Raw genomic sequence first — 48980 nt, forward strand, 5'->3', positions numbered from 1 at the left:
CAACATCAGCCAGGTGCGCGGCTCGAACTTCGCCGACCACCTGTACGGCAGCGACACGACGGCCTACGTCGAAGGCTTCGACGGGCGCGGCGGCAACGACACCATCGACGGGCGCGGCGGCATCGACCAGTACCGCATGGACGGCGCCACCACCGGCGGCAGCGTCGACCTGATGGCCGGCACGGCCAACGACGGCCAGGGCGGCACCGACACGCTGCTGAACATCGAGTGGGCGCGCGGCTCGGCCTTCAACGACACGCTCACGGGCAACGACGGCGCCAACAACCTGCAGGGCATGGACGGCAACGACTCGCTGGTCGGCAACGGCGGCAACGACAGCCTGTCCGGCGGCAACGGCCAGGACACGCTGTGGGGCGGGGCCGGCGACGACGTCCTTGACGGCGGGGCCAACGCGAACGGCGACTTCGACTGGGCCATCTTTGCCAACGCCACCGCGGCGCTGAACATCAACCTCGCCACCGGCCTGGCCACCGGCGAAGGGAACGACACCCTCGTCGGCATCGAAGCCGCGGTGGGCGGCTCGGGCGACGACACGCTGATCGGCAGCGCGGCCGACAACTTCCTGCGCGGCGGCGCCGGCAACGACTCGCTGGATGGCGGCGCGGGCTTCGACTGGATCGACTACCGCGGCACCACTGGCGCGGTGACCGTCAGCCTGGCGAACGGCACGGCCAGCGGCGCGGCCGGCAACGACGTGTTCTCCAACTTCGAGGCCATTCGCGGCGGCGGTGGCAACGACACGTTGATCGGCGACGCCGGCAACAACTGGATTCGCGGCATGCTGGGCGACGACTCCATCGACGGGGGCGGCGGCTTCGACATGGCCGACTATCGCGAGGCCACGGGCGACATGGTCGTCAGCCTGGCGACCCACACTTCGAGCGGCTCCGACGGCGCCGATACGCTGGTCAACATCGAGGGCCTGCGCGGCGGTGCCGGCAACGACGTGCTGACGGGCGATGCGGGCGGCAACCGCCTGGACGGCTACCTCGGCAACGACACGCTGTACGGCGGCGACGGCGCCGATACGCTGCAGGGCAACGACGGCAACGACTACATCGACGGCCAGGGCGGCGACGACAACAACCTCAGCGGCGGCAACGGCGACGACACCATCCTCGGCGGCACCGGCAACGACTACATCTTCGCCGGCGCCGGCGAGGCGGGGAACGACTACATCGACGGCGGCGCGGGCTACGACGTCGTCAACTACACGCTGCAGTCGAACGGCAGCAGCGGCGCCATGTTCTTCTCCACCGGTGCGGGCGTCGGGACGCACCAGCAGATGGACGTCTACGGCTTCACCGACACGCTGGTCGACATCGAGGAAATCCACATCTTCGGTACCGCCTTCAACGACAGCATCTGGGGCGACAGCGGCCGCAACTACATCTCCGGCGGCGGCGGCAACGACCAGCTGAACGGCGGCGGCGGCGGCGACTCCTTCGCCTACACGGTGGGGCAGGACAACGGCATCGACACGATCAGCGGCTTTTCCGCGGGCGACTCCATCCTGCTGAACCTGCCGAACGGCAGCGGCTTCAATCTCGTGAGCGTGGCCGACGGCGACGACGCCAGCGGCCTGCTGGCCGGCCAGGCGTTGGTGGGGACGACCGCCGGCGGCGTCACGCGGGTCTACTTCGGCACCGACAGCGTCGGCGGCGCCGACCTGGCCGTGGACCTGCAGGGCACTTTCCACGCCGGCGACTTCGTGATCGACAACGAGTCCTGGGGCGGCATGCTGCGCTACGTCGTCAGCCAGAACCTGTTCGGCGACGATTCGCCCAACTTCCTCTCTGGTGGCGACGCGAATGACCTGCTGGTGGGCAACGGCGGCAACGACACGCTGCAGGGCAACGGCGGCAACGACATCCTGGACGGCGGCAGCGGCAACGACCAGTTGATCGGCGGCCCCGGCAACGATTCCATCCTGGGCGGCGCCGGTGACGACTACATCGTCGCGGGCGGCGACTACGACGGCGGCAGCGACACCATCGACGGCGGCGCCGGCAACGACGTGGTGTCGTACAACTTCTCGTCGTCGGCGGGACCGGTCTACTTCCAGGCGACCGGCGCCAGCGGCATCCAGGTCGACCCTTTCGGCGGCGTCGACACCCTGGCGAACATCGAGGAGCAGCATGTCTTCGGTGGCTCCGCCGGCGACACCCTCATCGGCGACAACCTGCGCAACTACCTCCAGGGCAACGGCGGCAACGACACGCTGACCGGCGGCGGCGGCAACGACAGCTTCGCCTGGGACCCGGCGCAGGCGAACGGCATCGACCGCATCACCGATTTCAACAGCGAAGACGCGCTGAACTTCAGCAACATCCAGCTGTCCACCACCGTGCTGTCCGGCGACGACCCCAGCGTCGTGGGCCTGGGCCAGTTCATGGTGGGCCACACGCAGGACGGCGTCACCCGCGTCTACATCGGCACCGACAGCGTGGCCGGCGCCGACATCGCGATCGACCTGGTGGGCAGCTTCGACGCGGCCAGCTTCCACGTGTACGCCGATCCCAACTGGGGCAGCTCCGTCACCTACTACGCCGGCGTGCCCACGGGGCCGACCGAGGGTCCCGACAACCTGCAGGGTGGCAGCGGCAACGACTCCATCGACGCCCTGGGCGGCAACGACACCGTCAGCGGCGGCTTCGGCAACGACACCCTGGTGGGCGGCGGCGGCGACGACTTGCTGCAAGGCAACGAGGGCGACGACGTCCTCGACGGCAGCGACGGCAACGACACCCTCGACGGCGGCAGCGGCAACGACCTGGTCCAGTACTTCTTCAGCGACCGCACCGATGACGTCACGTTCACGTCGACGCTGGCGAGCGGCTCGCAGCAGGACGGCCGCGGCGGCACCGACCTGCTGCTGAACATCGAGGAACTGCAGGTCTTCGGCGGCTCCGGCAACGACACCTTCATCGGCGGCAGCGAACGCGACTTCCTGGAAGGCTGGGGCGGCAACGACACGCTGACCGGCGGTGGCGGCAACGACACCTTCGCGTTCGACATGCAGTCCGTCGGCGCGCTGGGCACCGACCGCATCACCGACCTGCAAGCGGGCGAGAACCTGCACTTCCGCTGGCTGCCGATGACCAGCGTGACGGCCGGCGACGGCACCGGCCTCACGGCCGGCCAGGTGGCCATCGGCGCCTACAACGCCGCCACCAACACGACGCAGGTGTTCGTCGGCGCGGATGGCAAGGCGGGCGCCGACCTGGTCATCAACCTGACCGGCAACTACGCCGCCGGCGATTTCCGCGTCTTCAACGATGCCCACGGCAACCTGAACTACGTGCCGGGCATGAACCTGCAGGGCACCGAGGGCAGCGACAACCTCAACGGCAACCAGGGCAACGACACCATCAGCGGCAACGGCGGCAACGACCAGCTGTTCGGCGGCGACGGCAACGACCAGGTCTCGGGCGGCGCCGGCGACGACTTCATGATGGGCAACCAGGGCGACGACACCCTGGATGGCGGCACCGGCATCGACACGGCGGGCTACGGCGACGCCAGCGCCGCCGTGACGGTCAACCTGAACACGGGCACGGCCACCGGTGGTGGTGGCAACGACCTGCTGGTGGGCATCGAGAACGTTTCGGGCAGCAGCTTCAACGACACCCTGATCGGCGACGGCCAGGGCAACAGCCTGTACGGCGATGCCGGCAACGACACGCTGCAGGGCAACGGCGGCGACGACTTCCTCAACGGCGGCCTGGGCGACGACGTCCTGGACGGCGGCGCGGGCAGCAACGACTTCGCCGACTACGGCTGGCCCAGCGACATCACCGGCGGCGTCAACGTCAACCTGGCCACCGGCCGGGCCTCGGGCGCCTTCGGCAACGACACGCTGACCGGCATCGAGAACATTCTGGGCTCCGCCGGCAACGACACGCTGGTGGGCGACGGCGGTGCGAACTACCTCGATGGGGGTGCCGGCGACGACAACATCAGCGGTGGCGGCGGCAACGACAACCTGCATGGTGGCGCCGGCAACGACACGCTGGACGGCGGCGCCGGCAGCGACAACGCGACCTACTTCGACGCGACCCAGGGCGTGGTCGTCAACCTGGCCACCGGCACCGCCACCGGCCAGGGCAACGACACCCTGCTGAACATCGAGAACGTGTTCGGTTCCGAGTTCGCGGACCGGATCACTGGCGATGGCGGCAACAACGGGCTGAACGGCGGCGCCGGCAACGACACCCTGGCCGGCGGCGGCGGCAACGACTTTCTGCACGGCGGGCTGGGCGACGACAGCATCGACGGCGGCGCCGGCACCGACACGCTGGACTACGGCAACGAGCCGGTGACGAGCGGCGTCAACGTGAACCTGGCGACCGGCCTGGTGACCGGGTCGCACGGCAACGACACGGTGACCGGCGTCGAGAACGTGAACGGCACGGACTTCGACGACGTGATCACCGGCGACGCCGGAGCGAACCTGCTGGATGGCCGCGGCGGCAACGACCTGCTGCAGGGCGGCGCCGGCCGCGACACCTTCCTGTTCGGCCTGGGCAACGACACGATGGACGGCGGCGCGATCACCGACCGCGTCAACTACACGGACCTGAACTCGGTCACCTACCAGGGTTCCACCGGCGCCGTGAACGTGAACCTGGCGACCGGCATCGCGAACGACGGCGCGGGCGGCACCGACCACCTGTCCAACATCAACTTCGTCACCGGCTCCAACTTCGACGACGTGCTCACCGGCAGCAGCACGCTGAACCTGTTCGAGCAGTTCGAGGGCGGCGCCGGCAACGACACCATCGACGGCGGCGCGATCGACCCGCTCACGTACAGCAACTCCAACCGCGTCACCTACGCCAATGCGGCGAACGCGGTGACGGTGGACCTGGCGGCGGGCACCGCCACCGGCCAGGGCAACGACACGCTGATCAACATCAACCACGCCACCGGCAGCGGGTTCGACGACCACCTGTACGGCTCCGACTCGGCGATCACGGAGCAGTTCGAAGGCCGGGGCGGCAACGACACCATCGACGGCCGCGGCGGCATCGACATCGTGCGCTACGACGGCAGCCCGGCGGGCATCAACGGCAACCTGGCCACCGGCATCGTCACGGACGGCTGGGGCGGCACCGACACGCTGTACAACATCGAGGGCCTGCGCGGGACCACCTTCGACGACACGCTGGTGGGCGGCAACGCGGCCAACGACGCGATCGAGATCTTCGTGGGCGGCGCCGGCAACGACTACATCGACGGCGGCCGCGGCTTCGACCGCGTGCAGTTCGACACCAGCACCAGCGGCGTGTCGGTCGACCTGGCCGCTGGCATCGCCTACGACGGCCTGGGCGGCGTCGACACGCTGGTCAGCATCGAGGCGGCGCGCGGCACCATCTGGAACGACACCCTGGTCGGCAGCGACGCGCCCTTCGAAGCCTTCGAAGGCCGCGGCGGCGACGACTACATCGACGGCCGCGGCGGCATCGACCGCGTGGACTACAACTTCGAGACCGCGGGCGTGACGGTGAACCTGGCCGCGGGCACTGCGACCGATGGAACCGGCGGGACGGACACGCTGCTGAACATCGAGGACGTGCGCGGCTCCGCGTACGGCGATCACATCACGGGCAGTGACGCGGACAACCGCCTCGAAGGCGGCGCGGGCGACGACACGATCGACGGTGGCGCCGGCCTCGACACGGCGGTGTACGCCGGCCATCGCGCCGACTACACCATTGCCCGCGCTGGCAGCAGCTACACGGTCACCGGTGCCGATGGCATCGATGTCCTGACGAACATCGAGCGCCTGGGCTTCGCGGATGGCGTGGTGACGCTGGCCAGCCCGGCGGCCGACTTCGACGGCGACGGCAAGTCCGACCTGTTGTGGCGCAACGCCGGCAGCGGCAGCGATGCGGTCTGGAGCGCGGCCAACGGCGGGCAGGTGCAGCCGGTCGCCAGCATGGCGGACGCGCAGTGGGAAGTGGCCGGCATCGGCGACTTCGACGGCGACGGCCGCGCCGACGTGCTCTGGCGCCACGCGGGCACGGGCGAGAACCTCGCGTGGAGCGGCGGCGACAGCAGCAAGCAACTGGCCATCGACGACGTCGCGGGCAGCAGCTGGAAGGTCGCCGGTATCGGCGACTTCAACGGCGACGGCGCCGACGACATCCTCTGGCGCAACGCGGCCGCCGGCCAGGACGTGCTGTGGCGCAGCGGCGATTCCGCGCAGGGCCAGGTCCTGGGCCTGCAGGACCAGAGCTGGCGCGTGGCGGGCGTCGGTGACTTCAACGGCGATGGCGCCGACGACATCCTCTGGCGCAACGCGGCCACGGGCAGCAACGTCGTCTGGAACAGCGGGGACTCCGCCCAGCAAGTGACGCTGGCCAGCAGCGCCGAATCGGCCGGGCAGTTGGCCGGCATCGGCGACTTCGACGGCGACGGCAAGTCCGACCTGCTGTGGCGCAATGCCGCGACCGGCCAGAACGTCGTCTGGAGCGCCGGCAACGCCGATGCGCAGCACGCCCTCGGCACGCTGGACCGGCAGTGGAGCGTCGGCGCGGTCGGCGACTACGACGGCGACGCCAAGGCGGACATCGTGTGGCGCAATGCGGCCACCGGCGCCAACGTGATGTGGAGCGGCGGCGAAAGTGCAAACGCGGTGGCCCTCGGCGGCCAGGCCGGCGAGCAATGGCAACTGCCGGCGCAGGCCGGCACGACGCCGCGTCCGCCGGCGGACCTCGACCTGAACGGCGACGGCGCTTCCGACCTGGTCTGGCACAACGCTGCCAGCGGTGCCAGCACTGCCTGGCCAGGCGCGAGCACCGCCGGCGCGCAGGAGCTCGGCGCCCTGGAAGGCCCGTGGAAGATCGTCGCGCTGGCCGACTTCAACGCCGACGGCAAATCGGACATCCTCTGGCGCAATGCATCCACCGGCGCCGGCGTCATCTGGAGCGCCGGCAGCAGCACGGCCACGCTGCATGTCGACACCGTGGCGGACTCCGCCTGGACCATCGCCGGCATCGGCGACTTCAACGGCGACCACAGCGCGGACATCCTCTGGCGCAACGATTCGACCGGCCAGAACGTGCTCTGGCGCAGCGGCGACTCGGCCCAGGGCCAGGCGCTGCAGGGCGTCGATGACCCGCACTGGACGATCGCCGGGGTCGCAGACTTCAACGGCGACGGCGTCGACGACATCCTCTGGCGCAATGGCCAGAGCGGCGACAACGTGGTCTGGCGCGGCGGCGACAGTGCGCAGGGCCAGACGCTGGCGAGCATCGCTGAATCGGCCGGGAAGCTGGCCGGCATCGGCGACTTCGACGGCGACGGCAAGGCCGACCTGCTGTGGCGCAACGTCCTGACCGGCGAGAACACCATCTGGAGCGGCGGCAGCGCCGACAACCAGCTGCACGTCTCGTCCGCGGGCGGCGAGTGGACGGTCGGTGCCGTGGGCGACTACGACGGCGACGGCCGGGCCGACATCGTGTGGCACAAGGCGGCCAACGGCGAAAACTACCTGTGGAGCGGCGCCGACAGCGCGCACGCGGCCGCGCTCGTAAGCCTGGGCAGCGAGTGGCAGCTGTCGGGGCAGACCGGCGTGATGCCGCGCGGCCCGGCGGACTTCGACCTGAACGGCGATGGCACGTCGGACGTGCTGTGGCGCCATGCCGCGAACGGCGCGAACGCGGCCTGGGGCGGGGCGAACTCGGACGCCACGCAGGCCATCGCCGGCATGCCGGACGAGGACTGGAAAGCCGTGGCCGTGGCCGACTTCGACGCGGATGGCAAGGCGGACATCCTGTGGCGCAACGCCTCCACCGGCGACAACGCCGTCTGGAAGGGCGGAGACATCGGCGCGACGCTGCACGTGGACACCGTGCCCGGCCCGGACTGGAAGATGGCCGGCGTGGGCGACTTCAACGGCGACCACGCCGCGGACATCCTCTGGCGCAACGCCGCCACTGGCCAGGACGTCATCTGGCGCGGCGGCGACTCCAGCCAGGGCCAGGTGCTGGACACCGTCGGCGACGCGAACTGGCAGGTGGCCGGCATCGGCGACTTCAACGGCGACCACGCCGACGACATCTTCTGGCGCAACTCGGCGACCGGCGAGAACGTGGTGTGGCGCAACGGCCAGTCCAGCCAGGGGCAGTACGTGGCGTCCGTCAGCGACACGCACTGGCATGTTTCCGGCATCGGCGACTTCAACGGCGATGGCGTGGACGACGTGCTGTGGCGCAACGACAGCAGCGGTGAAAACGCCATCTGGCGCAGCGGCGACGCAGCGCAGGGCCAGAACGTGGCCAGCCAGGACCTGAACTGGAACGTGGCCGGCACCGGCGACTACAACGGCGATGGCAGCTCGGACATCCTGTGGCGCAATGCGTCCACTGGCGAAAATGCCGTGTGGCTGAGCGCGGATTCCGCGCATGTCCAGGCCGTTACGCAGGTTGCCGACCCGGCCTGGCAGATCGCGGGCCAGGACCACGTCTGGCTGCAGGTCGACGGAACGTACGGCGTGTGATCGAAGGGGCCGCCCCCGCGGGCGGCCCTTTTCCTGAAAGCCGCGAACGCGGCAAGGAAGGCTTGGAGTTGGGGCAGACAAGGGAAATCAGTTCATTCCTGGAGCGGAGCCGGTCGGTGTTCGTCGCGGCCGCCGGCTTCAGCTTCTTCGTGAACCTGCTGATGCTGGTTCCGTCCCTCTACATGATGCAGGTGTACGACCGCGTGCTCACGTCGCGCAACGTCGATACGCTGGTGATGCTCAGCCTGCTGGTGGTCTGCCTGTACGGGGTACTGGCACTGATCGAGTGGGTACGGGCGCAGTTGCTGGCGAATGCGGGCGCAGCGCTGGACCAGGACCTCGCCCCCCGGCTGTTCGAGGCCTACGTGCGACAGCGTGCCCGCGACAAGGGCGCCGCTGCGGATTCCGCCTTTGCCGACGCGGCCGCCTTGCGCCAGTTCCTGACCGGCACCGCGCCCTTCGCCTTGTTCGACGCGCCCTGGACGCCGGTGTTCCTGGTGGTCATGTGGGTGATGCACCCGGCGCTCGCGGGCGTGGCCGTGGTCGGGGCGCTGCTGCTGCTGGCACTGGCCTGGGCCAGCCACCGCATGGGCAGGAAGTCGCAGGAGCAAGGCAATGCGCTGCAGGCGGCGAACCAGCTGGCCGCCTTCGGCAGCGGGCGCAACCACGAGGCGGTCCTCGCGATGGGCATGCTGGGGCCGCTGCGGGAGCGCTGGCTGGCGCGGCAACGCGAGCTGGTGGACCTGCAGGCCGATGGCGCGCGGCGCGTCGGTGTGATCGCATCGGCCAGCCGGTTGATCCGCTTGCTGCAGCAGACTGCCACCTTGGCGGTCGGCGCCTACCTGGTCGTCAAGGGGCAGGCCTCGCCCGGCATCATGATCGCCTCGTCGGTCCTGACCACCCGCGCGCTCGCCCCGCTGGACCAGGGCATCGCCTCGTGGCGGCAGTTCGTGGCGGCGCGCTCGGCCTGGTTCCGCCTCGACAGGCTGCTGCACCAGAACCCGCCGCAGCGCGAGCGGCTGCGCCTGCCGGCGTTGGAAGGCGAGGTGGCCATCGAGCAGCTCACGCTCGTTCCGCCGGGCGCTGCCGGGCCGGTTCTGGCGAACGTCGATTTCCGGATCAAGGCGGGAATGGCCGTGGCGGTGGTCGGCCCGTCCGGGTCGGGCAAGAGCTGCCTGGCGCGCGCGCTGACCGGCGTCTGGGTGCCGGCCAGCGGCACGGTCCGCCTCGATGGGGCCGCCATCTCCGACTGGGACGCGGCGCAGCTGGGCCCGGCGGTCGGCTACCTGCCACAAAGCATCGAACTGCTGGAAGGCACCGTCGCCGAAAACATCGCGCGCTTCGGCGAACAGGACGCGGACGAAGTGGTGGCCGCGGCCAGGGCGGCCGGCATCCATGATCTCATCCTGCGGCTGCCACAGGGTTACGAGAGCCCGGTGGGGCAGGACGGGCTGCGCCTGTCCGGCGGCCAGCGCCAGCGCCTCGCGCTGGCTCGCGCGTTGTATGGCCGGCCGAAGTTCATCGTGCTGGACGAGCCCAACTCGAACCTGGACGAGGAGGGCGAGCTCGCGCTGAAGGGAGCGCTGGCCGAGATGAAGGGCTGGGGAGCGACCGTCGTGGTCATCACCCACAGCCGCTCGCTGCTGGCCGGCACGGACGGCATCGTGGTGCTGAAGGAGGGCCGGCTCGCTGTGTACGGGCCAACCGCCACGGTGCTGAAGCAGGCCTTGGGCCCGCGTCCGGTTGCCAGGGAGGCTGTCGCATGAACGAGCCCTTGCGTTACGACAGCCGCCGCCTGATCCGCTTCGGCGCCGGCGTGATCCTGGCGTCTTTCGGCGTGTTCGGCGTCTGGGCCGCCGTGGCCCCGCTGGACGAAGGCGTGCAGGCGCCGGGCGTGGTGCAGACCGAATCCAAGCGCAAGCCGATCCAGCACCCGGTGACCGCGGTCATCTCGAAAGTCTTCGTGCGGGAAGGCCAGGCCGTGCGGGCGGGCGAGACCCTGGTGCAGCTGGACGACTCGCAGGTCGGGGCCAGCTACCTGGCCTCGCTGTCGCAGTACCTCGCGCTCAAGGCGACCGAGAGCCGGCTGGCTGCCGAGAGCGTGCGCGCCGGCGACATCAACTTCCCGCCAGAGCTGCTGTCCGGGGAGCACAGCGAGCCGGCGCGCGAATACATTGCCCGCGAGCGCAAGCTGTTCGCCACCCGCCGCGCCGCGCTGGCCGCCGACATCCAGGTGCTGGAACAGTCGGTGCAGTCGGCCCGCGAGCAGGAGAAGGCCTATTCGGCGCAGCTGCAAGGCCGGCGCACGCAGCAGGAACTGATCGACCAGCAGCTGAAGTCCACGCGCGAACTGGCGGCGGCCGGATTCGTGTCGAAGAACAAGCTGCTGGAGGAAGAACGGACCGCCGTGGAGGTGGGCGCGCAGGTGAACGAGCTGGTGGCCAACATCGACCGCAGCCGGGCCAACATCACCGAGCTCACCCTGCGCATCGCGCAGCGCCAGCGCGAATTCGCGCGCGACGTCGATGCCTCGGCCGCAGACGTCCGCAAGGAGCTGGGCGGCGTAAGCGAGCGCCTGACTGGCGCCCGCGCGGAGCTGCGCCGCACCCGCATCGTCTCGCCGACCGATGGCACCGTGGTCGGACTGGCCATCCAGGCCCCCGGAGCCGTGGTACCCGAAGGCTCCAGGATCATGGACATCGTGCCGGTCCATGAAGGGCTCCTCATCGAGGCCATGGTGCCGCCCGACGTGGTGGACCACGTGCATGGCGGCCTGGCGGCTGACGTGCGCTTCACCGGCTTTCCCGACCTGCCTTTCCTGGCGGTCGATGGCCGCGTGCTGTCGGTGTCGGCGGACCGGATCGAGCAGCAAGGTGACCGACCGGCGCACTTCCTGGCCCGGGTAGAGATCACGCCGGCCGGGTGGAAGGAGCTGGGCAAGCGCCGCTTGCAGCCCGGCATGACCGCGGAAGTGATGATCAAGACCGGCGAGCGGACCCTGCTGGCCTACCTGATGAAGCCGTTGGTGCGCCGCACCGCGGGTGCGATGACCGAGTTCTAGGCGCGGCTGCCTCAGGCGCCCCCGGCAGCCTCCGCCGCCTCGATCTCGCCGCTCAACTCCAGCCAGCGCTCCTCCAGCGTCTCGAGCTCGTCGCCGATGGCTTTCAGCCGCCGGCCCGCGTCGGCGATCTCCGCCGGCGGCAAGGGCGTGGCCAGGCGCGCTTCCAGCGCCACCTTTTCCGGCTCCAGCGTGGCCATGCGCAGCTCGGCCTGCTGCAGCTCCTTCTTCAGCGGCTTCAGGCGCGCCTGCAAGGCCTGGCGCTGCTGCGCCAGCAGCTTGCGCTGTTCCTGCGGGTTGACGCGCGGCTCGTTCGTGGCCGGCCCACTTTGTGCGGCCACCTGCTCGCGCAGTCGGCGCGACTCTTCCAGCAGGTAGCGCTGGTAGTCGTCGAGGTCGCCGTCGAAGGGCGCCACGCCGCCGCGGCCGACGAGCCAGAACTCGTCGCACACGGCGCGCAGCAGCGCGCGGTCGTGGCTGACCAGCATCACAGTGCCTTCGAACTCGTTGAGCGCCATCGAGAGCGCCTCGCGCGTGGCCAGGTCCAGGTGGTTGGTCGGTTCGTCCAGCAGCAGCAGGTTGGGGCGCTGCCAGACGATCATCGCCAGCACCAGCCGCGCCTTCTCGCCGCCGCTCATGGAGCCCACGGCCTGCGACACCATGTCGCCGGTGAAGAGGAACTGGCCCAGGTAGTTGCGCAGGTCCTGCTCGCGGTCCGACTGGCCGGTGGCGGCCGCCAGCTCGCGCGCCAGGCGCACCATGTGCTCCAGCGGCGTGTCCTGCGGGCGCAGCACGTCCAGTTCCTGCTGCGCGAAGTAGCCGATCGCCAGGCCCTTGCCTTCGGTCACGCGGCCCGCCAGCGGCGGCATGGTGCGCGCGATGGTCTTCACCAAGGTCGACTTGCCCTGGCCGTTGGCGCCCAGGATGCCGATGCGCTGGCCGGCCAGCACGGAGCGGCTCACGTCGCGCAGGATCACCTTGTCGCCGTAGCCGAAAGCCGCATCCTGGATCGCCAGCATCGGGTTCGGCAGGTTCTGCGGCTCCTTGAACTCGAAGGTGAATTCCGCGTCGGCGAGCACCGGCGCGATCTTCTCCATGCGTTCCAGCGCCTTCACGCGGCTCTGCGCCTGCTTGGCCTTGGTCGCCTTGGCCTTGAAGCGGTCGATGAACTTCTGCAGGTGCGCGATCTTGTCCTGCTGCTTCGCGTAGGCGGACTGCTGCAGCTCCAGCTGCTGCGCGCGCAGCAGCTCGAAGGCGCTGTAGTTGCCGCCGTAGCGCGTGAGCTGCTGGTTTGCAATGTGGATCGTCACGTTGGTCACCGCATCGAGGAACTCGCGGTCGTGGCTGATCACCACCAGCGTGCCGGTGTAGCGTTGCAGCCAGCCTTCCAGCCAGACCAGGGCGTCCAGGTCCAGGTGGTTGGTGGGTTCGTCCAGCAGCAGCAGGTCCGAAGGCGCCATCAGCGCGCGGGCCAGCTGCAGGCGCATGCGCCAGCCGCCGGAGAAGCTGTTGACGGGCCGCTCCAGTTCGTCCGGCTTGAAACCCAGGCCCAGGATCAGCGACTGCGCGCGCGGTGCGGCGTCGTGCGACCCGGCGTCGGCCAGGTCGGAGTGCGCGTGGGCGATGGCGATGCCGTCGCCACTGGCCTCTGCGGCGGCAAGCTGCTCGTGCAGTTCCACCAGGCGCGTGTCGCCGGCCAGCACGAAGCCGGTGGCCGACTCCTCGGTCTCCGGCATGTTCTGCGCGACCTGCGCGATGCGCCATTGCGAGGGCATGGCGAAGTCGCCGCTGTCCTCGTGCAGTTGCCCGGTCAGCAGGGCGAACAGGGTCGACTTGCCGGCGCCGTTGCGGCCGACCAGGCCCACCTTCTCGCCGGGGTTGATCGTGACCGAGACGCCGTCCAGCAGCACCTTGGCGCCACGGCGCAAGGTGACGTTGCGCAGCGTGATCACTTGTTCAGCTTGGCCAAGGCTTGCGCAAAATCGTCCAGCAGGTCCTGCGTGGCTTCGATGCCCAGCGACACGCGGACCAGCGACTCCGCGATGTCCATGCTTTGCCGCATCTCCTGGCCCATCTCCCAGAAGATGGTCAGCGCCGCGGGCAGGGCCAGCGTGCGGTTGTCGCCCAGGTGGCTGGACTTGATGACCAGCTGCAGTTCATTCAACAGCGCCACGGGGCTCACGCCATCCACGGTCTCGAAGCTGAGCAGGCCGCCGAAGCCGCTGAACAGCTCGCTGGCCCGCGCATGCTGCGCGTGGCTGGCGAGGCCCGGGTAGTGCACCTTGCGGACCAGCGGCTGCTGCTCCAGGAAGCGCGCCAGGGCGAGCGCGTTGGCGTTGGTGCGCTCCATGCGCAGGCCCAGCGTCTCGGCGCCGGCGGCGATGCGGTGGCCGTGTTCGGACGACAGCGTGCCGCCCAGGTCGCGCAGGCCCTTCTTGCGGATCTGCAGCAGGCCCCAGGCCGTGGGCGGTCCCTTGCGGTAGTTAGGGTACAGGTTGACGTACTGGTCCCAGTCGAACAGGCCGGTGTCGGACACCGAGCCGCCCAGCGCGTTGCCGTGGCCGCAGATGCCCTTGGACAGCGAGTGGATCACGAGGGACGCACCGACGCTCTTGGGACGGAACAATTGCGGCGTGGTCAGCGTGTTGTCGACGATGTAGACGATGCCGCGCGCCTGGCAGACCTTGCCGATGCCGGCCAAGTCAGCCACTTGCGTGCGCGGATTGGCGATGGTCTCGACGAACACCATGCGGGTCTCGGGGCGCAGCGCCGCTTCGACGTTCTTCGCCTCGGTCGCGTCGACCAGGGTCACCTCGCAGCCCATCTGGCTCAGCGTGTTGAACCAGCTGGCCGTGTTGCCGAACAGGAAACGGCTGGCCACGACGTGGTCGCCCTTCTTCAACAGCGCCACCATGGTGGAAATGATGGCGGCCATGCCGCTGGCGAAGCTGACCGTGCCGACGGCTTCTTCCATCAGCGTGACCTTGGCCTCCAGCGCGGCGGTGGTGGGGTTGCCCTGGCGGCCGTAGACGTAGCCGCTCTTGTCGCCCTGGAAGACGGAGACCAGGTCTTCGGCGCGTTCGTAGCCATAGCCGGTGGCGATGTGCAGGGGCTTGTGGGTGGCACCGTGCTCGATGCCGGCCGCGCGGTCGGCGTGGAGGATGCGGGTGGAAAGGTCGCGGGTCATTACGGGGATTTTCGCAGGTCTGGAGCCGCCGGATCGGCAAGGAGGGATTGGGCGAGGCGGCGGGCGTTCAAGGGCAGGGCGGAGAGGCTGCGCGCGCACAGCAGCAGCTGGCGTTCGGCCCAGGGTTCGGCGATCGCAATGAAGCGCGGCGCGCCCCGGCCCGTTTGCCTTTGCGCCACCGCGGCGGGCACGACGCCGACGCCCACGCCTTGCTCCACCATGCGGCAGACGGCCTCGAAGCTGCCGACGCGCACCCGCAGCGCCAGCCGCCGGCCCGCCTTGGCCGCCACGTGGTCCTGCAGCGGGTTGCCTGCGGCCAGGCCGACGAAGGCATCGCCGGCAGCCTCGGCCAAGGCGATGCGCTTGCGGCGCGCCAGCGCATGGCCGGCGGGCACGGCCAGCACCAGCGGATCGGGCCGGAAGGGGAAACTTTCGAGGCCTGCGACGTCGGCCACGTCGGTGACCACGCCCAGGTCGCAGCGGCCGGCGCGCAGGGCGGCGACGATGTCTTCGCTGCTGCGCTCCTCCACGTCCAGGGTCACCCGCGGGTAGGCCGCCAGGAAGCGCGCCAGCGGCCCCGGCAGGTGTTCCGCCATGGCGGTGGTGTTGCACAGCAGGCGCACGTGGCCGCTGAGGCCTGCGCCGTACTCGCCCAGTTCACCGCGCAGGCGCTCCATCTGCTCCAGCACCAGGCGCGCGTGGTGCACCAGCGTGTGGCCGGCGTCGGTGGGCCGGACGCCTTGCGGCGAGCGATCCAGCAGCGGCGCGCCCAGCGCATCCTCCATCGCCAGCACGCGCTGGCTGGCGGAGGCCAGGGTCATGTGCGTGCGCGCGGCGCCGCCGGTGATGCTGCCGGCCTCCACGATGTTGGCGAACAGGCGCAGGTCGGTGAGGTCGAAGCGCATGGACGCAAGTTAGCACGGCGGGGCTCAGGCAGTGCCTGAGGCCGGGTGTGCGACTTCCGCATTGGCGGCGCCGCCTGCCGGCGCGAGACTCGCCGCATGCAGATGGAAATCGAAGTCGCGGCGGCCGCAGTGTTCGTGCTGGCCGGTGTCGTCAAGGGTGTCATCGGCCTCGGCTTGCCGACGCTCTCGATGGCGCTGCTGGCCCTGTGGATGCCGCCGGCCGCCGCGGCGGCCTTGCTGGTCGTGCCTTCGCTCGTGACCAACGTGCTGCAGATGCGGCCCTGGAGCAGCCTGGGCCGCACGCTGCGCAGGCTGGGCGGCTTGCAGGTGGGCATCGTCGTAGGCACGTTGGCCGGGGCCTGGGCTTTCGACGGGCTGGCCAGCGAGATCGCGGCCGAGGCCCTGGGCGTCGCGCTGGTGGCCTATGCGGCCTGGGGCCTGCTGGGACGTCCCGTCGAAGTCCCCCTGCGCCACGAAGCCTGGCTGGGCCCGCTGTGCGGCGTCGTGACCGGCGCCATCACCGCCTGGACCGGCGTCTTCGTGCTGCCCGCCGTCATCTACCTGCAAGGCCTGCGCCTGGAGCGCGACGACCTGGTGCAGGCCATGGGCATCTGCTTCACGACTTCGACCTTGGCGCTGGGCGCGGTGCTGCTGCTGCAGGGCCGCTATCCGGCGGCCGCGGCCGGCACTTCGGTCGTGATGCTGCTGCCCGCACTGGCCGGCATGGCTCTTGGCCAATGGGTGCGCCAGCGCCTGCCGCTGGCGGTCTTCCGCCGCTGCTTCTTCTTCGGCCTCGCGGTGCTGGGCGGCTACGACGCGCTGAGGGCCCCGATCGCTTCCCTCGTGAGCAGCAGCACCTGATCGTCGCCGGCGCTGGTCTCCAGCCACACCGCTTCCAGGCGCGGGAACGCCTGCTCGAAGTTTTCGCGCTCGTTGCCGATCTCCAGTACCAGCACGGCATGCGGGCTCATGCGGGAAGGCGCGTCGCGCAGCAGGGCGCGGATGAAGTCCATGCCGTCGCTGCCGCCATGCAGCGCCAGCTCCGGTTCCGCGCGGTACTCCGCCGGCAGCGCCGCCATGCTCGTTGCGTTGACGTACGGCGGGTTGCAGAGAATCAGGTCGTAGGGGCCGGGCAGGGCGGTGAGGCCGTCCGATTGCAGCAGCTGGATGCGCTGCTGCAGTCCGTGCTTCTCCACGTTGATGCCGGCCACCGCCAGCGCGTCGTCCGAGATGTCGGCGGCGTCGACCTGCACGTCCGGGTAGGCCATGGCGGCCAGCACGGCGAGGCTGCCGTTGCCGGTGCACAGGTCCAGCACCTTCTCCGTGCGTTCGCTCAGCCAGGCGTCGATGGTGCCGTGGGCCAGCAGCTCCGCGATGAAGCTGCGCGGCACGATGGCCCGTTCATCCACGTAGAAGGGCACGCCCTGCAGCCAGGCCTCGCGCGTGAGGTAGGCCGCGGGCTTGCGGGTGGCGATGCGCTGCTGCAGCAGCTCGCGCGCCGCAGCCTCTTCGTGCGGCAGCAGCACGCGCTCGGCATGGGCATCCAGTTCGTCCAGCGGCAGGCCCAGGTGCCACAGCACCAGCCACACCGCTTCGTCGGAGGCGTTGGTGGTGCCGTGGCCGAAGCTCACGCCGGCCGTTTCCAGCTCGCCGGCCAGCTGTTCGACGAGCGCGATCAGCTTCATAGGGCTTCCAGGTTTTCGAGCACGCGGCGGTAGATGTCCTTCAGCGGATCCAGGTCCGCCACCCGCACGTGCTCGTCGATCTTGTGGATGCTGGCGTTGATCGGCCCGAACTCGATCACCTGCGGGCAGATGCGCGAGATGAAGCGGCCGTCGCTGGTGCCGCCGGTGGTGGAGAGCTCGGTCTCCACGCCCGTCGTCGCGCGGATCGCCTTCTGGACGGCGCCGACCAGTTCACCCGGCGTCGTCAGGAAAGGCTGGCCGCCGACGACCCAGGCCAGCTGGTAGTCGAGGCCATGCCGGTCCAGGACGGCGTGGACGCGCTTCTGCAGGTCGTCCGCGGTGCTGACGCTGGCGAAGCGGAAGTTGAAGTCGATCACCACCGAGCCCGGGATGATGTTGCCCGCGCCGGTGCCGCCGTGGATGTTGCTCACCTGGAAGCTGGTGGGCGGGAAGAACTCGTTGCCGCGGTCCCATTCGGTCTTCGCCAATTCGTCCAGCGCCGGCAAGGCCTGGTGGATCGGGTTGCGGGCCAGCTGCGGGTAGGCGATGTGGCCCTGGATGCCCTTGACGGTGAGCTTGCCGGTGAGGCTGCCACGGCGGCCGTTCTTGATCATGTCGCCCAGCTTCTCCACCGAGGTCGGCTCGCCGACGATGCAGAAGTCCAGCTTCTCGCCGCGCTGCTGGAGTTTTTCGCAGACCACCACGGTGCCGTCGATGCTGGGACCCTCCTCGTCGCTCGTGATCAGGAAGGCGATGCCGAGCCGTGGGTCCTGGTGGGTGGCGAGGAACTCCTCGACCGCCACGGCAAAGGCGGCGATGGAAGTCTTCATGTCCGCCGCGCCGCGCCCGTAGAGATTGCCGTTGCGGTGGCTGGGCACGAAGGGGTCGCTCGTCCACTGCTCCAGCGGGCCGGTGGGCACGACGTCCGTGTGGCCGGCAAACACCAGCGTGCGGCCGCTGCGGCCGGGCCGCTTGGCCCAGAGGTTGGTCACGCGGAAGGTGTCGGGGCCGCTCGTGATGGTTTCGCAGGCGAAACCCAGCGGCTGCAGCCGGGCGGCGAGGATGGGCTGGCATTGCCCGTCGTCGGGCGTGACCGAGCGCTGGGCGATCAGCTGCTCGGTCAGGTAGAGCGTGTTGGACATTGCCCGTAGTTTACGGGCGCATCCTCAATGCTTGACGTCGAGAGTGATCTCGGTGAACGACGGCTCGTCGTCGAGGTCGATGTCGGTGTCGCCGTCGTTGCCCATGGCCGTTGCGGCCGTCGCCTGGTTCTGCAGGCGCCATTGCAGGTTGGTGGGCGAGTCGGCGTAGGCCAGGCCTTCCTTCTTGTCCACCGTGCCGTCGAGGATGAGGCGCGCGATGTCCTGCTCGAAGGTCTGCGAGCCTTCGGCCATGGACTTTTCCATCGCCTCCTTCACGCCGGAGAAGTCGCCCTTCTCGATCAGCTCGGACACCAGCTTGGTGTTGAGCATCACCTCCACCGCCGGCGCGCGGCCGCCGTTGACGGTGCGCAGCAGGCGCTGCGACACGATGGCCTTCAGCGCCGCCGCCAGGTCGCCCAGCATCGTGGGCCGCACTTCGACGGGGTAGAAGGACAGCACCCGGTTCAGCGCCTGGTAGCTGTTGTTGGCGTGCATGGTCGCCAGGCACAGGTGGCCCGACTGCGCGTACGCGATGGCCGCGGACATGGTCTCGCGGTCGCGGATTTCGCCGATCAGGATGACGTCCGGCGCCTGCCGCAGCGCGTTCTTCAGCGCGGTCTGCAGCGACTGCGTGTCGCTGCCCACCTCGCGCTGGTTCACCACGCACTTCTTGTTCCTGAAGATGAACTCCACCGGGTCCTCGATGGTGAGGATGTGGCCGGTCGTGTTCTCGTTGCGGTGGTCCATCATCGCCGCCAGCGTGGTGGACTTGCCGGCGCCGGTGGAGCCCACCATCAGCAGCAGGCCGCGCTTTTCCATGATCAGCTCGCCGAGGATCATGGGCACGGAGAGCGAGCCCAGCGGCGGGATCTCGGTGGCGATGTAGCGGATGACGGCGGCGATGCTGCCGCGCTGGCGCATGGCGGAGAAGCGGAAATTGCCGGCGCCTTCCACGGCGTGGGCCATGTTCAGTTCACCGGTCTGGTCCAGTTCGTCCATGCGGTGCGCGGGCAGCACCTCGGCCAGCAGCGCGCGCGGCGCGTCGGCCGGCAACAACTGGTTGTTGATCGGCACGGCCTGGCCGTTGATCTTGATCATCGCCGGCGCGTTGGCCGACAGGTACACGTCGGATGCCTTCTTCTCGGACATCAGACGCAGGATCCGCTCCATCGTCCCCATGGACACTCCTTCCCCTTGCGGGCCTCAGTCTCGCAGAAGATCGTTGAGGCTGACCTTGGCGCGCGTCGCAGCCGTGACCTTCTTCACGATCACGGCGCAATACAGGCTGTGGCTGCCGTCCTTGGAGGGCAGGTTGCCGCTGACCACCACCGAGCCGGCCGGGACGCGGCCGTAGTGGATCTCGCCCGTTTCGCGGTCGTAGATCTTGGTGCTCTGGCCGATGTACACGCCCATGGAGATCACCGAGTTCTCCTCGACGATCACGCCTTCCACCACCTCGGAGCGGGCGCCGATGAAGCAGTTGTCCTCGATGATGGTCGGGTTGGCCTGCAGCGGCTCCAGCACGCCGCCGAGGCCCACGCCGCCGGAGAGGTGCACGTTCTTGCCGACCTGCGCGCAGGAACCGACGGTGGCCCAGGTGTCGACCATGGTGCCTTCGTCGACGTAGGCGCCGATGTTCACGTAGGAGGGCATCAGGATCGCGCCCTTGGCGATGAAGCTGCCGCGGCGGGCCACGGCCGGGGGCACCACGCGCACGCCGGTGGCGGCCATTTCCTCGGGAGTCAGGTGCGCGAACTTGGTCTGCACCTTGTCGAAGAAGGCCAGGTCGCCGGCCTTCATGACGACGTTGTCGTACAGGCGGAAGGACAGCAGCACCGCCTTCTTCACCCACTGGTGCACCGTCCACTTGCCCACGCCTTCGCGGGTGGCCACGCGCAGCTTGCCCGTGTTCAGCTCGGCGATCACGTGCTCCACCGCGTCGCGCACTTCCTTCGAAGCGGAGGTGGCGGAGATGGTGGCGCGGTTGTCCCACGCGGTGTCGATGATTTGCTGGAGCTGTTGGGTCATGGGGAGTTCTTCTTGACGAATTGGACGATGCGCTGCGCGGCTTCCAGGCATTCGGCGGTATCCGCCACCAGGGCCATGCGCACGCGCCCGGCGCCGGGGTTGAAGCCGCCCGCCTCGCGGGCCAGGTAGCTGCCCGGCAGCACGGTCACATTGTATTGAGCCAGGAGCTCGCGGGCGAAATCGGTGTCGCTTCCACGCACCCCGGCCCACAGATAGAAGCTGGCGTCGGGCAGCTTGACGTTCAGCACTTCCGCCAGCAGGGGCTCGACCTGCGCGAACTTGCGCCGGTACTGCTCGCGGTTGTCCACGACGTGAGCCTCGTCGTTCCAGGCGGCGATGCTGGCCTGCTGCACGATCGGGCTCATCGCGCTGCCGTGGTAGGTGCGATAGAGCAGGAACTGTTTCAGGATGTTCGCGTCACCGGCCACGAAGCCGCTGCGCATGCCCGGCACGTTGCTGCGCTTGGACAGGCTGGTGAAGGCCACCAGCTTGCGGAAATCGGTGCGACCCAGCTTGGCCGCCGCTTCCAGGCCGCCCAGCGGCGGCTCGTCGCGGAAGTAGATCTCGCTGTAGCACTCGTCGGAGGCGATGATGAAGCCGTACTTGTCCTGCAGGGCAAACAGCTTTTCCCACTCGGACAGCGGCATGACGGCGCCCGTGGGGTTGCCGGGAGAGCACACGAAGATCAGCTGCGTCTTCGCCCAGGTGGCCTCCGGCACGCTGTCCCAGTCCACCGCGAAATTGCGCTTCGGGTCGCTGGGCGCGTAGTACGGCTCGGCGCCGGCCAGCAGGGCCGCGCCTTCGTAGATCTGGTAGAACGGATTCGGGCAGACCACCACCGCCGGCCGGGTCGGGTCGATCACCGTCTGGGCAAAGGAGAACAGCGCCTCGCGCGAGCCGTTGACGGGCAGCACCTGCGTGGCCGCGTCCACCGGGAAGCCGTAGCGGCGTTGCAGCCAGCCGGCGCAGGCAGCGCGCAGTTCCGGCGTGCCGGCCGTGGGCGGGTAGCCGGTCAGGTCGTGGCCGGGCTGGTCCAGGGCCGCCACCAGGGCGTCCTTGATGAACTGGGGCGTGGGGTGCTTGGGCTCGCCGATGCCCAGGCTGATGGGCCGGTAGGCGGGGTTGGGCTGGACGCCTTCGAACAGTTCCCGCAGCCGCGCGAAGGGGTAGGGCTGCAGGCGGGACAACAAGGGGTTCATCCCCGGATTATCCCCGGGCCGGCAGCCACCCCGAATTGACGCGGGACTGGCCCGGCTTTCCAATAGCTCCATGGCTGCCGTCGACCTGCGTGCGAGCGACCTGCGCTTCCTGGCGCCGCTGGCGCTGCTCGCCCTTACGCTGAACGCAGCGCTGCACGACCCGCGTCATGCGGCTGTCGGCACCTTCGTGGTCTACATGCTGGTCGCCTCGCTGGAGGCGGCCTGGCCGGCGCTGGCCCGCTCGCCGGCGGCGGCGCGCCAGCCCTGGCTGCCTTGGCTGCTGCGGCTGCACGTGCCCCTGCAGTTGCTGCTGCTGGCGGCCGGCGCCTGGGCCGCAGCCCGCGTCGGCTGGCTGGCGGTGGCGGGCCTGGGGTATGCGGTGGGCTTCATCACCGGCGCGCAAGGCATCACTTTCGCCCACGAGCTGGGGCACGGCCGGCGGCGGGCCGACCGGGCACTGGCGTGGGTGCTGATGACGTCGGTCGGCTATCCGCAGTTCATGGTGGAGCACTACCGCGGACACCACGTGCGGGCGGCGACCTGGAGCGATCCCGCCTCGGCGCGTCCCGGCGAGAGCCTGTGGCGCTTCTTGCCGCGGACGGTGCTGGGGAGCACCCGGAGCGCGTGGCAGCTGGAGGCGCAGCGCCTCGCGCAGTTCGGTCGCGGGTGGATGCGCAGTCCCTTGCTGTGGGCGAGCGCCGTCTACGTGGGCGGCTTGCTGCTGCTGGCGGTGGCCGGCCAGTGGCACGCGCTGGTGTTCTGGCTCGTGCAATCGGCTTTCGCGGTCTGGCTGCTGGAGACCGTCAACTACATCGAGCACTACGGCTTGCAGCGCGCCATCGGGCCCGACGGCCGGCCCGAGCCCTTCGGCGTGGCGCACGCGTGGAACACCGATCATGTCCTCAGCAACAGCCTGCTGGCCAACCTGCAGCGCCATTCGGACCACCACATGCACGCCCTGGAAGCCGTTCCCGGAGCTCGAGCCCTTGCCGGGCGCGCAGTTGCCCACGGGCTATTCGGGTTGCCTGCTGCTGGCGACCATGCCTCCGCTCTGGTTCGCGGTCATGCACCCGCGCATGCGCGCAACGACCGAGCCGGTGGCGGCCCTGTAGGCTGGGTTGCGCGCCAGCGCACCCCAGCTAGATCCCGAGGTAGCGGGTCCAGAGCGCCCGGTCGGCGGAAAGTGCCTGCGACGTCCCTGTCCACACGACACGTCCTTTCTCCAGGATCACGTGCCGGTCCGCCAACCCCACCAGCCGCTGCACGTACTTGTCGATCACCAGCATCGAATGCCCGCCATCGCGCAGCACGCCCAGCACGCGCCAGATCTCCTCGCGCACCAGCGGCGCGAGCCCTTCGCTGGCCTCGTCCAGGATCAACAGCCGCGGATTGGTGGCCAGCGCGCGCGCCATGGCCAGCATCTGCTGCTCGCCCCCGGACAGCTGGTCGCCGCGGTGGCCGCGCCGCTCGGCCAGCCGCGGAAACAAGTCCCAGAGCTTGTCCGGCGTCCACGGGCCGGGGCGGGTGAAGGCCTCCAGGTGTTCCCGCACCGAAAGATTCGGAAAGACCTGGCGCCCCTCCGGAACCAGCGCGATGCCGCGACGGGCCACCTCGTGCGCGGGCCGGCCCGCGATCGGCTCGCCCAGGAAAGCCACGCCGCCGGACCAGGGTGGCAGCAACTGCATCACCGCGTTCACCAGCGTCGTCTTGCCCATGCCGTTGCGTCCCAGCAGGCCCACGATCTCGCCCGCGCGGAGCTCGAGATCGACGTCGAACAGCACCTGGCTGCGGCCATAGCCGGCGTTCAGGCCGCGCACGGCGAGCAGTTCGTTCATGCGGCCTCGCCCAGGTAGGCGGCCAGCACCCGCGGGTCGCTGCGCACCTGCGCCGGCGGCCCGCTCGCGATCACGGCGCCGCCCACCAGCACCGACACACGATCGGCCAGCCGGAACACCGCTTCCACGTCGTGCTCGATCAGCAATACGGCGCATTCGCCGCGCAGGGCCGCGATGCGCTCGCCCATGGCCAGCGACTCCTGCGCGCCGAGGCCGGCCATCGGTTCGTCCAGCAGCAGCAGGCGGGGCCGCGTCGCCAGCGCCAGCGCCACTTCCAGCGCGCGCTGCTCCCCGTGCGAGAGTTCATCGACTTGCACGGCGCCGCGCCCTTCCAGCCCGGCCCGGGCGAGGAGTCCGGGCGGAACGGCGGCGCCGCAGGCCACGCCCGCGAACGCCAGGTGTTCGGCCACCGTGAGGCTGTGGAACAGGCGCGTCACCTGGAAAGAGCGGACCAGCCCGCGGCGCGCACGCGCGTGCATGGTCGCGTGCGTGATGTCCGCGCCGGCGAAACGGATGGTCCCCGCTTCGCTGCGCAGTTCGCCGGCCAGCTGTGCCACCAGTGTCGTCTTGCCGGCGCCGTTGGGGCCGATCAGCGCGTGGATCTCGCCCGCCCGCACCTCCAGGTCCACGCCGTCGGTGACGACCAGCGCGCCGAACTGCTTGCGCAGGCCCCGCACTTGCAGTAGCGCCTCGCTCATTCGCGCCTCCGCACGAGGCCGGCCAGGCCGCGCGGCGCGAACAGCACCACGGCCAGCAGCACCCAGCCCGTCCAGAAGGACCAGTACCCGGTGTACGCGGCCAGCACCTCCTCCAGCAGCAGCAAGGCGAGCGCGCCGGCGACGCCGCCCCACAGGCTGCCCGCGCCGCCCAGGATCACCATCACCAGCAAGGTGCCGGACTGGGTCCAGTGCAGGTTGTTGGGGCTGACGTAGCCCTGCAGGTTGGCGCCGAGCGCGCCGGCCACGCCCGCGACCAGGCCCGCCATCACGAAGATGCAGAGCTTCCAGCGGAAGGTGGGCAGGCCCAGCGCCTCGGCGCGCAGTTCGTCGTCGCGCAAGGCCCGCACGGCGAGGCCCGCGCGCGAGCGTGCAAACAAGGCCAGCCCTGCGAGGCAGGCCGCCAGCACGGCAAGCGCCGTGTAGTACAGGACCATGCCATCGGGCAGGTCCGCACCGAACGGCAGCAGCACGCGCGAGCGCAGGCGCAGGCCTTCGTCGCCGCCCCAGCCCTTCATCGAGTTGGCGAGGTAGAACAGCATCTGCGCGAAGGCCAGCGTGATCATGATGAAGTAGACGCCGCGGGTCCGCAGCGACACCGCGCCGATGGCCAGCGCGGCGAGGCCCGTGACGGCCAGCGTCACCAGCAGGTGCAGCGCGAGCGACTGCTGTCCTTCCGACAGCAGCACGGCGCTGGCATAGCTGCCCAGGCCGAAGAAGGCGGCATGCCCCAGCGACACCATGCCGGCATAACCGAGCAGCAGGTTGAGGCTGGTCGCGGCGATCGCGTAGACCAGGATGCGGCTGGCCAGGCTCAGGTAGAAGTCCGCCCCGGCAGCGCGCAACACCCAGGGCAGGGCGAGGGCGGCGGCCCATGCAGCGCCGGCCAGCAGCGCGCGGCCCCTCATCGGCCCCGCACCGGCCACAGGCCCTGGGGACGCCAAAGCAGGATGCCGGCCATCAGCAGGTACATGGCGACCGAAGCCAGCGCGGGCCCGGCGGCGCTGGACCACTGCGGCGGCAGCCAGATGTGCAGGCCCCGCTGCAGCAAGGTGCGTCCCAGCGTGTCGACCACGCCTACCAGCAAGGCGCCGAGCAGCGCGCCGCGGATCGAGCCGACGCCGCCGATGACGACGACCATGAAAGCCGGGATCAGGATGTTCTCGCCCATGCCCACCTGCACCGCCAGCAGTGGCCCGAGCAGGCAGCCGGCTACCGCGCACAGTGCCGCACCGAAGGCGAAGACCGCCGTGAACAGGCGCGGCACGTTCACGCCCATGGCGCTGCTCATGCGGCGGTTGGAGGCGCCCGCGCGCACCAGCGCGCCGACCCGCGTCTTCTCGACCAGCAGGTACAGCAGCAAGGCGAGCAGCAGGCCCACCGCGATGATCAGCAGCCGCCAGGCCGGGTATTGCAGTCCCAGGGGCAGGGCGACCGGCCCGGCCAGGGCTTCGGGCGCCGACAGGGGAAGGTCGGAGCCGAACACCATCTTCATCGCGTCGTTCAGCACGAGGATCAAGGCGAAGGTGGCCAGCACCTGCGACAGGTGGTCGCGCGCGTAGAGGCTGCGCAGGAGACCGAGTTCCAGCACCACGGCCACCAGCGCGGTCACGATCACCGCGCCCGGCAAAGCCAGCCAGAAGGAACCCGTGATCGGCACGAGCCACGCAGCGACGAAGGCGCCCACCATGTACAGCGAACCATGGGCCAGGTTGATCAGGTCCATCACGCCGAACACGATGGTCAGCCCGGCGGCGAGCAGGAACAGCATCAGGCCGTATTGAAGGCCGTTGAGCCCCTGCTCGAGGAACAAGGTCATTTCGCCATCTTGCACTGCTGCACGTAGGCGTCGCCGTGGTTGCGCAATATGGGTTCGCTGAAGGACTTGTTGACCAGCCCGCCCTTGCCGTCGCTGCCGATGGTGCGCACGTAGTAATCCTGGATCGGGTACTGGTTGGTGTTGAACTTGAAAGCGCCGCGCACCGACTCGAAGCGGGCGGCGCGCAGTGCGTTGCGCACGGCCTGGCGGTCCTCGAGGCGGCCCTTGACGTCGCGCACGGCCGCGTCGATCAGCAGCGCCGTGTCGTAGCCCTGCGACGCATACAGGGTCGGCAGCCGCTTGTATTCCTTCTGGAACTCGGCGACGAACTTGCGGTTGGCCGCGTTGTCCATGTCGGGTGACCAGTGCGCGGTGTTGAAGAGGCCCGCCATCGGCGCGCCGATCGCGCTGATGATGTCCTGGTCGGCGCTGAAGCCGGGCAGCAGCAGCATGGTGTCCTTGGACAGGCCCGAGCCGACGAACTGCTTGATGAAGTTGATGCCCATGCCCCCGGGCAGGAAGACGTACACCGCCTGCGGCCTGGCGGCGCGGATCTGCGCCAGTTCGGCCGCGTAATCCAGCTGGCCGAGCTGCGAATAGACCTCGCCGGCGATGTCGCCCTTGAAGGTGCGCTTGAAGCCGGCCAGCGAGTCCTTGCCCGCCTGGTAGTTGGGCGCAAGCAGGAACACGTTCTTCAGCGAGCGCTGGTTGGCGAACGCGCCCGCGGCCTCGTGGTAGGCGTCGTTGGGCCAGCTCGCCGCGAAGAAGAGGGGGTTGCAGTCCTTGCCCGCCATCGAGGAGGGCGCGGCGTTCGGGCTGATGTAGAGGACGTTGTTGTCGACCGCTTCCGGCAGCGCCGCCAGCATGATGTTGGAGAACACCACGCCGGTCATGAAGTCGACCTTGTCGCGCTTCACGTAGCGCTCGAACAGCTGCCGGCCCGTGTCGGGCTTGAACTGGTCGTCGGCCACCAGCACTTCGGCCGGCAGGCCGCCCAGCTTGCCGCCATGCAGCTTGACGGCGAGATTGAAGCCGTCGCGGATGTCCACGCCCAGGGCCGCGTTCGGCCCCGAGAGCGTGCTGACGAAGCCCACCTTCACCCGGTCGGCCGCCTGGGCCAGGCCTGCGGCGGCCAGCCCGAAGAGGCCGGCCGCCACGACTTTCCAGCGAACATCACCCATGGTCTGCTCCTCGTGTGGTCAAACCCAGATCTGCAGCACGTAGTCGAAAGGCGCCTGGCTGTTGAACAGGTCCACGCGCTGCAGCTTGATGCGAAGCTGTCCCTGGGCGTCGCGCACCAGGTGGTGGCGGTAGCGGCCGCCGAAGTGGCGGATCTCGTCGCGCCGCAGCTCCATCATGTGGAAGCGCGAGCGCACGACGAGCTCGCGGCCGTCATCCGATTCGAGCGTGACGTGGCTCACGAGGTGGCTGGTCTCCCAGTCCGGCGCCTGCGACCACGCGTTGGGGTGGCTGACACGGCCCTTGCGGATCTCCATCATCGGCTTGTCCTCGGCGAAGATCGACGGCGAGCCTTCCCAATCGGTCTGCTGCGGGGTCACCGGCATCCAGTACACGCCGTCGTCGGCGAACAGGTCGATGTACGCCTGCCAGTACTTGCCATCCAGCAGTTCGGCCTGGCCGTACAGCAATTGCTCCACCTGGCGCTGCAGGTCGGCGCCGGCGGCCAGCGGTGCGGCCGGCAGCGCTTCTGCCGTGCGCTGCGGAGCGCCTACGCCCAGCTGCGGTGCGCGCGGCGAATGGTCCGGCGCAACGGACTGCGCGCCGGTGGCCGCCTGCGCCCCGGCTTCGATGACGACGTCCTGCGCCAGCAGGTGCTCGAAGTCCGGGCCGGCGCTGGGGATCGCTGCTTGCTTGCTGTCCATCGCGTTCTCCTCAGGCGCCCATGTACCGGGACCAGGCCCGGAACTGGTTGCGCATCACGGCTTCGGAGGTTCCGTGGTTGGAGTAGATGACGCCGTTGTCCTCGCGGTCGTCGCCGTACCAGCGGTGGAAGCTGACCCAATCCATGCCCTTGGACTCCAGGCCGCGCTGGCCCTTCGTCCAGTTCTCCAGGTCGTCGGCGTTGATCATCGTGGCCGGCGAGTTCACCAGGTTGTAGTACCAGAGGCTGCGCCGGTAGATGGCCTCGGGCGCGCCCTTCAGCCGGAAATGCCAGATCTCCGACAGCGTCTTGTCCGCCGAGATCGGCCGCATGCAGCGCAATTGCTGCAGCGGGCTCTGCACCGAGAGGTAGGGGTACACCAGCACGTGGTGGATGCTGCGCGAGAGGTATTCCTCCATCTTCTCCTTGCCGTAGGCCCGTTCCAGCAGCGCCTCGTACTCGCGCGTGTCGGGGTCGGCGGGCCGCAGGCCCATGTAGGCCTTGAGGATGCCGTGGCCGCGCGGGAAGTTGATGGTCTGCACCTTGTCCCACTGGTCGAAGTTGGAAGCGAAGGCGGACAGGTAGTGGTAGTACAGCGGCACCGCTTCGCCCTGCGCCTTCAGCCGCTTCTCGACGCGGCCGGCGGCGATGCCGGTGGACTGGTGGGTGACGGAAGGATGCAGCGCATCGAGCTGGTTCTCCATGAAGAACTTCCAGTTCGAATGCTGGATGACGCGGTGGCAGATGGGCACGACTTCCACCTCGCCCTCCGGCGAGCGGTCGCACATGTCGTCGAAGGCCACCTTCGCTTCGCCGAGGAATTCTGAAAGCGTCGGCCCTTCGTCCACCAGGCAAGCGAAGACGAAGCCGCGGTAGCTGTCCACGCGCGCGGCGCGGCGCATCGAGCAATCGGGGTTGTCGCGCGTCATTCGCGTGTTCTCGTACCCCGCCGCCAGCGGGATGGCGCGCACGCTGCCATCCAGGTGGAAGCTCCACGCGTGGTAGGAGCAGACGAGGGCGCTGCCGGTGTTGCCCTGCCGGTTGCCGATGACCTGCACGCCGCGGTGCGGGCAGCGGTTGTAGAGGACCGAGATGCCCCCATCGGGCTGCCGCACCATCAGCATGGGCTGGCGGCCGATGGTGACGGCGTAGTAGTCGCCGGGCGCCTTCACCTGCGACTCGTGGCCGCAGTACACCCAGATGCGCTCGAAGATGTTCTCCATCTCGGCGTCGAAGATCGCCGGGTCCGTGTACACGCTGCGGTGCACGCGGTCCGGTTCGACGAGGCGGCTGACGTCCATCGGCATCCCTCCTGGTTCGGCTGGGCCGAATCTAGGGCAATTCGAGGCGCGTGGATAGCTGGGACAAGCGCGCTGGACGGGCTGCCGGTATCGCGGCGCGATACCAGCGGTAACCGGCCCGGCTACATGCGCAAGGAGTCCTGGTGTTCCGGGGGCGCACTCGCCACAGTGCGCCGCACAGGCATCTGCCTGGACCACCTGGATATCCATGAAGCTCGATTCCCGCACCGTCGTCCACGCCACCCAATGGGCCGCCGTGCTGCTCGCCGGCGCGGCGCTTGCCGGCTGCTACGTCGTCCCGACGCAGCCGATGCCGCCGACCTCGCCGGTCGCCGGCCCCACCGCCGTGACGCCGGCCACGCCGCCGGCGCCCGTCGTCTTCACCGCGCGGCTGTACCCCGCCAACGACCTGGCGGCGCAGTACGGCATCGTGGCTGCCTCGGTGACCAACGACCTCAATGGGCGCGGCTACTTCACCACCGCCATCGGTGGCGAGGCCTTCTCCGGCGAGGCCACGCGCGTGGCGGGATCGGCCCGCGACGGCCAGGCAAGCGGTGCGGGCAACCGCGGCAGCTTCATGAGCTGCCGCTACACGATGAACACGTCGACGCTGGGCAGCGGGAGCTGCCGGCTGAACAACGGCGCCGTGTTCAGCATGCACGTCGGCGGCTGAACCTCAGGCGATCGCCGTCTCGTCCGGCGGCGGCGGGTCCGCCTGGTACTTGAGGTGCCCGACGTACTGCAGCGCCTGCAGGCTGCGCACCGAAGGCACGTCGCCTTCGCGCATGTGCAGCAGGTCCGCCGGACTCAGGAAGCGCGGGTCGGCCTCGGTGAGGGGCAGGCCCGCGCGCCGGTACGCCTCCAGCACGAACTGCGAACAGAAGAAGCGGTCGCTGCTGCCCAGCCCGAGCTGCACGGCGCCCACGCCCCGGACGCACAGGTCGCGCATCGGCGCGGGCGCGAGCGGCAGCTCGCACAGGCGCCGCTCGATCGAGAAGGGCGCCTGCAGCATCACGCCGACCACGTTGTAGCGGGTGCCGACCGTCTCGCCGACGAAGGCGCGCATCTTGTCGATGTGCTCGGGGCGCAGGCCCGGGTGGCGAAAGGCCGCCACCGTGGATTCCTCCGCGAGCAGCGCTTCGACCGAGCGGCGGCGGATGCCTTCGCCCACGGCCTCGGCCACCTGCGCGTCGCCCACGTACAGCGAGGCATGGCTCACCGGCGACACGGTCAGCAGGCGGATGCCCGCGGACGTGAGCCCGTTGGCCGCCGACAGCACGATGTCGCCCGGGCGCAGCGCGCCCACGCCTATGGAGGGCACGCCGTCGACGGGCGTGAAACCGGGGTTCTGCACCTGCAGGCGCGGCAAGTGCTGGGGACTCGGTTCGGCGAAGCGGGTGGCGCATCCCGCCAGCAAGGCGAGCGGCGCGGCGGCCAGGAGGCGGCGGCGGGACGGCATGGCGGCCGATTCTAGAAAGACGTGGCGCGCGCGACCATGGCACCGTTGTTCCGGCGCGTCGGCCGGACCCGGCAACACTTGGTCCGGGGTCGCGCTGCCCGTGGACGGCGGTGTTACCGCGTCCAACGGCCAGCCGAACATGGGGTGAAACCCCGTTACAAGCGCCCCACGCGCGCCAAGGGGAGGGGGGCACCCGCACGGTATCATCCCCGGTCAATTCGAGTCAGTCTCAGAGGCAGGGGACCGTGCGCCTTAATTCGATCAAGCTTTCCGGGTTCAAATCCTTTGCCGAGCCCACCAATTTCATGCTGCCCGGGCAGCTGGTGGGCGTGGTCGGACCGAACGGCTGCGGCAAGTCCAACATCATGGACGCCGTGCGCTGGGTGCTGGGCGAGTCCAAGGCCAGCGAGCTGCGTGGCGAGTCCATGCAGGACGTCATCTTCAACGGCACCACCAGCCGCAAGCCGGCCAGCCGCTCCAGCGTGGAACTGGTGTTCGACAACGCCGACCACCGCGCCGGCGGCCAGTGGAGCCAGTTCGCGGAGATCGCCGTCAAGCGCGTGCTGACGCGCGACGGCACCAGCAGCTACTACATCAACAACCAGCCGGTGCGCCGGCGCGACGTGCAGGACGTGTTCCTCGGCACCGGCCTGGGCCCGCGCGCCTACGCCATCATCGGCCAGGGCACGATCAGCCGGATCATCGAATCCAAGCCGGAGGAGCTGCGCCTGTTCCTGGAAGAGGCGGCGGGCGTCTCCAAGTACAAGGAGCGCCGCCGCGAGACCGAGAACCGGCTGACGGACACGCGCGAGAACCTCACGCGGGTCGAAGACATCCTGCGCGAGCTGAACGCCAACCTGGAAAAGCTGGAGAAGCAGGCCGAGGTGGCCGCGCGCTACAACCAGCTGCAGGCTGACGTCACGCTCAAGCAGCACCAGCTGTGGTACCTGAAGCGCGCCGAGGCCGAGGCCGACCAGGCCCGCATCAAGGCCGATGCCGACAAGGCGGTCAACGACCTCGAGTCGCGCGTCGCCGACCTGCGCCGCATCGAGAACGAGCTGGAAACCATCCGCCAGGCGCACTACGCCGCCGGCGACCAGGTGAACCAGGCCCAGGGCCAGCTGTACGAAGCCAGCGCCGAAGTGGGCCGGCTGGAGGCGGAGATCCGCTTCGTGGTCGAAGGCCGCCAGCGCGCCGAACAGCGCCTCGTGCAGCTGAAGGAGCAGGCCGCGCAGTGGTCCACCCGCAAGGAAGAAGCGGAAGCCGAAACCGAAAACCTGGCCGCGATGGGCATGGAGGCGGAAGAAAAAGCCGCCTTGCTGGCCGCCCAGGTCGAAGAACAGGACCTGCAACTGCCCGACCTGGAAGATGCCGTGCGGCAGGCGCAGACGCGCTCCAGCGAGCAGCGCGGCGCCGTCACCCAGGTGCAGCAGCAGATCCAGGTGCTGGCCGCCGACCAGCGCAACATCGAGGAACAGTCGCGCCAGCTCAATCAGCGGCGCGAGCGCCTCGTGGCCGACAAGAACGCGCTGGCCGCGCCCGACGAACAGCGCCTGGTCAACCTGCAGCAGCAGCTGGCCGCGGCGCAGGAGCAGGCCGAAACCTCCGACGCCCGCCTGCACGAACTGCAGGACCAGGTGCCGCAGCTGGACGAAGACCGGCGCACCAGGCAGCAGGACGTCAACGCCCAGGGCGCACGCCAGGCCGACCTGTCGGCGCGCATGGAAGCGCTGAAGGCCCTGCAGGAAAAGGTCCGCACCGACGGCAAGCTGCAACCCTGGCTGGCCAAGCACGGCCTGGGCGGGCTGCAAGGCCTGTGGACCAAGATCCACATCGAGCAGGGCTGGGAAAACGCACTGGAAGCGGCGCTGCGCGAACGCATGAACGCGCTGGACGTCTCGCGCCTGGACATGGTGCGGGCCTTCGCGAGCGATGCGCCGCCGGCCAAGCTGGCCTTCTACCACGCGCCCCAGGCCGCCGCGCCGGAAGGCGCCACCGCGCTGCCGCGCCTGGCCGACCTGCTGCGCCTGAACGATGCCGGCCTGAAGGCGCTGCTGGCCGACTGGCTGCATGGCTGCTACACGGCCACTTCGCTGGAAGATGCACTGGCCGCCCGCGACAAGCTGCAGGCCGGCGAGGCGATCTACGTGGCGTCCGGCCATGCGGTCACGCCGCACAGCGTCAGCTTCTACGCGCAGGACTCCGAGCAGGCCGGCCTGCTGGCCCGCCAGCAGGAGATCGAGAACCTCGAGAAGCAACTGCGCGCGCAGGCCCTCATCACCGAGGAAGCGCGCACCGCCCTGATCCGCGCCGAAGCCGCGTACAGCGACGCCTCGCAGCGCCTGACGGTGGCGCGCCGCGAAGCCGCCGAATCGCAGGGCCGCGCCCACGAACTGCAGGTGGAAAACCTGCGCCTCACGCAGCTGGCCGAACAGACCCGCGCCCGCAGCGAGCAGATCGCCGGCGACATGGCCGAACTGGACGCGCTGCTGGAGGAACTGCAGGAGCGCCGCGTGGCGGCCGAGGGCCGCTTCGAGGAGCTGGACATGCAGCTGGCCGACAGCCAGGAGCGCCACGCCCAGCTGGACGAACGCGTGATCGAGTCCGAGCGCAAGCTGGCCGAGGCGCGCGAGCAGCACCGCAGCCTGGAACGCCAGGCGCAGGAAGCGACCTTCGCGCAGCGCGCGCTGGAAGCGCGCAAGGGCGAGCTGCAGCGCTCCATCGAGACGGCCACGCAGCAGGCGGGCTCCATCGCCGGCGAAGAAGAACGGGCCCAGGCCGAACTCTCGCGCCTGACCGACGCCGCTGCCCAGGCCGGCCTGCAAAGCGCGCTGGAACTGAAGTCCGAGCGCGAGCAGGTGCTGGGCGCCAAGCGCAGCGAATACGACGACCTCACCGCCAAGCTGCGCGCCTCCGACGAGCGCCGGCTGCAGCTGGAGCGCGAGCTGGACCCGCTGCGCCAGCGCATCACCGAGATGCAGCTGAAGGAACAGGCTGCGCGCCTGGGCCTGGAGCAGTACGAGCAGTTGCTGACAGACGCGCAGGCCAACCTGGAAGCCGTGGGCAAGTCGATCGAGGACAACAAGGTGCGCCTGCAGGGCCTGCAGTCGGAGATCGACCGCATCCATCGCGAGGTGCAGGCGCTGGGCGCCGTGAACCTGGCTGCGCTGGAAGAACTGAGCACGGCGCGCGAACGCAAGCAGTTCCTGGACGCGCAGTCCAAGGACCTGAACGAAGCGATGACGACGCTGGAAGACGCCATCAAGAAGATCGACGGCGAGACGCGCGAGCTCCTGGCCAGCACCTTCAACACCGTCAACGAGCACTTCGGCCGCATGTTCCCCGAGCTGTTCGGCGGCGGCAACGCCAAGCTGATGATGACGGGCGAGGAGATCCTCGACTCCGGCGTCCAGGTGATGGCGCAGCCCCCGGGCAAGAAGAACCAGACCATCCACCTGCTGTCGGGCGGCGAGAAGGCGCTGACCGCCATTGCATTGGTCTTCGCCATCTTCCAGCTGAACCCGGCGCCTTTCTGCCTGCTGGACGAGGTGGACGCGCCGCTGGACGACGCCAACACGGAGCGCTACGCCAAGCTGGTGAGTGCCATGAGCAAGGAAACGCAGTTCCTCTTCATCAGCCACAACAAGATCGCGATGGAGATGGCCGAACAGCTGATCGGCGTGACCATGCAGGAGCAGGGCGTCTCGCGCATCGTGGCGGTGGACATGGAATCCGCCGTGTCGATGGCCGAAGCATGAGCGGTTTCACCGTCGGCCTGGCCATCATCGGCGGGCTCGTGCTCGCCGGCCTGGTGGCCTGGAACGCCTGGACCACGCGGCGCAACACGCCGCGCCAGCCGGACGTCCCCACCACCGTGCTCGCCACCGTGCCGCTGGAGCCGCAGGAGCGCAGCGAACCGGTGCTGCACCCGGAGCCGGACGAAGACCTGGCGCCGCTGCCGCAGCCGGAGCGCAAACCGCGGCTGGACGCCCTCATCGACGTGCTGGCGGCCATCGCGATCGACACCTTGGTGACCGGCGAAGCCGCCATGGCGGCCCTGCCGACCACGCGCCGCGCCGGCAGCAAGCCTTTCGCCATCGAAGGCCGCAACGACGCGAGCGGCGAGTGGGAGACACCGCGGGCGAACCAGCGCTATGCCGCCTTCCAGGCCGGCGTGCAGCTGGCCAACCGCAACGGCGCGCTGAACGACATCGAGTTCTCCGAATTCGTGATGAAGACCCAGGCCTTCGCCGATGCCATCAACGGCGCGCCGGAGTTTCCCGAGATGCGCGACGAAGTGGGCCGCGCGCGCGAGCTGGACCAGTTCGCGAGCACCCATGACGCCCAGCTGAGCTTCACCCTGCGCGCGCGCCAGGCGGCCTGGAGCCCGGGCTACGTGCAACAGCACGCGTCGCGCCAGGGCTTCGTCGCCGGCGCCATCCCGGGCCGCATGGTGCTGCCGGCCACGCAGCCGGGCCAGCCGGCGGTGCTGGGGCTGTCCTTCTCGACCCAGGCGGCCCTGTCGGAGGATCCCGCACACTCGGCCATCCGCGACCTGACGCTGTCGCTGGACGTGCCGCAGGTGTCGCGCATCGAACAGCCCTTCGTGCGCATGCGCGATACGGCCATTGCCCTGGCCGCCGCCATGGACGGCATGATCACCGACGACGACGGCCGCGTGATTCCGGTGGAAGCGCTGGACCGCATCGGCGCGGACCTCGAGCATCTGTACGACACGCTGGAAGCGCGCGACCTGTCGGCCGGCTCGCCGCAGGCGCGACGGCTTTTCAGCTGACGTTTCGGAGCGGTGCGCAGCAAGCTGCGCACCCTACGATGGCCGCCACGAGCGAGGCACAATCTCTTCCATGTCGATCCCGCCCCGCGACCAGGAACGCGCCGACGCGCTGCGCGAACTGCTGCACCACCACGCCCACCAGTACTACGTCCTCGACACGCCCGAGATTCCGGACGCCGAATACGACAAGCTGTTCCGCGAACTGCAGGAGCTGGAGGAAAAGTATCCGGCCCTTCGCACCCCCGATTCGCCGACGCAGCGCGTCGGCGGCGCCATCGCCGAAGGCTTTGCCAAGGTCCGCCACAAGGTGCCGATGCTCTCCATCCGCACCGAGACCGACATCGAAGCCACCGGCGCGCAGAACTTCGACGGGCGCGTGCGCCGCGAGCTGGAATCGAAAGAGGGCGACCCGCCGGTCGAATACGTCGCCGAACTGAAGTTCGACGGCCTGGCCATCAACCTGCGCTACGAGCGCGGCGTGCTGGTGCAGGCCGCCACGCGCGGCGACGGCGAGATCGGCGAGGACGTGACGCAGAACATCCGGACCATCGGGCAGATTCCGCTCAAGCTCAAAGGCAAGGATTTCCCGCCGGTGCTCGAAGTGCGCGGCGAGGTCTACATGCGCCGCGACGACTTCGAGGCGCTGAACGAATCGCAGCGCGAGAAGATCGCCAAGGGTGCGAAGAACGAGAAGACCTTCGTCAACCCGCGCAATGCCGCGGCCGGCGCCGTGCGGCAGCTGGATCCGGCCATTGCGCGGCAGCGGCCCCTGAGCTTCTATGCCTATGGCTGGGGCGAGATCGAGGACGGACCGGCCTTCGAGACGCACTACCAGGTGCTGCAGGCGATGAAGGCCTGGGGCCTGCCGGTGTCCGATCGCACCGTCATCGCGCACGGCGCCGAGGACCTGGTCAAGTACCACCAGGCCGTGGGCCAGGCGCGCGACAGCCTGCCTTTCGACATCGACGGCGTCGTCTACAAGGTGAACCCGCTTGCGCTGCAGAGGCAGCTGGGTTTCGTCACGCGCGAACCGCGCTGGGCGGTGGCGCACAAGTTCCCGGCGCAGGAGCAGCTGACGACGGTGGAGTCCATCGACATCCAGGTCGGCCGCACGGGCAAGCTGACGCCCGTCGCCAAGCTCGCGCCGGTTTTCGTCGGCGGCGTGACCGTCACCAATGCCACGCTGCACAACGAGGACGAGGTGCGGCGCAAGGACGTGCGCATCGGCGACACGGTGATCGTGCGCCGCGCCGGCGACGTGATCCCTGAAGTGGTGGCCGTGGTGCCGGAGAAGCGCGTGGCCGGCGCGCAGGAGTTCGTCATGCCGCACACCTGCCCGGTGTGCGGTTCGGCGGCGGTGCGCGAGGAGGGCGAGGCCGACTATCGCTGTACCGGCGGGCTGTTCTGCGGCGCGCAGCGCAAGCAGGCCATCCTGCACTTCGCGCAGCGCCGCGCGATGGACATCGAGGGCCTAGGCGAGAAGCTGGTGGACCAGGTGGTGGAGGCGAGCGTCGTGAAGGTGCTGCCGGACCTCTATCGGCTCGGCCTCGCGAACCTCGTCGCGCTGGAGCGCATGGGCGAGAAGTCGGCCCAGAACCTGCTGGCCGGCCTGGAGAAATCCAAGGCCGCGACCCTGCCGCGCTTCCTGTTCGGGCTGGGCATCCGCCACGTCGGCGAATCGACGGCGCGCGACCTGGCGCGGCATTTCGGCAAGCTGGATTCCATCATGGACGCCAGCGTGGAGCAGCTGCTGCAGGTGCCGGACGTCGGTCCCATCGTCGCCGAAAGCCTGCATGCCTTCTTCCAGCAGCCGCACAACCGCGAGGTGATCGAGCAGCTGCGCGCCTGCGGCGTGCATTGGGAGGAGAGCGAGCCGGTGGCGCAGGCGCCCAAGCCGCTGTCCGGCAAGACGGTGGTCCTGACCGGCACCTTGCCCACGCTGAGCCGCGACGAGGCCAAGGACCTGCTGGAAGCCGCCGGCGCCAAGGTGGCGGGCTCCGTCAGCAAGAAGACCGACTACGTGGTCGCGGGTGCGGAAGCCGGCAGCAAGCTGGACAAGGCCCGCGAGCTGGGCGTGGCGGTGCTGGACGAAGACGGGCTGCGCCAACTGCTCGCGTCCTGAGGCGCGGCGGTATGCTCGCCGCATGACCGTTCGCGAAATCCTGAAGATGGGCGATCCGCGCCTGCTGCGCGTGGCGCAGCCCGTGCGCGCCTTCGACACGCCTCAGCTGGCGCAGCTCATTGCCGACATGCAGGACACCATGGCCGCCGCCAATGGCGCCGGCCTGGCCGCGCCGCAGATCGGCGTCGACCTGCAGCTGGTGATCTTCGGCACGGACGCGCCGAACCCGCGCTATCCTGATGCGCCAGTGGTGCCGCGCACCGTGCTGCTCAACCCGGTGATCACGCCGCTGGCCGGCGAGGAGGAGGAAGACTGGGAAGGCTGCCTCTCCGTGCCCGGCCTGCGCGCGATGGTGCCGCGCTGGCGGCGGATCCGCTACACCGGCGTCGACCCGCAGGGCCAGCCGATCGCCCGCGAGGCCGAGGGCTTCCACGCCCGCGTGGTGCAGCACGAATGCGACCACCTGGTGGGCAAGCTGTACCCGATGCGGGTGCGCGACTTCACGAAGTTCGGCTTCACCGAAGTGCTGTTCCCCGGGCTGGACGCGCCGGCCGACGACTAGAACTGTCCCTTCTGGGTGCCCTCGGCCCAGGCCGCCGGCTGCGGGGCCCAGGTGCCCGCACCCAGCACCACGGCGGCCAGTTCCTGCAGGCCGGCGCCCAGCACCGCGCGCGCGGCCTGTTCGCCGCCGTCCTCGCGTTGCGCCAGCCGGCAGAAGCCGGCCAGCATCTCGTAGTCCTTGTCCAGCAAGGACACCAGCAGCCTGGCCAGTTCGTAGCTGAGAGGCTGGCCATCGTCGGGCCGCAGGAAGGACTTGCCGGCCCAGAACTCCTGGATCGTCGCCTCCGTCCAGAAGTGTCCGAACAGGTATTGCAGTTCGATGGGGCGATAGCGCGGGCGCGCCGGCACAGCGATGTTCCGTGTTCACTGCCAGGCCTTCGTTCAGCCTGGCGGGAAGGGGGCACCTTTCTGGCGGGCAGCGTAGCGGAGCCGTCTCCTCCGAGGCGTCACGCCTACGCTGCCGGCGGGCGGCAGATTCGCACTGCAGCAGCTTCCCCACGAGATCGGCGAAGCTCGCCCCGGCCATTGGGTGGCCAGGCAGACCATCTTCAGTTCCTCGCATAGGGCGGCGAATGCCTTGGCGGTCGCGTGCACTCGTGCGCCAGCGACCTCTGGCGTGAGTTTCATGCCGGCGGCGTCCGAGCTGGCCACCTTATGAGGAGTGGAGTTCAAGGGGCGACCGATGTTGACGCGTGATGCGCCGGACCACGTCCTCATAGTGAACGCCTTCTTCGTGGACGTTTGACGCCCCTGGATTGAAAGGCCCCACGGCCCGCTGGGACAGAGTTGCCATTGCCTTGCCAGGCATCTAGACTGCAGCCTATCGAATATTTATTCGAAATATCGAATGTCATTTTGGAGATGCAGGAATGGACCTGGGGTTGAAGGACAGGGTCGTGCTGATTACCGGGGGCGGCCGGGGTATCGGTCGGTCAACCGCGCTCGCGTTTGCGGCAGAAGGCGCCCATGTCGCTGTGCTGGACACCGATAGCGACGCCGCGGAAGCGGTCATGCAAGAAGTCCGCGCGACCGGCCTGCGCGGGGTCGCACAGCGTTGTGACATCACGAGCGCGGAGGACGTCGGCTGCGCGATTGGATCGGTCATGGAACAGTTCGGTCGGGTCGACGTTCTGGTCAACAACGCGGGGATCTCGCGCGACGCGACTCTGCTGAAGATGAAGGAAAGCGACTGGGATCTCGTCATGGACGTGAACCTGAAGGGCACCTTCCACGTCACGCGCGCGGTGCTCCAGCAGATGAAGGACCGCCGCTGGGGCCGCGTCATCAACATCGGCTCACGTTCGATGTTCGGCAATTTCGGGCAGACCAGCTACACGGCCTCGAAGATGGCCATCGTGGGCTTCACGCGTTCGCTGTCCTTGGAGCAGGCTCGCAACGGCATCACGGTCAACACCGTCGCCCCGGGCTTCATCGAGACGGAAGGCATCAAGAGCCACGTCAACTACCCCTCGCTGCGCGAGGTCGCCATTGGCAAGAACCCCGTCGGTTTCCTGGGCGCACCCGAGGACATCGCCAACACGGTCGCGTACCTCGCTTCCGAGCAGGCCCGCTACATCACTGGAACGACGGTGTTCGTCACGGGCGGGCGGTTCTCGTCATGACCGAACTGTCCCGCTCCGCTGCCGCCGTCCGCGATGTCCAAGCGCTCAAGCTGTACTGGGAAGACCTGCCGGTCGGCTATATGTTCGAGACGCCAGCCCGCACGATCACGGAGGCAGACGTCGTCGCCTTTGCCGCGCTGACGGGCGACTTCAACCGCCTGCATGTCGACGTCGAGTTCGCAAAGTCCAGCTTCTTTGGGCAGCGTCTTGCCCACGGGTTGCTGGTTGCATCGGTCAGCGTCGGACTTGCCACTCGCACCTTGGTTCACCAGCTGATCGAAAACACCGCCATCTCCGTTCTGGAGAACAAGCTGCAATTCCTGAAGCCGACCTTCATCGGCGACACCATCCGGACAAGGATCGATGTGACAGAAGCGCGTCCCACCCGCAACCCCGAGCGCGGCGTCCTGGTGTTCAGGCGCCGGACCATCAACCAGCGCGACGAAGCGGTGATCGAGGCGACGGTGCCTTATCTCATCCAGCGCCGACCGACCGAAGGCGGAGTCGCATGAACCGGGCTCAAGGCCAATTTTCCGACCTGTCGCACCTGGTCCTGCCACGTTCCATCGCGCTGATCGGTGCATCGGATCGCGCGGACAGCGTAGGCGGCCGCACGCTGGACAACCTGCTGGCCCACTCCAGCTACCAGGGAAAGCTGCACCTGGTGAACCCGACGCGTTCGCAGGTCCGCGGCATGGCCTGCCATCCTTCTGTGAAGGATGTAGGCACGCCGGTGGACGTCGCCATCGTGGCGGTCAAGGCAGACAGCGTCCTGCCGGCCCTGGAGGAATCTGCCGCCCTCGGCACGAAGTTCGCGATGGTCCTGACCTCCGGGTTCGGCGAGGTCGGAGAAGAGGGCCGTCGCGCGGAGGCGCGCATGGCGGAGCTCGCGCGCAGCAGCGGCATGCGCATCTATGGCCCGAACTGCCCGGGGCTGAACAACATCAATGCGCGACTGGGGATGACCTTCTCCCCGGCATATCGCTTCGACCAGATGCCGGGGCCCATCGGGCTGGCGACGCAAGGCGGCGGCATGGGCCGCACGATCATCCAGGCGATGGCCCGCGGAATCGGCACCGGCCTGTGGTTCTCCGCCGGCAATGAGGTGGATCTGGAGGTGAGCGACTTCGTCCACTACATGGCAACGGCCGATGACATCAAGGTCATCGCAACCACGCTGGAAGGTGTGCGCAACGGTCCGCGCTTCCTGGAGGCGTGCCAGCACGCGGCCCGGCATGGCAAGCCGATCGTGGCGATGAAGATCGGCAAATCCGAATACGGCATGAAGGCGGCCCAGTCGCACACGGCGGCAATCACCGGATCGGCGGAAGTGAACAGCGCCGTGTTCCGCGAGCTGGGTGTGACCGAGGTCGAAGACGTCGATGAGCTCGTCGATGTCGCGGCACTGCTGGCACGAGGCCTGCCGACGGGCCGTGAGAAGGTCGCGGTGTTCTGCTATTCCGGCGGAACCGCCGCCCTGGCCGCCGACAAGGTGGGCCAGGCGGGCCTGGAGCTTGCCAGCTTCACGGACGCCACCACTGCAACCTTGCAATCGCAACTGCCCCCCTATGCAGCCATCTCCAACCCGGTGGACACGACCGCGGTGGTCCTCACTGACCCGGAGATCGGCTATGCGTCGCTCAAGGCAGTGGCGCAGGATCCGAACGTCGGCGCCGTCATCTATCCCATCCCCTTCGACTACGGCGAAGTGACGACCACGGCGGCCAGGAGTGCGGTCCGCGTCCAGCAGGAGGTGGACAAGCCGATCGTGATGGTCTGGATGAGCGACAAGTTGGGCGACGGCTACCCCGTGCTGGTGGAAGGCGGCATCGTCCCGGCGCGATCGGTGGAGAACGCCGTCAAGGCAGTCCAGCGCTACCTCGAACGCGGCGCGTGGCAGTCGTCGCATGATGCGGCTTGGCGGCCTGGGGCATTAGCCGGTAAGCCGGAAGTTGCCCACATGGGTGATTCGCAGCCGACTCCGGTGCGAGAGCACGAGGCCAAGGCCAGGCTCAAGTCCGCCGGCATCCGTGTGCCCCGCTCGCGCTTCGTCGCGCAGCAGCAGGATGTGGCGAAGGCGTTCTCCGAACTGGAAGCGCCGGTGGTCGCCATCAAGATCGTCAGTCCGACGATCACCCACAAGTCAGACGTCGGCGGCGTGCTGCTGGGCATCCGCACGGCAGACGCTGCGGTGGCAGCCTTCGAAGAAATGATGCGCACGGTCGCCCAGGCGGCGCCCGGGCACGCCCTGGAAGGCGTGTTGCTGGAGGAGATGCTGGAGGGCCCGTTCGCCGAAGTGGTCATCGGCGTTCACCGGGATCCTGTGTTCGGCCATGTCTGCACCTTCGGGCTCGGCGGGATCGCCATCGAGCTGTTCAAGGACGTCAGCCGCCGGCTGCTGCCGCTCACGCCGCAAAGGGCGCGTGCCATGGTCGAAGAGACCCGCTGCGTGCGGCTGCTCAAGGGCTTCCGGGGCAAGCCGGCCACGGACATCGATGCCCTGGTCGATGCCCTGGTGTCCGTGAGCACCTTGGTGACGACGACACCAGGCATCGAGGAACTCGAGATCAATCCCCTGGCGGTCTTGCCGCAAGGCGGCGGCGTCGTCGCGCTGGATGCCGTCCTGAACCTTGGAAACGACAAGCAATGACAATGCACACCACCGATATCGGCTACGCCACCAAGACGGCGGTCGTCCTTCGCGGCAAGGACTTTTCGACGGAAATCCTGGGCAAGATGGATTTTCTGGACGTCGTCATGCTCACAGCCATCGGGCGCGTGCCGACGCCGCAGGAAAAGGTGATGCTCAACCTGATCCTCGTGACGGCAGCCGGACACGGAATCACCCCGAGCGTGCTGTCGGCGCGCCTCACCTGGCTAGGCGCCCCGGAGGCCTTGCAGGGCGCAGTTGCTGCGGGCCTGCTGGGTGGTGGCAGCGTCTACCTGGGCCCGATCCAGAACATTGCGCAGTCGCTGCTGGAAACTTGCAAGGATGTGGACAAGGACGCTGCCGCCGCCACCATCCGGGATCTGGCATCGGGTTACCTCTCGGCGATGAAGGCGGCGAAGAAGCCGGTGCTGGGAGTGGGCAGTGGAACCCATGCGGAAGGCGATCCGCGCACTCCGGTGATCCGTGAACTCGCGCGCGAGAACGGCTTCTACGGGCTGCACTGGCGATTGATGGATGGTCTCGCCGAGGTGCTCAGCGAAACCAAGGGTCGCCCCTTCGAAGTCAATGGCGCCGGCGCCCTTGCGGCGGTGATCGCCGACATGGGCCTGGATCCCCTGCTGGGGCGCGGCCTGATGCTCACCGGCCGCTGCGCGAGTTTGGTGGCACATGTCCTCGAGGAGCGGGACCGGCCGATCGGCCAGGAAGTGTGGGACCTGGTCTTGCGCGAAGAAGGCCACAAGGCTGCCGCTTGAAGGCGGCAGCCTTCAAGCGGCAGCGGTATCGAACAGCGGGTCGCAGACCTCGTGCAGCACCGCCAGGAATTCATCACGTCGCTGGCGCAGCGTCGGCTGTGCGCCTGCGATGCTGAACCCCAGGAGCTGCCCGTTGACCCGGCCCGCGATGGCGATCGTCGCAAGTCCGTCCGCGCCTTCGTTCTCCAGATGCACGTAACCCAGTTTCCTGAGCCTTCCGACCTGCCGCACCAGTTCCCCGGGATCGGTGATCGTCGCGGACGCCACCTTCTCGTAAGGGCCGCTGCCGATCTCGCGCGGAACGTCCTCCGGCGGCATGCGCGTCAGGATGGCCTTGCCGAGGGCGGATACATGAAGGCTCAGGCGATCGCCTCGCGCAGACGTGTACCGCAGCGGTTGATGGCCAGGGCTGAATGCCACCACAGTGACCACCTGCCCGTGGAGCGATCCGCACAGCGCGCTTTCGCCAGTGCGATTGCGGACCCGCTCACAGGCATCGTTCAGGCTGGCGGCAGCGATGTCGTTCTTGTCGATCTCGCGGGCAATCGCGATCAGCCGTCCCGTGGGGTACAGGCGCCTGGTCTGATGCGAGCGGCCGAGGTAACCGATGTCGATCAACGTGTTCACCAGGTTGGAGCAACTGCTTTCCGGCAGGTCCAGGTTCTTGGCCAGTTCGGCGTTGGACAGCTCCCGCTTCTCGCGGGCAAAGATTTCGAACAGAGCGAATGCTCGTGCAGCTGCTGGAACGAGTCGTGTGCTCATGAACTTGTTGCTAATCGAGTTCCGAACTATAGCGCCGCAAGTCGGCAGAACTTTTCCCAGACATTTTCCCAGGAGGTGACATGAAAGCTCTCAACAAATGGTTTCGCGGGCTGGCCGCAAGCGCGATCGCCGCGGCCTGCGCAATTGCCGTGCCTGTGTCCGCGCAGAACTACCCCGGCAAGGCAGTCACGCTGATCGTGCCCTTCCCCGCCGGGGGCGTCACAGACGCCAGCGCGCGTCTCGTCGCCCGCAAGCTGGCCGAAGAACTGAAGCAGCCAGTGGTGGTGGAGAACCGGCCGGGGGCTGGCGCTTCCATCGGCGCGAACGCCGTTGCCAAGGCGGCCCCAGACGGCTATACGCTGCTGGTCGGGACGATGGCCAACATCGTCGTCAATCCCTATGTCTACAAGGACCGGTTGCCCTACGACCCGCGCAAGGACCTGGCGCCGGTGCATGGGATGATGGGGCTTCCGCTGGTGATCGTCGCGCGCGCCGACCGGCCGTACAAGACCATTCAGGGCGTCGTCGAAGCGGCGCGCAAGAAACCGCAGACGGTCACGTTCGCGTCCGCCGGGAACGGTAGCGTGGCGCACCTTGCGGGGGAATTGTTCCAGGCCGAAACGAAGAGCAGCCTCGTCCATGTTCCCTACAAAGGCAGCGCCCCGGCAATCACCGACCTGCTGGGGGGCATGGTCGATCTTGCTTTCGACTACGCGTCCACGACCGAACAGAACATCAAGGCAGGCAAGCTGACCGGCCTGGCCGTGACCGGCAACAAGCGACTGCCCTCGCTGCCGAACGTGCCCACTCTCGGTGAAGCCGGGTTCCCGAACGCGGAAGTGACGTCCTGGATCGGCATTTTTGCGCCGGCCGCAACTCCCGCTCCGGTTCTCCACACCCTGGATACCGCGATGGCGACGGTGCTGAAGGACAAGGAAGTCCTGGATGGCTTCGCAGCCGCCGGCGGTACCGCCTTGCCCCTGGGCGCCACCGAATTCAAGGGCTTCATCGAATCCGAGCACCGGCGCTGGAAGCCTGTGATCGAGAAGGCAAACATCCAGGCCAACTGAACCACGGGACCTTCATCCATGGAATACAGGCACATCGCGAACAGCGATCTGAAGGTCTCCGCGCTGAGTCTCGGCACGGCGACCTTCGGTGGCGGCAACGACTTCTACCGGGCTTGGGGTGAAACCGACCTCGCCCAGGCGCGCCGGCTGGTGGACATTGCGCTGGATGCTGGCGTCAACATGTTCGACACGGCTGACGCGTATTCGAAGGGTCTGTCCGAGGAAATCCTCGGACAGGCCATCCAGGGCCGCCGGGACCGAGTCGTGATTTCTTCCAAGGGCGGCCTGCGCATGGGGACTGCCCCCGATGACGTCGGTGCCACCCGCAAGCACCTCGTCGAGGCCTGCGACGCCAGCCTCCGGCGCCTTGGCGTCGAGACGATCGACCTGTATCACCTCCACGGTTTCGACATGCTCACGCCGCTGGAGGAGACGCTGTCGGCCCTGGACGAACTGGTGCGCGCGGGGAAGGTGCGCCACGTGGGCTGCTCCAACTACTCCGGCTGGCACCTGATGAAGGCCCTCGCCCTGGCAGGCGAACACAAGTGGCCGCGCTACGTCTGCCATCAGGTTTACTACTCGCTGCTGGCGCGGGACTTCGAATGGGAACTGATGCCGCTGGCGCTGGACCAGCAGGTCAGCACTGTCGTCTGGAGTCCCCTTTCGGCGGGGTTGCTGAGCGGCAAGGTCGGGCGCGGGCAAGCGGCGCCCGAGGGAAGCCGTGTCGCCAGCCTCGGTGCGCGCGCCATGTTCATCCCGCAGGAGCAGTTCTTCGACCTGGTCGACCTGCTGCGCTCCCTGGCGGAGGCCTACGCGCGGCCGGTGTCGCACATTGCCCTCAACTGGCTGCTGCGGCGGCCCACGGTGGCCAGCCTCGTCATCGGTGCCCGCAACGAGGCGCAACTGCTTGAGAACCTGACCGCGTCCGACTTCAAACTGAACGCACAGGACGTTGCCCGCCTGGACGAGGCAAGTGCGCGCGAGCCGGCGTATCCCTACTGGCATCAACGCAGCGTCTACAAGGAACGCAACCCCGCTCCCGTGTGAAGCACCTCTCGCCTGCCATCCCGGTTTCTCACAATCACTTCCAGAACATGTCCAGTCCCACCCTGCTCCAGAATTTCATCGACGGCCGTTTCATCGCCGGCGCGGACCACATCGACGTGCGCAATCCCGCCACGGGCGAAGTCATCTCCCGCGCGCCGAAGACCGGTGCGTCCGAGGTGCAAGCAGCGATCGAAGCTGCCCGAAGAGCCCAGCCGGCCTGGGGCAGGCGCGCCGCCATCGAACGCGCTGGCTACCTGCGCCGAATCGCAACCGGCATTCGCAAGGACGTGACCGCGATCTCTCGCTGCATCTCGCGGGAACAAGGCAAGACCCTGGGTCTCGCCGAGGTAGAAGTCAATTTCACGGCCGACTATCTCGACTACATGGCCGAGTGGGCGCGCCGCATCGAGGGCGAGGTAATCACCAGCGACCGCCCGGGTGAGACGATCCTCCTGCTGCGCAAGCCGCTTGGCGTGGTCGCAGGCATCCTGCCGTGGAACTTCCCCTTCTTCCTCATCGCCCGAAAGATGGCACCTGCGCTGATCACGGGAAACACCATCGTGATCAAGCCCAGCGAAGAGACGCCGAACAACTGCGAGGCGTTCGCCCGCATCGTCGCTGCCGCGGATCTGCCGGCGGGCGTGTTCAACGTGGTCAACGGTGACGGGGCCGTCGGTGCCGAACTCAGTGCCCACCCGAAGGTCGACTTGGTTAGCTTCACCGGCAGTGTGCGCACCGGCAGCGCCATCATGCGCGCCGCGTCGGCCAACCTGACGAAAGTGAACCTGGAGCTGGGCGGCAAGGCACCTGCGATCGTGCTGGCGGATGCCGACCTCGATCTTGCCGCCCGCGCAGTCCGCGACTCGCGGATCATCAACACCGGTCAGGTCTGCAACTGCGCCGAGCGCGTGTACGTGGAGCGCAGCGTCGCCGACGCCTTCATCTCCAAGGTGAGCATGGCCATGCAGGCGACCCGGTTCGGCGATCCCATCGCGCAACCGGATGTCGACATGGGCCCTCTCGTCAACGAGGCTGGTCTGGACAAGGTGAGCGGCATGGTCGATCGAGCGCGGGCGCAAGGTGCGACGGTCGTGACAGGAGGCAGCCGCGCCGATGTGCGCCAAGGCTTCCACTACCTGCCTACCGTCCTCGCCAACTGCTCCTCCGACATGGAGGTCATGCGCGATGAGATCTTCGGGCCGGTCCTGCCGATCCAGGTTGTCGACAGTCTCGACGAAGCGATTGCCCTGGCCAATGCGAGCGACTACGGCCTGACCTCGTCGGTCTATACGCGTGATCTCAGCCGGGCGATGCACGCCATGCGAGAGCTGAAATTCGGCGAGACGTATGTCAATCGCGAGAACTTCGAGGCCATGCAGGGTTTCCATGCAGGCGTTCGCAAGTCGGGCATCGGCGGGGCCGACGGCAAGCACGGCCTGTACGAATACACCCACACGCACGTGGTCTACCTGCAGGCCTGATCGCGCGACCGCCGCAGCACAAGGAGAGCGACGCATGTACTTCGACTTCAGCAAGCTCAATGGCAAGGACAGCTACAAGCTCCTGGCTTCGACGATCGTCCCGCGGCCGATCGCCTGGGTGGTGACCGTGAGCGCCAGCGGCGGGCTGAACGCCGCGCCGTTCTCCTTCTTCAATGCGTTCTCGGGTGATCCGCCCATCGTCTGCCTGGGAATCGGCATCGGCCTCCACGGCATGAAGGACACGCTCAGGAATCTGCAGGAAACCGGCGAACTGGTGATCAACATGGTGTCCGAGGCGAACGTGGCGGCCATGAACCTCACGGCCGCGCCGTTCCCGGAACATGTCGACGAGATGCAGGCCGCCGGCCTCACCACCTGTGCCTCCAGCTTCGTCAAGCCGCCGCGGATCGCCGAAAGCCCCGCGTCCTTCGAGTGCCGCGTGCGCGACATCCAGGTATTAGGCGGCCCGAACCACCTGGTGATCGCTGAAGTGCTCGCCGCGAACATCGCGGACCGGGTGATCAGCGATCCCGGGAAGTGCCGCATCGATGCGTCCAAGCTGGAACTGGTCGGTCGCATGGAAAGTCCCGGCTGGTATGTACGCACGAGCGACCGGTTTATGCTGAAGCAGCCGAAGCTCGGGGATATGGCGATGGCGACCGTAGATTAACTTGAGGACTTTGCTCGACGCACTAAGCGATGCGCCGAACTGCCGACGCGCCGCACACGGTTGAGGTCGGGCGCGGCCGGTATGCCGCGTGTCCCTCCGCGGCTCTTGTGGCGTGCTCCCGGGCGAGCGGCTCACGCCGCCAGGCGACGCGCCACTTCCTGGTCGATCATCGTGTGCAGGACGTGGGTTTCTTTCGACACGTCCGATAAGTCGCCTCATCCTACGCAGCGTCACACGCTCGACTGCTCGACTTGATCTTGCAGAGCCGGTGGCAGGCAGAAATCGCCCCCAGTTCGCTAATTGCCCGCCGCACATGGCGGGAAAGCTCGCTCGGTGACTGGTGGAGCTTTGGGGTTAGACGGTTCGTGCCAGCAAGATGCTGCGGTCCACCGTGCCGATGTCGGTGCGGCCGCAGAAAGCCATCGACAGGTCCAGCTCGTTGCGGATGATCGCCAGCGCCTTGTCGACGCCGGCCTCGCCCATCGCGCCCAGGCCATACAGCATGGCGCGGCCGATGTAGACGCCGCGCGCGCCCAGGGCCACGGCCTTCAGCACGTGCTGGCCCGAGCGGATGCCACCGTCCATGTGCACCTCGATCCGGTCGCCCACCGCGTCGGCGATGGCGGGCAGGGCGGAGATGGAGGAGGGCGCGCCATCGAGCTGGCGGCCGCCGTGGTTGGAGAC

At 68.6% G+C, this 48980-nt stretch carries 38 protein-coding genes and 1 pseudogene; 19 read left to right on the forward strand and 20 right to left on the reverse strand.

What is annotated here, in order from left to right:
- The first annotated feature begins 13 nt into the window (after positions 1–13).
- From HHL11_RS33735 to HHL11_RS33745, 3 genes are read left to right on the forward strand one after another with little or no spacing between them, the layout of a single operon-like run.
- Positions 14–8527 (forward strand): FG-GAP-like repeat-containing protein, encoded by an 8514-nt coding sequence (locus HHL11_RS33735; protein ID WP_205964827.1) that lies wholly within the window; start codon positions 14–16, stop codon positions 8525–8527.
- The gene (locus HHL11_RS33740) at positions 8524–10293 is read left to right on the forward strand and encodes a type I secretion system permease/ATPase (RefSeq protein ID WP_342593322.1); all 1770 of its coding nucleotides are present in this window, start codon (positions 8524–8526) and stop codon (positions 10291–10293) included. Before HHL11_RS33735 ends, HHL11_RS33740 begins: the two co-directional genes overlap by 4 nt.
- The gene (locus HHL11_RS33745; protein WP_169423027.1) at positions 10290–11588 is read left to right on the forward strand and encodes an HlyD family type I secretion periplasmic adaptor subunit; all 1299 of its coding nucleotides are present in this window, start codon (positions 10290–10292) and stop codon (positions 11586–11588) included. Before HHL11_RS33740 ends, HHL11_RS33745 begins: the two co-directional genes overlap by 4 nt.
- 11 nt (positions 11589–11599) lie before the next feature.
- Here HHL11_RS33745 and HHL11_RS33750 read toward each other — a convergent pair whose 3' ends face one another.
- From HHL11_RS33750 to HHL11_RS33760, 3 genes are read right to left on the reverse strand one after another with little or no spacing between them, the layout of a single operon-like run.
- Positions 11600–13537 carry an ATP-binding cassette domain-containing protein gene (locus tag HHL11_RS33750; RefSeq protein WP_169423028.1) on the reverse strand — a complete coding sequence of 646 codons (1938 nt, stop codon included), beginning with the start codon at positions 13535–13537 and terminating at the stop codon, positions 11600–11602.
- The gene (locus tag HHL11_RS33755) at positions 13534–14772 is read right to left on the reverse strand and encodes a cystathionine gamma-synthase family protein (RefSeq protein ID WP_169423029.1); all 1239 of its coding nucleotides are present in this window, start codon (positions 14770–14772) and stop codon (positions 13534–13536) included. The genes HHL11_RS33750 and HHL11_RS33755 overlap by 4 nt, the downstream gene beginning before the upstream one ends.
- The gene (locus tag HHL11_RS33760) at positions 14772–15677 is read right to left on the reverse strand and encodes a LysR family transcriptional regulator (RefSeq protein ID WP_169423030.1); all 906 of its coding nucleotides are present in this window, start codon (positions 15675–15677) and stop codon (positions 14772–14774) included. Before HHL11_RS33760 ends, HHL11_RS33755 begins: the two co-directional genes overlap by 1 nt.
- Positions 15678–15773: 96 nt before the next feature.
- Between HHL11_RS33760 and HHL11_RS33765 the strand changes: the two genes are divergently transcribed.
- Positions 15774–16538, forward strand: coding sequence for a sulfite exporter TauE/SafE family protein (locus HHL11_RS33765; RefSeq protein WP_169423031.1), 765 nt, complete (start codon positions 15774–15776; stop codon positions 16536–16538).
- Here the strand turns inward: HHL11_RS33765 and prmB are convergent.
- The 6 genes from prmB to HHL11_RS34570 all read right to left on the reverse strand — a co-directional run bounded on the left by prmB (position 16487) and on the right by HHL11_RS34570 (position 22121).
- Positions 16487–17362, reverse strand: a complete 876-nt coding sequence (gene prmB / locus HHL11_RS33770) for a 50S ribosomal protein L3 N(5)-glutamine methyltransferase (protein WP_169423032.1) — start codon at positions 17360–17362, stop codon at positions 16487–16489. The genes HHL11_RS33765 and prmB overlap by 52 nt on opposite strands.
- Entirely contained in the window at positions 17359–18504 is a 1146-nt protein-coding gene (gene dapE / locus HHL11_RS33775; RefSeq protein ID WP_169423033.1) for a succinyl-diaminopimelate desuccinylase, read from the reverse strand. Before dapE ends, prmB begins: the two co-directional genes overlap by 4 nt.
- Positions 18505–18528: 24 nt before the next feature.
- On the reverse strand, positions 18529–19683 hold the full coding sequence (locus HHL11_RS33780) for a PilT/PilU family type 4a pilus ATPase (protein WP_169423034.1): 1155 nt from the start codon (positions 19681–19683) through the stop codon (positions 18529–18531).
- Positions 19684–19707: 24 nt separating this feature from the next.
- Positions 19708–20532: a 2,3,4,5-tetrahydropyridine-2,6-dicarboxylate N-succinyltransferase gene (gene dapD, locus HHL11_RS33785; protein WP_169423035.1), complete on the reverse strand. Its 825-nt coding sequence runs from the start codon at positions 20530–20532 to the stop codon at positions 19708–19710.
- Positions 20529–21731: a succinyldiaminopimelate transaminase gene (gene dapC / locus HHL11_RS33790; protein WP_169423036.1), complete on the reverse strand. Its 1203-nt coding sequence runs from the start codon at positions 21729–21731 to the stop codon at positions 20529–20531. The genes dapD and dapC overlap by 4 nt, the downstream gene beginning before the upstream one ends.
- Before the next feature lie 192 nt (positions 21732–21923).
- Positions 21924–22121 carry a hypothetical protein gene (locus HHL11_RS34570; protein ID WP_240980549.1) on the reverse strand — a complete coding sequence of 66 codons (198 nt, stop codon included), beginning with the start codon at positions 22119–22121 and terminating at the stop codon, positions 21924–21926.
- On the opposite strand from HHL11_RS34570, the pseudogene HHL11_RS34965 reads away from it, so the two are divergent.
- Positions 22111–22629: pseudogene (locus tag HHL11_RS34965) on the forward strand (fatty acid desaturase); the annotation flags it as partial. The gene HHL11_RS34570 and the pseudogene HHL11_RS34965 sit on opposite strands and share 11 nt — an antisense overlap.
- Positions 22628–22843: a hypothetical protein gene (locus HHL11_RS33800; protein ID WP_169423037.1), complete on the forward strand. Its 216-nt coding sequence runs from the start codon at positions 22628–22630 to the stop codon at positions 22841–22843. The pseudogene HHL11_RS34965 and the gene HHL11_RS33800, both read left to right, overlap by 2 nt.
- 27 nt (positions 22844–22870) lie before the next feature.
- On the opposite strand, the gene HHL11_RS33805 is transcribed toward HHL11_RS33800, so the two are convergent.
- From HHL11_RS33805 to HHL11_RS33835, 7 genes are read right to left on the reverse strand one after another with little or no spacing between them, the layout of a single operon-like run.
- A complete protein-coding gene (locus tag HHL11_RS33805; protein ID WP_169423061.1) occupies positions 22871–23557 on the reverse strand; it encodes an ABC transporter ATP-binding protein in 687 nt (228 codons plus the stop codon).
- A gap of 5 nt (positions 23558–23562) precedes the next feature.
- Positions 23563–24264, reverse strand: coding sequence for an ABC transporter ATP-binding protein (locus tag HHL11_RS33810; protein WP_169423038.1), 702 nt, complete (start codon positions 24262–24264; stop codon positions 23563–23565).
- Entirely contained in the window at positions 24261–25190 is a 930-nt protein-coding gene (locus HHL11_RS33815) for a branched-chain amino acid ABC transporter permease (RefSeq protein WP_169423039.1), read from the reverse strand. Before HHL11_RS33815 ends, HHL11_RS33810 begins: the two co-directional genes overlap by 4 nt.
- Complete coding sequence (locus HHL11_RS33820) at positions 25187–26101, reverse strand: branched-chain amino acid ABC transporter permease (RefSeq protein WP_169423040.1); 915 nt, start codon at positions 26099–26101, stop codon at positions 25187–25189. The genes HHL11_RS33815 and HHL11_RS33820 overlap by 4 nt, the downstream gene beginning before the upstream one ends.
- Positions 26098–27282, reverse strand: coding sequence for an ABC transporter substrate-binding protein (locus tag HHL11_RS33825; RefSeq protein ID WP_169423041.1), 1185 nt, complete (start codon positions 27280–27282; stop codon positions 26098–26100). The genes HHL11_RS33820 and HHL11_RS33825 overlap by 4 nt, the downstream gene beginning before the upstream one ends.
- A gap of 18 nt (positions 27283–27300) precedes the next feature.
- Positions 27301–27984 (reverse strand): aromatic-ring-hydroxylating dioxygenase subunit beta, encoded by a 684-nt coding sequence (locus HHL11_RS33830; RefSeq protein WP_169423042.1) that lies wholly within the window; start codon positions 27982–27984, stop codon positions 27301–27303.
- Positions 27985–27994: 10 nt separating this feature from the next.
- The gene (locus tag HHL11_RS33835) at positions 27995–29284 is read right to left on the reverse strand and encodes an aromatic ring-hydroxylating oxygenase subunit alpha (protein WP_169423043.1); all 1290 of its coding nucleotides are present in this window, start codon (positions 29282–29284) and stop codon (positions 27995–27997) included.
- Between the two features lie 208 nt (positions 29285–29492).
- On the opposite strand from HHL11_RS33835, the gene HHL11_RS33840 reads away from it, so the two are divergent.
- Positions 29493–29957, forward strand: coding sequence for a hypothetical protein (locus HHL11_RS33840; RefSeq protein WP_169423044.1), 465 nt, complete (start codon positions 29493–29495; stop codon positions 29955–29957).
- A gap of 3 nt (positions 29958–29960) precedes the next feature.
- Here the strand turns inward: HHL11_RS33840 and HHL11_RS33845 are convergent, their stop codons facing one another.
- Positions 29961–30743 carry a C40 family peptidase gene (locus HHL11_RS33845; RefSeq protein ID WP_169423045.1) on the reverse strand — a complete coding sequence of 261 codons (783 nt, stop codon included), beginning with the start codon at positions 30741–30743 and terminating at the stop codon, positions 29961–29963.
- 245 nt (positions 30744–30988) lie between these two features.
- On the opposite strand from HHL11_RS33845, the gene smc reads away from it, so the two are divergent.
- The 4 genes from smc to def all read left to right on the forward strand — a co-directional run bounded on the left by smc (position 30989) and on the right by def (position 38222).
- The gene (gene smc, locus HHL11_RS33850) at positions 30989–34501 is read left to right on the forward strand and encodes a chromosome segregation protein SMC (protein ID WP_169423046.1); all 3513 of its coding nucleotides are present in this window, start codon (positions 30989–30991) and stop codon (positions 34499–34501) included.
- Positions 34498–35538 (forward strand): cell division protein FtsZ, encoded by a 1041-nt coding sequence (locus HHL11_RS33855; RefSeq protein ID WP_169423047.1) that lies wholly within the window; start codon positions 34498–34500, stop codon positions 35536–35538. The genes smc and HHL11_RS33855 overlap by 4 nt, the downstream gene beginning before the upstream one ends.
- A gap of 70 nt (positions 35539–35608) precedes the next feature.
- A complete protein-coding gene (gene ligA / locus HHL11_RS33860) occupies positions 35609–37660 on the forward strand; it encodes an NAD-dependent DNA ligase LigA (RefSeq protein ID WP_169423048.1) in 2052 nt (683 codons plus the stop codon).
- Between the two features lie 22 nt (positions 37661–37682).
- Positions 37683–38222 (forward strand): peptide deformylase, encoded by a 540-nt coding sequence (def, locus tag HHL11_RS33865; protein WP_169423049.1) that lies wholly within the window; start codon positions 37683–37685, stop codon positions 38220–38222.
- Here the strand turns inward: def and HHL11_RS33870 are convergent.
- The gene (locus tag HHL11_RS33870) at positions 38219–38569 is read right to left on the reverse strand and encodes a hypothetical protein (protein ID WP_169423050.1); all 351 of its coding nucleotides are present in this window, start codon (positions 38567–38569) and stop codon (positions 38219–38221) included. The genes def and HHL11_RS33870 overlap by 4 nt on opposite strands.
- Positions 38570–39090: 521 nt before the next feature.
- Here HHL11_RS33870 and HHL11_RS33875 point away from each other — a divergent pair.
- From HHL11_RS33875 to HHL11_RS33890, 4 genes are read left to right on the forward strand one after another with little or no spacing between them, the layout of a single operon-like run.
- Complete coding sequence (locus tag HHL11_RS33875) at positions 39091–39843, forward strand: SDR family NAD(P)-dependent oxidoreductase (RefSeq protein WP_169423051.1); 753 nt, start codon at positions 39091–39093, stop codon at positions 39841–39843.
- The gene (locus tag HHL11_RS33880; protein WP_169423052.1) at positions 39840–40355 is read left to right on the forward strand and encodes a MaoC family dehydratase; all 516 of its coding nucleotides are present in this window, start codon (positions 39840–39842) and stop codon (positions 40353–40355) included. Before HHL11_RS33875 ends, HHL11_RS33880 begins: the two co-directional genes overlap by 4 nt.
- Positions 40352–42493, forward strand: coding sequence for an acetate--CoA ligase family protein (locus HHL11_RS33885; RefSeq protein ID WP_169423053.1), 2142 nt, complete (start codon positions 40352–40354; stop codon positions 42491–42493). The genes HHL11_RS33880 and HHL11_RS33885 overlap by 4 nt, the downstream gene beginning before the upstream one ends.
- Before the next feature lie 2 nt (positions 42494–42495).
- Positions 42496–43266, forward strand: a complete 771-nt coding sequence (locus tag HHL11_RS33890) for a citryl-CoA lyase (RefSeq protein WP_169423054.1) — start codon at positions 42496–42498, stop codon at positions 43264–43266.
- 12 nt (positions 43267–43278) lie between these two features.
- Here HHL11_RS33890 and HHL11_RS33895 read toward each other — a convergent pair whose 3' ends face one another.
- Positions 43279–44028, reverse strand: a complete 750-nt coding sequence (locus HHL11_RS33895) for an IclR family transcriptional regulator (RefSeq protein WP_169423055.1) — start codon at positions 44026–44028, stop codon at positions 43279–43281.
- 80 nt (positions 44029–44108) lie between these two features.
- Between HHL11_RS33895 and HHL11_RS33900 the strand changes: the two genes are divergently transcribed.
- The 4 genes from HHL11_RS33900 to HHL11_RS33915 are packed head-to-tail and all read left to right on the forward strand — an operon-like array spanning position 44109 to position 48296.
- On the forward strand, positions 44109–45098 hold the full coding sequence (locus tag HHL11_RS33900) for a Bug family tripartite tricarboxylate transporter substrate binding protein (RefSeq protein ID WP_169423056.1): 990 nt from the start codon (positions 44109–44111) through the stop codon (positions 45096–45098).
- Positions 45099–45116: 18 nt separating this feature from the next.
- Positions 45117–46145 (forward strand): aldo/keto reductase, encoded by a 1029-nt coding sequence (locus HHL11_RS33905; RefSeq protein ID WP_169423057.1) that lies wholly within the window; start codon positions 45117–45119, stop codon positions 46143–46145.
- A 47-nt stretch (positions 46146–46192) separates the two neighbouring features.
- Entirely contained in the window at positions 46193–47626 is a 1434-nt protein-coding gene (gene aldA, locus HHL11_RS33910) for an aldehyde dehydrogenase (protein WP_169423058.1), read from the forward strand.
- 34 nt (positions 47627–47660) lie between these two features.
- Positions 47661–48296 (forward strand): flavin reductase family protein, encoded by a 636-nt coding sequence (locus tag HHL11_RS33915; RefSeq protein WP_169423059.1) that lies wholly within the window; start codon positions 47661–47663, stop codon positions 48294–48296.
- 354 nt (positions 48297–48650) lie between these two features.
- Here HHL11_RS33915 and HHL11_RS33920 read toward each other — a convergent pair.
- Positions 48651–48980, reverse strand: a 330-nt coding sequence (locus HHL11_RS33920) for an alpha-hydroxy acid oxidase (protein ID WP_169423060.1), incomplete at its 5' end; no start/stop codon positions are given.

Origin of the sequence: Ramlibacter agri, from assembly GCF_012927085.1 — a bacterium.
In the GTDB taxonomy this organism is placed as follows: Bacteria; Pseudomonadota; Gammaproteobacteria; order Burkholderiales; family Burkholderiaceae_C; genus Ramlibacter; species Ramlibacter agri.

Excerpts from the sequence above, each read along its gene's own strand:
- HHL11_RS33855 (WP_169423047.1), top strand. The coding sequence starts at position 34,498 with ATGAGCGGTTTCACCGTCGGCCTGGCCATCATCGGCGGGCTCGTGCTC.
- def (WP_169423049.1), top strand. The coding sequence starts at position 37,683 with ATGACCGTTCGCGAAATCCTGAAGATGGGCGATCCGCGCCTGCTGCGC.
- HHL11_RS33915 (WP_169423059.1), top strand. The coding sequence starts at position 47,661 with ATGTACTTCGACTTCAGCAAGCTCAATGGCAAGGACAGCTACAAGCTC.
- HHL11_RS34570 (WP_240980549.1), bottom strand. The coding sequence starts at position 22,121 with ATGAAGCCCACCGCATACCCCAGGCCCGCCACCGCCAGCCAGCCGACG.
- HHL11_RS33875 (WP_169423051.1), top strand. The coding sequence starts at position 39,091 with ATGGACCTGGGGTTGAAGGACAGGGTCGTGCTGATTACCGGGGGCGGC.
- dapD (WP_169423035.1), bottom strand. The coding sequence starts at position 20,532 with ATGACCCAACAGCTCCAGCAAATCATCGACACCGCGTGGGACAACCGC.
- HHL11_RS33845 (WP_169423045.1), bottom strand. The coding sequence starts at position 30,743 with ATGCCGTCCCGCCGCCGCCTCCTGGCCGCCGCGCCGCTCGCCTTGCTG.
- HHL11_RS33885 (WP_169423053.1), top strand. The coding sequence starts at position 40,352 with ATGAACCGGGCTCAAGGCCAATTTTCCGACCTGTCGCACCTGGTCCTG.
- dapC (WP_169423036.1), bottom strand. The coding sequence starts at position 21,731 with ATGAACCCCTTGTTGTCCCGCCTGCAGCCCTACCCCTTCGCGCGGCTG.
- HHL11_RS33835 (WP_169423043.1), bottom strand. The coding sequence starts at position 29,284 with ATGGACGTCAGCCGCCTCGTCGAACCGGACCGCGTGCACCGCAGCGTG.
- HHL11_RS33815 (WP_169423039.1), bottom strand. The coding sequence starts at position 25,190 with ATGAGGGGCCGCGCGCTGCTGGCCGGCGCTGCATGGGCCGCCGCCCTC.
- HHL11_RS33760 (WP_169423030.1), bottom strand. The coding sequence starts at position 15,677 with ATGCGCTTCGACCTCACCGACCTGCGCCTGTTCGCCAACATCGTGGAG.
- HHL11_RS33745 (WP_169423027.1), top strand. The coding sequence starts at position 10,290 with ATGAACGAGCCCTTGCGTTACGACAGCCGCCGCCTGATCCGCTTCGGC.
- aldA (WP_169423058.1), top strand. The coding sequence starts at position 46,193 with ATGTCCAGTCCCACCCTGCTCCAGAATTTCATCGACGGCCGTTTCATC.
- HHL11_RS33825 (WP_169423041.1), bottom strand. The coding sequence starts at position 27,282 with ATGGGTGATGTTCGCTGGAAAGTCGTGGCGGCCGGCCTCTTCGGGCTG.
- HHL11_RS33820 (WP_169423040.1), bottom strand. The coding sequence starts at position 26,101 with ATGACCTTGTTCCTCGAGCAGGGGCTCAACGGCCTTCAATACGGCCTG.
- HHL11_RS33780 (WP_169423034.1), bottom strand. The coding sequence starts at position 19,683 with ATGGGGACGATGGAGCGGATCCTGCGTCTGATGTCCGAGAAGAAGGCA.
- HHL11_RS33895 (WP_169423055.1), bottom strand. The coding sequence starts at position 44,028 with ATGAGCACACGACTCGTTCCAGCAGCTGCACGAGCATTCGCTCTGTTC.
- HHL11_RS33880 (WP_169423052.1), top strand. The coding sequence starts at position 39,840 with ATGACCGAACTGTCCCGCTCCGCTGCCGCCGTCCGCGATGTCCAAGCG.
- HHL11_RS33810 (WP_169423038.1), bottom strand. The coding sequence starts at position 24,264 with ATGAGCGAGGCGCTACTGCAAGTGCGGGGCCTGCGCAAGCAGTTCGGC.
- HHL11_RS33800 (WP_169423037.1), top strand. The coding sequence starts at position 22,628 with ATGTCCTCAGCAACAGCCTGCTGGCCAACCTGCAGCGCCATTCGGACC.
- HHL11_RS33890 (WP_169423054.1), top strand. The coding sequence starts at position 42,496 with ATGCACACCACCGATATCGGCTACGCCACCAAGACGGCGGTCGTCCTT.
- dapE (WP_169423033.1), bottom strand. The coding sequence starts at position 18,504 with ATGTCCAACACGCTCTACCTGACCGAGCAGCTGATCGCCCAGCGCTCG.
- HHL11_RS33900 (WP_169423056.1), top strand. The coding sequence starts at position 44,109 with ATGAAAGCTCTCAACAAATGGTTTCGCGGGCTGGCCGCAAGCGCGATC.
- prmB (WP_169423032.1), bottom strand. The coding sequence starts at position 17,362 with ATGAAGCTGATCGCGCTCGTCGAACAGCTGGCCGGCGAGCTGGAAACG.
- HHL11_RS33905 (WP_169423057.1), top strand. The coding sequence starts at position 45,117 with ATGGAATACAGGCACATCGCGAACAGCGATCTGAAGGTCTCCGCGCTG.
- HHL11_RS33830 (WP_169423042.1), bottom strand. The coding sequence starts at position 27,984 with ATGGACAGCAAGCAAGCAGCGATCCCCAGCGCCGGCCCGGACTTCGAG.
- ligA (WP_169423048.1), top strand. The coding sequence starts at position 35,609 with ATGTCGATCCCGCCCCGCGACCAGGAACGCGCCGACGCGCTGCGCGAA.
- HHL11_RS33840 (WP_169423044.1), top strand. The coding sequence starts at position 29,493 with ATGAAGCTCGATTCCCGCACCGTCGTCCACGCCACCCAATGGGCCGCC.
- HHL11_RS33755 (WP_169423029.1), bottom strand. The coding sequence starts at position 14,772 with ATGACCCGCGACCTTTCCACCCGCATCCTCCACGCCGACCGCGCGGCC.
- HHL11_RS33765 (WP_169423031.1), top strand. The coding sequence starts at position 15,774 with ATGCAGATGGAAATCGAAGTCGCGGCGGCCGCAGTGTTCGTGCTGGCC.